The following is a 57,671-nucleotide window of genomic DNA, read 5'->3' on the forward strand; positions in this document are numbered from 1 at the left end:
CCTCACCAGGGCAGCGGCGACCCGAGTATGACGGAAGCCACTCCTCCGGCCACAGAGCCGTCACAGCCGCCTCAGCGTTAGCCCCCCGCCTCGCCGGGTTTGCTTGCGCGCCTCGAGCCACACCCAACGCCAGTTGAATGGGACGCGGACGTTGCGGCCCACCTCTTGGGGGCCCTGTCGGCCCAGCAGTTGAGGCATCGGAAGACGCCTGACCGTCACCAACCGCCGGGGGCATCCGAGAGGTGCGCCGACTTCCGCTCGGCAGGGAGTGATTCGAGCACCAAACCATGATGTGAAACGTCGTTCCCGCAGGGATGCGTGAGTGACGTCGGTGCCCGAGCGGGTGGGTGGTTGGATCGCCCGGCCTCTCCCCCACCAAGTGGTCCGGTCGGCATGCGGCGCCCATAGTCGGTGCGGGGCACCGTTACCGTTGTCTGTGGGAGGCTCAGGCGTAGGCCCGCGGATCCGTCCGGGGGTTCCGTCCCGGCCCGAACTCGCAGCAACTGGAGCCATCAGCATGAACAGCGATCACCGTCCCTTCCGTCTGCTCGTCACGGGTGGTGGGACCGGCGGTCACACGTATCCGGCCCTCACCGCGGTGCGGACGCTTCAGGCCCGTCTGGCGGCGCAGGGTGACCGGTTGGACGTCCTGTGGGTAGGAGAGGCGGACAGCCTGGAGTCGCGGGTTGCGGCGGCCGAGGGCATCGGCTTCGAGTCGGTGGCGGTCGGCAAGATCCGGCGGTCGAAGAACCCGATCAAGATGGTGTCCCCGGCGAACATCGCGGACATGAGCCGCGTTCCGCTCGGTGTACTGCAGGCCCGCAAAGCGATCAACCGTTTCGGTCCGGATGTGGTGCTGGCGACGGGCGGCTACGTGGCGGTCCCGGTCGGTGTGGCCGCGACCCGTTTGTGCCGCGTCCCGCTGGTCGTGCACGAGCAGACCGTGCGACTGGGGCTGGCCAACCGGACCCTGGCCGCAGCAGCGACGCGGGTCGCGGTGTCCTCACCGTCCACGCTGCCGCTCCTGCCCGAGAGCGTGCGCGCCGCAGCGGTGGTGACAGGCAACCCGGTGCGACCGGAGGTGTTCACCGGGCAGGCCCAGAAGGCGGTCGACGCCCTGGGTTTGCAGGGGTTCGACCCGCGGCTTCCCACCGTCTACGTGACCGGCGGCGCGCAGGGGTCCCAGCAGGTCAACACTCTGGTGCGTGACGTGCTGCCGTGGCTGGTGGAGCACGCCAACGTGATCCACCAGTGCGGGCGGGACAACGTCGAGGAGCTGCGCCGGCAGACCGGGCATCTGCCCGCGTGGGGTGCGGCGCGCTATCACCTGACCGGGTACGTGGGGGCTGAGCTGCCGGACGTCCTGGCGCTGGCGGACGTGGTGATCTCCCGCAGCGGCGCGGGGACGATCGCCGAGCTGACCGCACTGGGCAAACCGGCCGTGTTCGTCCCGCTCGCCACCTCGGCCGGCAACGAACAGGCCCACAACGCACGTCACTTGGCCGACAACGGAGCCGCCGTCGCACTGATCGACGACGTGTCCGCCCAGCGGCTACGGGACGCCGTGGCACCGCTGTTGACGGACCCGGCACAGCGCGCGGCCATGGCAGAACGCGCCCGTGCGCACGGTCGCCCCGATGCCGCCGAGCGCTTGGTCGATGTGCTGCTTGCAGCGGCCGGAAGGTAGGCGCCCCCGGCCGCAAGTGGTCACGGGACGTGCCGACGTGCGCCCTCCTCAATGAGGTCGGCGCACAAAGCGGTGAACTTGCAGCACCTGACCGTGACCACCGACCTGCTTACGTGCTCACCTCGACGAAGCCCCGCACCCACACGCCCGCCGGCACCGAAGCCGAGTCAATTGCGGCTCAGGGTCCGCGTCACGCCCGCCACGACCGTCGTTGTCAGGATCCAGCCGACCGCGATCAGCCCGTACGCGAGCCCTTGTACGGTCCCCTCGTCCCAGTGCCAGCCGTCGCGCTGGCCGAGCCCGCCGAACGGCACCATCAGATCGAGGGCGTACGCGATGGGGTTGAACGGTGCGCCCTCACCCTTCTTGTTCGGTACGGGCGTGTGCGCGGCGAAGACGACCGAGCCGAGCAGTGTGAGCGCCGCAAGCCAGATCCCGGCGATCCATGGCCGGTACCCGTACCCCACGGTTGCGTCGAGTAGCCAGCCCCAGGCCCGGCCGGCCGAACCGAGTGTCGCCCGGCGCTGTCGCTCCCGCACCAGGAGTACGCGGCGCGCCTCGTCCTCGTGCCCGGACCGCCGGTAGTACGAGGCGAGTTGCTCGTAGGGCTGCGGCGCGTAGACCGGCTGGTGGCACAGCCACGCGAGCCGGTTGCGCACGTCCTCGCGGCGTGTGCCCGCGGTCTCGCCGAGCCAGTCGTAGGTAAATCCGTCGAGGCCCAGCGTTTTGGGCCAGGTACGGGGGTCGTCCTGGAGTCGGCTCGCGTGTGCGTTGCGCAGGTTCACGCCGCCCGTGGGCGGTTGGGCGAACTGCAGGTCGAGCGCCTCGGTCCGCATCCCCACGCACATCAACGAGGAGCCGGATCCGGTGAGTTCGGCGTCCCGGAAGGAGACCAGGTCGTCAACCTGTGCGCCGCGCAGGCGTATCCGGCCGTCGGCCCGCAGTCCCTGGAGCCGTACGTTCGATGTCCTCACGGCGTCTCCGTGAAAGGCGAGCGTGTCCGCCGCCTCGACACTGATCCGCGCCCCGCGCATCCACAGGCCTCCGGGCAACTCAGCTCCGGGGAAGCCGACTTCGCCCTCCGCGTGGAAGCCGTCCTCACAGAAGACGCCGCCACGGGCGACGAGCCCGCCCCCTTCCAGGGCGGCCCGCCCCGGTGCGACCAGATGGGCCCCGTCGAGTCGTACCCCGCCCGCGATGTCGGCGTGCACCAGGTCCACGGCGCTCTCGGTCCCGTCGCGCTCGCCGATGACCGACCGGCGCAGGTCAAGCCGCCCACCGAGATGGGCGGTTGACGCCCTCAGCCCGGGCAGCGTGCAGCCGACGAGGGTCACGGCGAGCGTCATCGCACCCTCCAGGCTGACGGCCTCGTCGAACAGGCACGCCTCGAACCGCACGGCTCGCCGGATCTCGGCTCCGTCGAGCCGTAGCATCCCTCTGACGCGGGCGTCGCGCAGGACATAGGGCTCCGATCCCGAGCCCTCGTCGAGGATCTCTCGTCTGACGCTCTCGGCGTCGACGCTTCGCTCAGAGGTAAGCGACATGGGGCGCTGCGGAGCCGGTGCGGGCGGCGGGGGAAACGGTGAGGGTGAGGCTGGACCCGAGGCCGGACTTGGGGTCGCGGAGGCGCATGGCGGTGACGTGGCCGCGCAGTCGTGCTGCGGTGTTCATGAAGCTCCTTGCACTCCCTCCAGCAGGCGCGCCCCGATCGTGGACAACACCGGTGACCGCTGAGCATTCCACATACGGGTTGCGAGCCACTCGCGGGCCCGGTCCGCCCGGTCGGGACGGTTGGATGCGGCCGACCGTGCTGTTCGAGCCGGTCGTCAGGCTGCTGCGACGGCTGGCCCACGAGGACGCGAACCACCGTCGCCATCAGCGCCGGGCGTGCGGGCGGGGTGAGCAGCCGACGGCGTGAACCCTCGGCGGGGTGACCAGAAGGCGACTGGACACCGGCGGCACTCCCGCGCACGCCATGAAGACGCGACAGGGGCTGAAGTGCCTCGCACGGAAGGCACTTCAGCCCCTTGCCGGGGTCAGACCCCGACCGGATTTCGGACTCCGCCCGGGTTCAGACCCCGACGGGAACCGGCTTGTCGGCTTCTGCCGGCATGTCGCCCTCCTTGATGCCGAACCGGTCGTAGAAGCGGGCCAGCGGGCCCGGAGCCCACCAGGCCGCCCTGCCCAGCAGCCTCATGACGGCTGTTCCCAGCAGGACCCGCACCACCAGCACGTCCGCCAGGACCGCGAACACCATGCCGACACCGAAGAGCTTGATCGTCAGCACATCGCTCATCCCGATCGCCGCGAGCGGCACGCACATCAGCACCGCGGCGCTCACGACGAGGCGGCCGATGGACTGCAGCCCGGTCGCCACAGCCTCTGTACTGTCGCCCTGCTTGGCGTACTGCTCCCGCATCCGGGACACCAGGAACACCTCGTAGTCCATGGAGAGTCCGAAGATCAGCGCGAACAGCATGATCGGCATGTTGGGCTCGATGTTGCCCGTCGGGTCGAAGCCGAGCAGGTGGTGCAGGTGGCCGTCCTGGAAGATCCAGACCAGGACACCGAAGGTCGCGGTCAGCGACAGCATGTTCATCGCGATCGCCTTCAGCGGCAGGAGCACCGAGCCGAACGCGAGGAACAGCAGGATGTACGTCATCACCGCGATGTAGAGCAGCATCCACGGCAGGGTCTCGCCGAGCGCGTCCAGGGTGTCGTCGTACACCGCCGACTCACCGCCGAAGTACGCCCGGGCGCCCGGCGGTTCGGGGACGTCCTTGAGCCGGTTCACCAGGTCGCGCGCGTGGGTCGAGATGGGGTTGCCGTCGTAGGTGACCGACACCCGGGCCGTGGTTCCCTCCATGCCGCTGATCCGGGCTCCGGTGGCGCCCTCGGTGGCGCCGAGCCGCTCGGCGTACGCCTTCAGTGCCGCACCCTGCTCCTCCGAGGTCCCGTCGGACTTCAGGACGAGCAGCGAGTCGATGGACTTCACGGCGTCGGCGTCGAAGTCGTGCTCCATGGCGTTGAAGACCTGGCGGCCCTCGGAGGTGCTGGGCAGCTGTTGCGCGTTGATGGAACCGAACTCGATCCTGGAGAACGGCAGGGCGAGGGTCAGCAGCAGACCCACCGCGCCGGCCACCACGAACCACCGCCGCCGCATCAGTCCGTGCCCGAACCGGTACCAGGCACCCTCACCCGCCGCCATCGGACGCGCGGCCTTCTTGCGGCGCAGCGGGAAGGCGTTGACCTTCGGTCCCATGACCGCGAGCAGCGCGGGCAGCGCGACCAGTGAGAAGAGCACCGCCAGCAGGACCGCTGCCACACCGCCGTACGACATCGACTTCAGGAAGGTCGACGGGAAGAGGGTCAGGCCGGCCAGCGCCGCCGCGACCGTGGTGCCGGAGACCATCACGGTGCGGCCGGCCGTGGCGAGGGTGCGTCCGATCGCCTCTTCGCCGGTGTGGCCGGCCGCCAGTTCCTCGCGGTAGCGGCTCACGATCAGCAGGCCGTAGTCGATGGCGACCGCGAGACCCAGGATCGTGACCAGGCTCATGGAGAACACGGAGACGTCGGTGATGTTGGCGATGGTCCGCAGGACGGCCATCGAACCGAGGATGGAGAGCACGCCGACGATCAGTGGGAGGAAGGCCGCGGCCAGACCGCCGAACACGACGAGCAGGAGGAGGAAGAGCACGGGAGCCGAGATGATTTCCGCGGTTCTCAGGTCGTGTTCGATCTTCTCGCTGGCCTGATGGCCGGTGGGCACCGTTCCGCCTTGCAGGGTCTCCAGGCCGGGTGCCGGGATCTTGTCCTTGACCGCCTCGTACACGTCTTCCTTGGCCTTCTCGCTGCTGCCGTGGAAGTTCAGGGCGACGTAGGTGGCGTGCCGGTCGTGACTGACCTGCGCCGGCATCTTGGTGGTCCAGAAGTCCAGGTAGCCGGTCACCTCCGACGTCGGCAGCGACTCCAGCTGCCAGACGACCGCCTGCCGGAAGGACGGGTCGTCGACGGTGCGGTCCTTGTCGCGGTAGACGATCACCGCGTCGGGCGTCCGCTGCGGGAACGCCTTCTCGGCGATGTGCGCCGCCCGCACGCTGTCCGAGCCGGGGTCCTGGAAGCCGAGCGGTGTCAGGGAACCGAAGACTCCGGCGCCGTAGGCCCCGGACAGGACGGCGAACAGCACGGTCAGCATCAGCAGGGGCTTTCGCCTGCGGTGGAGCAGACGCCCGAATCTTTCAAACACGGAGACTCCTGGATAAGTGGGAAGTTGTTGTCAGCCGAGGCAGAGGACGGCCTCGGCCGGCAAGGTCGGGCTGCTGCTCCTGGAGGAAGTGACCGGCGTCGTAGGCGGCCTTCTCCTCATGGCTGAGGACATGTGCGGTCTGGTGGAGGGCACGGTCCGGGGCTACGGCCGTGGCGTCCGGTGCGGCCAGGCCGGTGTTGGCGGCGACCACGGCCTGGCCGCACCGGGCCGAGCCACTCCAGCCAGGCACCGGTCCAGGCCACGTGGGACCCGTACGCAGGCCCCCACCTCAGGCGCGCTCTCGATGCCCGCCCTGGAACCATAACAGTGTTTTGATTGCTCACCGCAACCCTGTTTGCCCACCACTACGCCTTGCATCCACCCCACCCAGACGCTCCAGCTGCCACGCCGGAGAGCATTCGTAACGGCGTTGCAATACGCTGGCGCCATGGCCAAGCCCAAGACACACGACGAAGCGCTCCGGCTCAAACTCCTGCACCGCGCGGCCGCCACGGTCTTCGAGCGGGGCACGGCCGCGCTGAGCCTGCGACAGCTCGCCGCCGACGCGAAGACCTCGACCACGGCGGTCTACTCGCTCTTCGGCAGCAAGGCCGGGCTGCTCACCAGCCTGTACCAGGAAGCCGTGCGCCTCTTCGTCGAGCGCCTCGCCACCGTCCGCCCGTCGGACAACCCGGCTGGCGACGTGATCCGGATCGGGCTGGCCTACCGCGAGTACGCCGTCGCCAACCCGCACCTCTACGCGATCCTCTTCTCCGACCGCAGCGTCCAGTGCCCGTCCGACACGGACCGGCCGCGCGAGGTCGTCGAGACGTACCGGCCCCTCGTCGACGCCGTGCGCCGCGGACAGCTCGCCGGGCAGTTCGGTCCCGCGTCCGACCCCGAGGCCGTCGCGCTGTCGGTCTGGGGAACGGCCCACGGCCTGGTGTCCCTGGTGCTGTCCGGGAACGAGCCGCCGGAGCTCGCGGTCGCCGACTGCTACGAGCGGGCACTGCGGGCGTTGGTGACGGGATGGCGGGACAGCGAGGAGTCGGTTGCCGGGTCCGCGGGTTCGGGCTCCCCCATCCCGGACGCCCGCGAGTGACACTCGCGGTGAGGCGCATAGAGCGAACACGCCGCGCGCGTCACTGACTCCCCAGAACGCATGCGATGCCACATCCCGGCACACAGGCCGCACCTCGCCGGGCGGCATACAGGGCGACGCCTGCCCTGGCCGCAGCGGCAGGGATCGCCCGCGCGAGCTCCGGGACGATCTCGGCTCCCGGGCCCCCAGACGCCCGCCACGTGCACTGCGAGACCCGCCGCGCCGAGCTCGCGGACCGGCCCCCCTCCGATCACCATCGCGCCGCCAACCCCCCTGCGCCGAGCCGACGTTGGCGCGCCTTGAGGTAAGAACGCCCACTCGACGCCGGTCGGCACGGCTCGCGGCTCGGGCTTGCGCGCGGAAACCGATCAGTTTACGGTGGTGAAACTGATCGGTTTCTCGCTGTGAGGGCGAGTCTCGACCCCCCAATCCCCAGGAGTACGGATGACTGGCGCGCGCGACGCCGAGGGGCAACCGACGGCCCCGGCTCCCCGGCTTCCGGCGAAGTTGGCCGCCCATCCGTCGGTACAGGCGGTACTGGCTCGGCGCAGGGCCGGTACCGCGGTGAGTCCGCCGGCGGTGATCGACGCGGAATGGCTGCGCGAGCTGTGCCTGGCGGCCGGTGCGGACGACGCGGCCGCGGTCAGCCTTGACCACCCCGACCTGGCCGGTGAGCGCGAGCACGTACAGTCCGCGCTGCCCGGCACCCGCACCCTGATCGCGATGGCGATCCGAATGAACCGCGACAACTGCCGCTCCCCCGCCCGAAGCGTGGCCAACCAGGAGTTCCACCAGAGCGACGAGAAGGCCAACCACGCCGCCCGCGGTGTCACCCAGGCGCTCCAGGACGCCGGCTACCGGGCCCTCAACCCGTCGGTCGGCTTCCCCCAGGAGATGGACCGCTTCCCCGGGCGCATCTGGGTGGTGGCGCACAAGACGGTCGCGGTGGCCGCCGGGCTCGGCGTGATGGGCCTGCACCGCAATGTCATCCACCCGAAGTTCGGCAGCTTCGTCCTGCTGGCCACCGTCCTGGTGGACGCCGAGGTGAGCGCCTACGGGCAGCAGCTGGACTACAACCCCTGCATCGACTGCAAGTTGTGCGTCGCCGCCTGCCCGGTCGGCGCCATCGCCAAGGACGGCGCCTTCGACGCGCTGGCCTGTACCACGCACAACTACCGGGAGTTCATGAGCGGGTTCACCGACTGGGCGCAGACGGTGGCCGACAGCGAGGACGCCGCCGACTACCGCTCCCGGGTCACCGATTCCGAGAACGCCTCCATGTGGCAGAGCCTGTCCTCACCCCCTGGCTACAAGTCCGGCTACTGCCTCGCCGTATGCCCAGCCGGCGAGGACGTGCTGGGCCCCTACCTGGACGACCGCAAGTCGTTCATGGACACCGTGCTGCGGCCGCTCCAGGACAAGAAGGAAACCCTGTACGTCCTGCCGGGGTCCCACGCGCAGGAGTACGCCCGGCGCCGCTTCCCGCACAAGCCCGTCAAGGAAGTGACCGGCGGCTGGCAGCCCCCGGCGAAACCTTCCGCGTCCACCGACCGAGAGACACGTACGTCATGAGTGGCATTCACCCCTTCCGCGTCCTGCGCGCCAAGCCCCTGTGGATCGCGAACGGTGTCATCACGGGCGTACTCGCCCTGCTGTTCGCCGTTTTCTACGTCGGCGCGAACATCGACCCGGTCGATCACATGGCCAAGTTGCCCGTCGGCCTGGTCAACACCGACAAGGGAGCCGTCGTCGGTGGCAAGCAGGTCAGCCTCGGGAACCGGATCACCGAGTCGATCAAGAAGTCGACCGCGAGCGGGGACAAGATCGACTGGAAGGTGATGGACGAGAAGGAGATGAAAGACGAACTCGGCGAGGGCAAGCTGTACGGCGCACTCGTCGTCCCGGCCGACTTCACCTCGTCCGCCACCGCGCTGACCGGCGCCGGGACCACCGGGACCCCCGCCCGCCCGACGCTGACAGTGCTGACCAACCAGTCCGCCGGCAGCGTGGGATCGAGCCTGGCTCGGGCGGCGACGACGCAGGCGGCCGAGAACGCCTCGCTCCAGGCGGGCAGGGAACTGACCGTCCAGAGCGGGACCGGGCAGGCGAAACTGCCCGCGGCGGCCCGCCTGCTCCTTGCCGACCCGGTCGCCGTCACCGTCAAGGACGGCCATCCTCTCGGCTCGCACAGCGGCCTGGGCCTGACGGCGTTCTATTACGCGCTCGTCCTCGTGGTCTGCGGCATGCTCTCCGCCAATGTCATCAGCGGCCAGGTCGACCACGCCCTCGGCTACACGCACAACGACATGGGCCCGCTGATCCGGGCCACCCGGGTGCAGACCCTCGCCATCAGCAGCACCCTCATGGCCGTTCTGTCCCTGGTGATGGGAACCCTGGTGATGGTGGGTGCGGTAGGCCTCATGGGCATGGACGCCGCCCATCTGCCGCTGCTGTGGCTGTACTCGGTGTGCGCCATCGCGGTCTCCGGGATCGGCGCGCTCACCCTCCTGGCCGTCTTCGGTACGCCGGGCATGCTGGTGGTCACTCTGGTCTTCATCGGGATGGCGGTACCGACAGCCGGCGCCACCACTCCGCTCCAGGCACTGCCCGGCTTCTACCGCTTCCTCGCGGAGTTCGAGCCACTGCGGCAGATCACCGGCGGCATCCGTTCGATCCTCTATTACGACGCCCAGGGCGACGCGGGTCTGACGCGGGGCTGGGTGATGATGGCCGCCGGTCTCGTGATGGCCGCACTGTTCGGCTTCGGCGTGCTGGGGTGGTACGACCGCAAGGGGCTGCACCGCATCCCGGCCGAGACGAAGCCCGAGACGGCCGCCGTCCCCGCGTAGCCAACGCGACGCACCGAGGAAGGCGACCACTGCTCGGAACGGGACCGATGCGCGTCGCCCCGTGGACACGGGACGCGCATCCTCGAGGCTCGGCGACGGCCCTTCCCCCCAGGGCCGTCGCCGAGCCGCCTCTCGTTGGCCTGGAGGCGTCCGCACGGCCTCGACGGCCAGCCCGACACCCTCGAGTAAACCGATCGGTCTCAATTCCCCTCGATTCGAGTTAACCTCGTGGCATGACCACCGAAGTGAAGCCAAGCCCCAGAGAACGGCTGCTGGAGGCAGCGGCCACGCTCACCTACCGAGACGGTGTCGGCATCGGCGTCGAGGCGCTGTGCAAGGCGGCGGGAGTGTCGAAGCGCTCCATGTACCAGCTGTTCGAGAGCAAGGACGAACTGCTGGCAGCGAGCCTGAAGGAGCGCGCGTCCGACTTCGTTGCCGAGTTGCTGCCGATGGCGGACGACGACCGCTCACCCCGCGAGCGGATTCTGCACGTCTTCGGCCGGATGGAGGCGCAGGCGGGCAGGCCCGACTTCCGGGGCTGCCGATACCTGGCCATTCAGGTCGAGCTCAAGAACCAGGCGCACCCCGCGAGCCAGGTGGCCCACCAGATCAAGGCGAACCTGACGGCCTTCTTCCGTTCCGAGGCCGAACAGGGGGGTGCGAGCGATCCCGAACTGCTGGCCCGCCAGCTCATCCTCGTCTTCGACGGCGCCAGCGCTCGCGCGGGAATCCAGGCCGACGACCTGACCGGGCTCATCGCCCCCACCGTGACCACCCTGCTCGATGCGGCGGACATGCGCTGAGGCCCCCCGCACCCCGTCCTCGAGCAGGCTCGGCGGCCGAAGCGCTCAGGAGCGGGCATCCCGCCCCGGCATCCGGCTCAGCACCCGGGGCTTCAGGCCCCCGCTTGCCGACCGTCGGCCGAAAGCCCGATGGCCGTGAGGGTGTTGCCGAGCATGCCACAGGCGAGGAAGCCGGTGGTCTCGTGCACATCGGCGCCCAGTGACAGGTGCACGGTTTCCCACAGTCTCATCCAGCCGGCGCGGACGAGCTCACCCAACTGATCATCGCCCCGCGCCTCGGCGCCCGCCACGACGGCGTATCCCTGCATCTGCATCAGGAGTACTTCGGGGCGCGCCGAGATCAGTCGCGCGTACTCCTCCCCCATGGCACGCAGGGTCTGCTCGCCGCCCTCCACCCCGCCGACCGCCCGCTCGAAAGCCAGCCGGGTCTCTTCCATGGCCCGCGCCAAAGCGGCGACGAAGATCGCCTTCTTGTCCGGGAACAGCCGGAACAGATATGGCTGCGTGACGCCGACGCGATGGGCGATCGCCTCGGTGGAGGTGCCGTAGTACCCCTTGAGCGCGAACTCGGCGATCGCCGCGCGGATGACGCTCTCGCGCCTCTCCTGTGCACCTGTCCTGGCCATGTCGTCAGTGTGGCAGACAGGCTTGCACATGGAAACCGACCGGTTTACGGTGAGAGAAAACCGATCAGTTTTGCACCAGTCAGGAAGTCATGATGACGACGAACCGGCCAGTGGCACTCGTGACCGGCGCTTCCTCCGGCATCGGCAAGGAAACCGCGCTCGCGCTGGTCGCAGCGGGTTTCAACGTGGTGGGCACAAGCCGTGACACCTCACGCGTCACCCCGCTCGACGGCGTGACGTTCGTCGGCCTCGACGTGGCCGAGGACGCCTCGGTCACCGCCGCGGTCCAGGAAGTGAGCGAGCGGTTCGGACGGATCGACGTCCTGGTCAACAACGCCGGCGTCGGCTCGATGGGCGCGGCCGAGGAGACTTCCCTCGAACAAGCCCAGGCCGTCTTCGACATCAACGTCTTCGGGGTCATGCGCATGGTGAACGAGGTCCTGCCGCACATGCGCGCCCGGCGACGCGGCCGCATCATCAACATCTCGTCCGTCCTCGGGTTCCTGCCCCAGCCCTACATGGCCGCCTACGCCGCCTCCAAGCACGCGATCGAGGGCTACACCGAGTCCCTGGACCACGAGGTCCGAGACCACGGCATCCGGGCGCTCATCGTCGAACCCGCCTACACCAGGACGGGATTCGAGGCCAACAGCGCGAAGCCCGACACCCCGCTGCACGCCTACGCGAAGCAGCGGCTCACCGTCGACCGCGTGATGGCGGACGCGGTCAGGGACGGCGACGCCCCCACTGTCGTCGCCAAGGCGATCGTCGCGGCAGCGACCGACGCCAAACCGAAACTGCGCTATGCCGCCGGCCCCCTCGCCGGACGCGCGCGCATACTGCGCCGCGTCGCTCCCGCTCAGGTCTTCGACAAGCAGATCCGCAAGATGAACCAGCTGGCCGGCTGACACCTGCCCGCACTCAAGCACCCCGCAGGACGAAGGACGCAAGGGAGCGGCGCATGACGGAGATACGCATCGAGTTCGACGTTCCGACGCAGATGCGTGACGGCACGGTGCTGCGCGCGGATGTCTACCGGCCCGGAGGCACGGGGCCGTGGCCGGTGCTGCTGGCCCGACTGCCGTACGGCAAGCAGACCCCGATGATGGGCGTCGTACTCGACCCTCTGGCCGCGGCCAGGCACGGTTTCATGGTCGTTCTGCAGGACACCCGTGGGCGGTTCGCCTCCGAGGGCGAGTGGGAGCCGTTCACCCATGAGGAGAGCGACGGCTACGACACCGTGCGGTGGGTCGCCGCACTGCCCGGCTCGAACGGCTCCGTCGGCATGATCGGCGGCAGTTACTTCGGCAACACCCAGTGGATGGCGGCGCTGTCGAAGCCGCCGGAGCTGAAGGCCATCGCGCCGATGATCACCTGGTCCGACCCGGATGACGGTCTGTGGACGCGCGGCGGCGCCATCGAGCTCGGCCTCACCGTGCCCTGGTCGCTTCTGCAGGGTGCCGACACGCTGATGCGCCGGCACGCCACCGATCTGGACGGGCTGGTGAGCGGCGTCACCGGGCTCGTGCGGGATTTCGACGGCCTGGCGAGCGGCGGTTACGGGGAGCTGCCCGCCGGGCGGTTTCCCGCGTTCGCCCGGCACGACCTGCCCGAGCTGGGCTACGAGCGTTCCCGGCGCGAGCCCGAGTGGGCGGCTTCCTGCCGGGTCGCGGGCCGGCACGGCGAGGTCGAGCTGCCCACCTTCCAGGTCGGCGGCTGGTTCGACATCTTCGGCCAGGGCACGCTCGACAACTTCACCGCCATGCGCCGGGCCGGCCGGTCCGCCACGCTGGTGATGGGCCCGTGGAGCCACACCAACTGGCGGCACGTCGTCGGTGACGTCAACTTCGGGTTCGGCGCGAACTCCGACTTCATGGGCATGCGGGGACGCGTGCACGACATGCAGTTCGACTGGTTCCGGCGGCTCCTCGGCGAAGGCGGCGGCGAGGCTCCGGAGCCGGACACGGGCAAGGTGCTGCTGTTCGTCATGGGCGTCAACCAGTGGCGCGAGGAGACGGAATGGCCCCTGTCGCGGGCCGTGGACACGGACTTCCACCTGTGCGCCGACGGACACCTGACCCCCGAGCCCCCACCCGCCGCCGAGCAGGCCGATCGGTTCATCTACGACCCGATGGACCCGGTGCCGACCACGGGCGGCGCGCTCCTGATGGGAGGCGGGCTCCTGAACACCGACGAGTTCCGTCCCGGCCCCCTCGACCAGGCGGCCGTGGAGGCGCGCGAGGACGTCCTGGTCTTCACCAGCGCACCACTCGCCGAGGACGTCGAGGTGACCGGCCGGGTCCGGGCGGTGCTGTTCGCCGCCACGGACGGCCCCTCGACCGACTGGGTGGCCCGCTTGTGCGACGTCGACGAGAACGGCGTCTCGCTCAATGTGACGGTCGGCATCGTGAGGGTGCGCGCGGCGACACCGGGCGAGGCGGCCGAGCACGTCGTGGACCTGTGGTCGACCAGCATCGTCTTCAGGGCGGGGCACCGGATCCGGGTCCAGGTCACCTCCAGCAACTTCCCCCGCTGGGACCGCAACCTCAACACGGGCGAGCCCGAGGAGAAGGCGACCACGGCCCGCACCGCCCGGCAACAGCTCTTCCACGACCCCGCCCGGCCGTCCCACATCGTCCTCCCGGTGGTTCCGGCCCCATAAGGAGAGCCGCACCCGCCCCCCTGTGTGGACCTCCGGCTCAGTGGACTTGCACACGAAAACCGATCGGTTTACGGTAATGGAAACCGATCGGTTTCTCTTCTTCATGGAGGCAGTCATGACAACGATCAAGGGCGCCAGCGTCTTCGTCACCGGGGGCAGTCGCGGCATCGGCAGGATGCTGGTCGAGGAGCTCTACGCACGCGGAGCCGGCAAGGTCTACGCCACGGCCCGTGACCCGCGCTCGGTGACCCACCCCGATGCCGTTCCGCTGGCGCTCGAGGCCACCGACCCGGCATCCGTGGCAGCCGCTGCCGAGCAGGCCCAGGACGTCACCATCCTGATCAACAACGCCGGTGCCTCCGTACGCGCCTCGTACCTCGACTCCCCGATGGAGGACGTGCGCCAGGACCTGGACACCAACTTCTACGGGCCGCTCCTGGTCACCCGGGCCTTCGTGCCGATCATCGAGCGCAACGGCGGCGGCCACATCCTCAACGCCCACTCCGTCCTGTCCTGGCTGGCCGACGGCACGCCCTACGGCGCCTCCAAGGCCGCCCTGTGGTCGCAGACCAACTCCCTGCGCCTGGAGTTGCAGCCGCGCGGCATCGCGGTGACCGGACTCCACATGGCCTACGTCGACACCGACATGACCTCAGGCGTCGACGCGCCCAAGGCCGACCCCCGCGACATCGCCGTGGCAGCACTCGACGGCATCGAGGCAGGGGCCCACGAGGTACTGGCCGACGACACCACCCGCTGGGTCAAGTCCCAGCTGTCCGCCGACCTCGAAGCGATGTACGCCCAGCTGACCCAGTAGCTCACACGCCGACGGGGTCCGAACGGCGTCGCCGCTGCCCCGGCTGACCCCTGTGCCCCCGGTCAGATCTTCCAGGAGCGCAGTTGGTCCGCGACCTCGGGAACGCGCAGGCGGGTGTCGCGGATCTTCCGCACGAGATCGGACAGGGCGCCGTACGGCGGGTCGATGCCCTCGCCGGACTGGCTCATGTACTGGGCGGTGACGAACGCGGCGTACAGGCCGTTGCGGTACGGGAGGGGCTCAAGACGGACGATGGTGTGCATGAGCGCCGCGGCGCGCCATGCGGCGTCCGGGTCGGCGGCCTGAAGGGTGGGCAGCTTGGTCTTGTGCCGGGCGACGGCGGCGACCAGGGCGGAGTAGTCCGCGACGGACATGTCCTCGTCATTGCCGAGGGCGGCCTCCTGGACGTCGAGGAGCCAGGAGACGTCGATGTGCAGGTGCATCAGGCGGCTGTGGCTCCGCCCGGGCGCTCGGCGGGCGGCACGTCGTCGGGGAAGGCGTCGTCGAACTCCCCGCGCAGCCGATCGGCCCAGTGGCTCGCGCCCGTGATGAACTGCCTGCGCTGCATCTCCCGGACACCGAGGTCATGCAGGTACTGCTTGAGGCTCTTGCCGTCGGCGGCCGCGGCCGCGCGGACTCCTTCGAGCTCCTCGTCGGTGAACGACACGTTCAGGGATGGCATACACCCGATGGTACCTAGTAGGTGCCTGCCGTGCGAGGGATTCGGCACCCAGGATGCCGCTGGGCCATGGGTGCCCGTATCCGGCGGTGAGTCCTGCCCGGATAGGCTGTCGCCTCGGTTTTGGGGAGCGGGGGGCAACCATGATCGGTAGGAGCGACGCCGTCAGTCAGATTCCGGTGCCACCGCGTTTGGGTGCTGTCATCGACCTGGCGCCCGTGCGTGGTCGCGATCGGCCCATCTGGCTGACGCTGAGCGAGGACGGCATGGTGGGCCGGTGGGACGTGGCCAGCGGTGATCACGAGACCCTCGCGGCCACCGAGGTTCCGGAGGAAGATCGCGAGACATGGGGTGACTTCGAGCTCCGCAGACACCTGCACGCCTCCCACGACGGCATGTTCGCCGCGGTGGTCAACGACTTCGGCCGCTTTGGCGAGGTGGTCGACCTCCAAACCGGCGATTGGACCCTGCAACTGGACAACCATGGCGACAACCAGGGCGACAACGAAGAGACAGTGCCGTTCTCACTGGAGTTCGCGCAGAGTCGCGGGCGTTGTGTGGTGATCCACCGCACGGGCTGGAACCGCCTGGATGTGTCGGACGCGCGAACGGGGGCCTTGCTGACCGACCGCTCGATCCCGGCGCCGGAACACGATCTCGACTACTTCCACGGCGCGCTGTACATGAGCCCTGATGGGAAGCGGGTCCTGGACGACGGCTGGGTGTGGCATCCGGTCGGGTTCCCTGTGGTGTGGGATTTCGACCCCTGGGTCGAAGGAAATGTCTGGGAGTCCGAGGACGGTCCGAGCCGACTCGATGTCTGCGACCGGGGCGACGCCTGGAACCATGGCATGACCTGGATCGATTCGGCCCGGGTCGCCGTCGTGGGTATCAGTGACGTCTACGATGGCGTGCCGTCCGGGGCACGGATCTTCGATACGAGTCGAGCCGTTCAGAGTGAACCGCGCAGCCCGCTGGCCGTGGAACTGCTTGCGTTCGAGGGCCCGACCGGCCGCTTGTTCAGCGACGGCACTCACCTGTTCAGTGGTGGCGACACCGATCTGTCGATATGGGATCCGGCTGAGGGGAAGCTCCTGGGCACCGTTGCCGGCTTCTCCCCCACGCATTACCACCCGGGTGCCCGGCAGTTCCTGCGGCTCGACGACGGCGTGGTCCGTCTCTGGACCGCCTGACCGACAGCGGGGCGCCGATGGTGGCGCCCCGCTGCGGTGTCGTCGCGTTGGATCAGTCGGCCGGTGTCAGGGCGACCTCGGCGCTGCCCGAGAGGGACGGCAGGCCGTCGGGGGGCGAGTCCGTGTAGGTGGCGTTGAAGACCGCCTTGAGGTTGTCCGAACCGGAGTGACCGCCGTCCACGAAGGTCACGAACGATCCGGAGCAGCCGTTGCTTGTGGAGAGCGGGTGGCCGTGCGAGTCGTGGCCGAGGATGAACGAGACGCTGACCCTGGAGCAGTCCACCGGCTGGTCGTCGGTGACGGTGACCTGCCAGGTGACCGTGTCGCCCCAGTGGAACGGCGTGCCGCCGTGCGGGGCCGGGTCGGTGGTGAGCGAGACGGTGGGCGCCTTGTTGCCGACCACGACGGAAACGGAGGCGGAGGCCGAACGCCCGGTGCTGTCGGTGACCTTCAGCGTGGCGTCGTAGACGGCGTTGTCGGTGAAGGTGTGCTTCGGGTTGGCCTCCCTGGAGTCCACGGTGCCGTCCGCGTCGAAGTCCCAGGCGTAGCGCAGGGCGTCACCGTCGGCGTCCTTCGTGCCGGCGCTGGAGAACTGGACCGTCAGCGGGCTGGTGCCGTTGACCACGTCCGCGGCGACCTTGGGCTCCGGGGTGCGGTTACCTCGCGTGAAGTCGATACGGGAGAGCTGGGCCTCGGGCAGTTCCGCGAAGTAGCCGGTGCCGTACTCCAGGACGTACAGCGCGCCGTCGGGGCCGAACTCGGCGTCGATCGGGCCGTCCGTCGTGATCGAAGGGATCGCGTCCTCGATCTTCAGAACCTCGTTCTTCTTGCCGAGGGTGATGGCCTTCATCTGGTCGCGAGTCCACTCGTAGAAGAGCGGCTTGCCGTCGAAGTACTGGGGCCAGCGGTTCTGGGCCTTGTTGTGCTTGTCGTAGCTGTACACCGGGCCGCCCATGGGGCCGATGCCGCCGGTGCCGAGTTCGGGGAACTCCGCGGAGGCTCCGTAGCCGTAGACGATCTCGGAGTCCTCGACCGGGGGCAGCTCGCTGCGGCCGGTGTTGTGGCGCGAGTCGTTGACCGGCTTGGCGCAGTTGAAGGCGCCGCTGGAGGTCTGGGTGGCGAAGTCGTAGTCCTGGTACGGCATGTCCGGGGTCACGCAGAACGGCCAGCCGTAGTTGGCGGGGCGGTCGATGACCATCCAGCGCCCCTGGCCGGCGGGGCCGCGGCCCGGGTTGGCGCTGTTGGCGTCGGGCGAGTAGTCGCCGACATAGACCTCGCCGGTCTTGTCGTCCACTGCGAAGCGGAACGGGTTGCGCAGGCCCATGGCGTAGATCTCGGGGCGGGTCTTCGCGGTGCCCGGGGCGAAGAGGTTGCCCTTGGGTATGGCGTAGCCGCCGTTGGGCTTGGTCTTGATGCGCAGGACCTTGCCGCGCAGGTCGTTGGTGTTGCCCGCGGTGCGCCGCGCGTCGTAGGCCGGGTTGCGGTCGGCACGGTCGTCGATCGGGGCGTAGCCGTCGGAGGAGAACGGGTTGGAGTCGTCGCCGGTGGACAGGAAGAGGTTGCCCTTGCTGTCGAAGTCGATCTTGCCGCCGACGTGGCAGCAGATGCCGCGGTCGGCGGGCACGTCGAGGATCTTCTGCTCGGTGGCGTAGGCGAGCTTGTTGCCCACGAGCTTGAACCGTGACAGCCGGGTCACGCCCTTGTACTTGGCGAACTCCTGGGCCGTGCCGAACTGCGGGGCGTCGCCTTCGTTGACGCCCGGGGTGGCCGGGTCGTCCATGGGGGTGTCAAGGCGGGGCGAGTAGTAGAGGTAGACCCAGCGGTTCTTGGCGAAGCCGGGGTCGACGGCGATGCCCTGCACGCCTTCCTCGTCGTGCTGGTAGAGCCCGGCGGGGCTCTTCTTCATGTCGGCGGCGAGGAAGTTCACGCCGCTCTTGGGGTCGTGGATGCGGACCTCTCCGGTGCGCGCGGTGTGCAGCACCCGCCGGTCGGGCAGGACGGCCAGGGCCATGGGCTCGCCCGGGCGGTCGTTGAGGGTGACCTTCTGGAAGTCCGACGAAGCCGGAGGTGCGGGGTCCGGTTTGGCGGCTTGTGCCGGGGTGAGCGGCAGGAGCCCGACGGCTCCGGCCAGCGCAGCCGCCCCCGCGAGGGTGACGATCCGTCTGTTGCGCACTCAGAACTCCTTTGGTCTGGCCGGCGGGTGAAAAGCCAGGCGAAATGCGTGAGTTGGACGCTAGGGCGCACACTTTCAACTCGTCAAGGACAAAGTTTCAACCTTTTCGAGGAAAGTTCGCCTTGGGTTTCGGGGCGTTTCGGGCAGGCCCGGGGGCCCGCCCGACGCCAAAGCGCCGGGCGGGCACTACGGGTGACGCTCCGTCAGTTGCAGGCGCGCAGGGCCGCGAGGTTGCCGTAGCCGATGCGGGCGAAGTCCAGGGACTGGCCGGGAACACTCGTGCTCGGTGCGTTGTCCTGCTCGACCATCGGGTTGTGGTAGTTCTTCGCACCGACCCGGGTGAAGAACTTCCGGTAGTCGATGTCGCCCGTGCCGAACGGCACCATGTCGTAGCCCAGGCCGCTCTGGAGGTTGACGACGCCGTCCTTGGCGTGGAAGAGCGGGAAGCGCTGGGTGTTGCGGACCACGAGTGCGGCCGGGTCGAAGACGTCCTTGCGCTGCGAACCGTCGTGGGCCGTGTACGTGTGGAACTTGTACTGGGCCACGTGTGCCCAGAAGACGTCGAGCTCCAGGTAGACGCTCTTGCGGTCCGTCGTCTTCAGGAAGTACTCCAGCTTGCGGATGCCGGAGCTGCGGGTCGGCCGGCCCTGGTCGTCGAGCGGGCCCCCGTCGAGCAGGAAGTCGTAGGCGCTGTCGTGGTTGTGGGTGTAGAGCTTGACGCCCTCGCGGCGGGCGATCGCGCCCAGGGTGTTCCACTTCTGCGCGGCGGCGTCCCAGTCGGCGCGATAGGGGGTGTTGACGGGGTCGGCGCCGGTGCCCATGTGCTCCATGCCGAGGATGTTGGATATCTCCAGCCAGCGCTTGAAGGTGTCCAGGTCGGCCGTCGTCAGGGGCCAGGACGGCGGAATGAAGCCGTGGCTGCCCTGCGCCCGCAGCCCGTACTCGTCGAGCCAGGAGCGCAGCAGCTTCGCGCCCTGGACGGTGCCCAGGTCGGCGCCGCCGGGCGCGTTGGCGTGCTGGCCGTATCCGGCGAACTCCACCTGGCGGTACCCGAAGCGCGACAGTTGCTTGAACACCTCGCGGAAGCCGGAGGGCAGGTCGGAGGCCAGCGGGTCGCGGCCGACCGCGTCACGGACGGTGTAGAGGATGATGCCGCGCTTGTGCGGCGGGACCAGGGCGGATCGGCCCCGGTCATCGCCGGCGGCCGCGGATCTGTCCTGCGCCAGGGCGGGTGCGGCGCCGAAGACCGGGGCGGCGATCGCCGCGCCGGTGACGGCCGTGCAGGTGGTGAGGAAACGGCGGCGGCTGACGCCGAGTGCGCGGCGCAGGTCGTCGCTGGTGACGGCTTCGTCGTTGAACGCGGTCACAGGGGTTCTCACTTTCGTTGTCGCGGTGCTGCGGATGCCTGACGTCGCCGTCCCAGGCGAGGCCGGCGAGCCGTAGGAGAAGGGACTTCACTGCGGTGGCCGCGACGCGGCCGGACACTGCGCGGGGGGTGGAGACAAGGAGGAGCGGACTTTCGTCGTCGCTCGCAGGGAGGCGGGCGTGGCTGCCGCTCGGGCGTGAAGGGTCATGGGGGACGACGGCGAGCCGGTGGCGCATGCGGGGCTTCTCGCGGGCCGGCGCCTTGGGACGGAAGGGAGCGGATCACTGGGCCTCCCGCAGGCGGTCCGCGAACGACAGCAGTGCGGTGAACTGCTCCGAGAGCCCTGCCGGGCCCGCGTCGGGGTCCTTGAAGTAGAAGCCCAGTTCCGGCAGCGGACCGGACAGGCCCGCCTCGTGGGCGCGGGCGACCAGGCGGGCCAGGTCCAGCACGAGCGGTGCGGCCAGGGCCGAGTCGCAGCCCTGCCAGATGGTCTGGAGGATCATGCGCGAGCCGAGGAAGCCCTCGAAGGCGATGTGGTCCCAGGCGGTCTTCCAGTCGCCGAGCACCGGCACGTCGTCGATGTGCACCTCACCCTGCGGTGTGTGCCCGAGCGTTTCGGCGAGGACGCGTTCCTTGCCGGCGTTCTTCGCCGCGGCCGCGCCCGGGTCGGCCAGCGCCGCGCCGTCGCCTCCGCCCAGCAGATTTGTGCCGGACCAGGCCCGTACGGGCAGGGCGCGCTGGACGAACATCGGGGCGAGCGCGGCCCGCAGCAGCGTCTGGCCTGTCTTGCCGTCACGGCCCGCGTGGGGAAGTCCGCCTGCCGCGGCGGCTTTTGTGAGGGCCGGGGTGCGCAGCCCGGTGGACGGTGTGAAGTTGACGTAGGGGCAGCCGGCTCGCACGGCGGCGGCCGCGTAGAGGGAGCTGGGCGGCAGTCGTACGGCGTCGGGCGCGGGCAGCGGCTCCGTGGAGGAGACGTTGACGACGACCACCCGTGCCAGTGCGTTGCGCTCGCGGAACGAGGTGAGGTCGGCGGCGAAGTCCGTGATGAGTTCCTCGTCGCTGCGCGGGTCGTTCGGGAGCGGACCGCCCGGCCGTATCTCCTCGTCCGCGGCCTGGAGTTCGGCCCGCACGGCGGGGGCGAGGCCGTGCGGGAGGACGCCCGCTTCGGTGAGGTGTTCGGCCCGCTTGGGCAGCGGGCAGTGGGTGGTGTCGTGGCCGCCGAAGACGAGTGAGGTCAGGGGCGGCAGGCCGGTGCCGTCGAACGGTGGCGTTTCGGTGACCATGCCGGTCGGCGGATGCAGGGTGGCGGCGACCGCCGCGCATCCGGCGACGGCGGTGGTGGCCACCGATCCGCGGGCTCCGACGAACCAGACACCGGTGCGTGCGGTCGGCCCGCCGGTCTGGGGCTCCGATGCTGTCCCGTCGTTGTTCACGGGCTGCCTCCCTGCCATGTCGAGGTACCGATGTGGTGTGGAGGACGGTGGATCGGGGGCCCGGGGGCCTGCTCGTCCACCGCCGGCATTGGGGCGGCTTCGGCCGCGGCCCTGGAGGACTCCTCCGTGTTCGGCGCGGTTACGGCGTGCGCGGGGGCGGCGAGTGGCCGCCGGTGAGAACTGCGGGATACCTGAGGGCTCGTCACCCTGCGCCGTGCAGGGACGTCCTCCGGGGCCGGTCGCACGAACCGTGCGCCGTGCGACCTGAATGCGGCGTCAGTTTCGAACCACTGTGTGGTGCTTGTGCACGAAGGGACCGTAGCCCCGTTCGTCCTCGACCGGAACCCTTTGCGCGCTGAAGCGACGAACTTTTTCCTTGATCAGGACAAAGTGGAGCCGGGGCAGCCCGGACCGGCCCGGTGGCTCACCCGCCACCGGGCACCGACCCGGCCGGCTCTCACCAGGTCACGGGAAGGCGGATACGGCCGCCGACGCCTCAACTACGCGTCGGCTGAACCGACATGCGCCAGGAGCGCTAGTTGTCGCCGCCCGCGAAGGCAGCGTCGAAGGACGCCGACGGCGGGTCGAAGTCGAACCGCTTCAGATGGGCGAGCGCACGCGGCGCGCCGACGAGACGGTCCATGCCGGCGTCCTCCCACTCCACGGAGACCGGCCCGCCGTAACCGATCGAACGCAGCATCCGGAACACGTCCTCCCACGGCACGTCACCGTGCCCGGCGGAGACGAAGTCCCAGCCCCGCCTCGGGTCGCCCCAGGGCAGATGGGAGCCGAGCCGGCCGTTGCGCCCGTCCAGACGCCTGCGGGCCTCCTTGCAGTCGACGTGATAGATCCGGTCCCGGAAGTCGTAGAGGAAGCCGACCGGGTCCAGGTCCTGCCAGACGAAGTGGCTGGGGTCGAAGTTGAGGCCGAAGGCCGGCCGGCGGTCCACCGCCTCCAACGCCCGTTGCGTGGTCCAGTAGTCGTAGGCGATCTCGCTCGGATGGACCTCGTGGGCGAAGCGGACACCCTCGCTGTCGCACACGTCCAGGATCGGATTCCAGCGCTCGGCGAAGTCCTCGTAACCGCGCTCGATCATCCGCTCCGGCACCGGCGGGAACATCGCCACCAGATGCCAGATCGACGATCCGGTGAACCCGACGACCGTGTCCACGCCGAAGGCGGCCGCGGCCCGCACTGTGTCCTTGATCTCGGCCGCGGCCCGTCGGCGTACCCCCTCCGGCTCCCCGTCGCCCCAGATCCGGGCGGGCAGGATGCCCTGGTGCCGTTCGTCGATGGGGTGGTCACACACGGCCTGGCCGACGAGATGGTTGGAGATCGCCCAGCACTTGAGGCCGTACTTCTCCAACAGGGCATGCCGCCCGGCCAAGTAAGACGGATCGGCAAGCGCCTTGTCGACCTCGAAGTGGTCTCCCCAGCAGGCGAGTTCGAGGCCGTCGTAGCCGAATTCGGCGGCCAGTCGGCACACTTCCTCCAGCGGCAGATCGGCCCACTGACCGGTGAACAGGGTGAACGGGCGTGGCATGGTGCCTCCGAGCGGGGATCCTGACGGCTCTCTAGCGGACTTCGGCCTCGACGGCCTGGACAGGGGTGTAGACGGAGTTCTTCTGCGCGCTCTCCTCCACCGCGGCGAGCACCCGCTGCACTTGCAGCCCGTCGGCGAACGACGGCACCGGGTCCGTGCCCGACGCGATGGCCTCGACCAGGTCACGGGCCTGGTGGACGAAGGTGTGCTCGTAGCCGAGCGCATGGCCCGGCGGCCACCAAGCCTCCAGGTAGGGGTGCTCGGCCTCGGTGACGACGATCCTGCGGAACCCCGCCGTGGCGGCGGGCTCCCGGTGGTCATGGAAGGACAGTTCGTTGAGCCGCTCGAGGTCGAAGGCGAGCGAACCGGACTCGCCGTTGATCTCCAGCCGCAGGGCGTTCTTGCGCCCCGAGGCCATCCGGGACGCCTCGAACGTGGCGAGCGCCCCCGAGGCGAGCCGGCCGGTGAAGACGGCCGCGTCGTCGACCGTCACCGGAGCGCACCGGGCGCCGCCGGAAGCGGACAGGCCCGAGGAGGCGCCGTCGAGGCGGGGGCGCTCCTTGACGAACGTTGCCATCTGGGCGGAGACGCCGACCAGCGGCTCACCCACCAGGTACTGCGCGAGGTCGACGATGTGCGCGCCGAGGTCACCGAGCGCCCCCGACCCCGCGTGCTCCCGCTGCAGCCGCCAGGTCAGCGGGAAGTCGGGGTCGACCAGCCAGTCCTGGAGGTAGCTGACCCGCACGTGGCGCAGCGTGCCGAGCCTGCCCTCGGCGATGAGCCGGCGGGCGAAGGTGAGGGCGGGCACCCGCCGGTAGTTGAAGCCCACCATCGCCAACTGCCCGCGCGCACGGGCCGCTTCGGCGGCCGCGGCCATGGCCTCCGCCTCGGCGACCGAATTGGCCAGCGGCTTCTCGCACAGCACGTGCTTGCCCGCCTCCAGCGCCGCGATCGCGATCTCCGCATGGCTGTCGCCCGGTGTGCAGATGTCGACGAGCTGTACGTCATCGCGGGCGATGAGGGCGCGCCAGTCGGTCTCCGTCGCGGCCCAGCCGTGTTTGTCGGCCGCCATCCGCACCGCGTGCGCGTCGCGGCCGGCGATCGCGGCCATGACCGGCCGCAGCGGCAGGTCGAACACGCGCCCCACGGTGCGCCACCCTTGTGAGTGCGCGGCGCCCATGAACGCGTAGCCGACCATGCCCACGCCGAGTCCCGGCGGTGCCGTCCGACTGTCCCTCTGTTCCATACGGATTCCTCCTCGTCGGAGTGTCACTGACTCATCACTGTGTTCGCGGGGCGCACGGCCCGGACCGGTCAGATGAAGCCGGTCGGCAGGTACTGGTCGACGTTGTCCTTGGTGACGACGGCCGAGTAGAGGGTCAGTGAGGACGGGATCTCGAACTCGGCGAGGCCACCGACGCCCTTGCCCTGGCCGAGCGCCCGGGCGAGATCGATGGCGGAGGCGGCCATCGTCGGCGGGTACAGGACGGTCGCCTTGAGCACGCTGTCGCCTGCCTTGATGGCGTCCATCGCGGACTTGGCACCCGCGCCGCCGACCATCAGGAAGTCGTCGCGGCCGGCCTGCTCGATGGCCCGCAGCGCGCCGACCCCCTGGTCGTCGTCGTGGTTCCACAGCGCGTCGAACTTCGACTGGGCCTGGAGCAGTTGCGCCATCTTCGCCTGCCCGGACTCCACCGTGAAGTCGGCCGCCTGGCGGGCCACCTTCTTGATGTTCGGGTAGTTCTTCAGGGCGTCGTCGAAGCCCTTGGTGCGCTGCTGGGTCAGCTCCAGGTTGTCGAGGCCGGCGAGTTCGACGACCTTGGCGTTCTTCGTGTCCTTGAGCTGTTCGCCGATGTAGTGGCCGGCGTTGAGGCCCATGCCGTAGTTGTCGCCGCCGATCCAGCACCGGTAGGCCTGCGGTGAGGCGAAGACGCGGTCCAGGTTGATGACGGGTATGCCCGCCCTCATGGCCTGCAGGCCGACCTGGGTGAGGGCCTTGCCGTCGGCCGGCAGGATCACCAGGACGTCGACCTTCTTGTTGATCAGGGTCTGGATCTGGCCGATCTGCTGGGCGGTGTCGTTGGACCCCTCGGTGATCTCCAGCGTGACGTCGGAGTACTTCTTCGCACGCGACTTGGCGTTGTCGTTGATGGCGTTCAGCCAGCCGTGGTCGGCCTGCGGGCCGGCGAAGCCGATGGTGACGGCCTTGCCCGGCTTGTCGTCGGCGACCGGGGCGGCGTTGTCCGCGGCCGGTTCCTGGTCCTTGGGCTCATTGCTGGTGCAGGCCGTCAGCAACGCGCCGGCGGAAACGGCTGCGGTGCCGAACAGCAGCGCTCTGCGGCTGGTGGCGGGGGTTCTTGCCATGGCGGATCGACCCTTCGACTGGGCGGTGTACGTCGGTTGGGGAAGGCAGGGGTGCCGGACGGCGGGGTCAGGGGCCGCCGTCCGGCGGTGTGCGGTACGGCGTCAGGTGTCGCCGTGCAACGAGCGGCGCTGGACCAGGACGGCGGCGACGATGATGGCGCCCTTCGCGATCTGCTGGACGGCGGTCTCGAGGTTGTTCAGGGCGAAGATGTTGGTGATCGTGGTGAAGATCAGGACACCGAGGACCGAGCCGATGATGGTGCCGCGGCCGCCGCTGAGCAGGGTGCCGCCGATGATCGCCGCGGCGATGGCGTCCAGCTCGTAGAGGTTGCCGTTGGTGTTCTGGCCCGAGCCGGCGAGCACGATCAGCATGAAGGCGGCGATGCCGCAGCACAGTCCGGACAGCAGGTAGAGGTAGAGGCGTTGGCGGCGGACGTCGATGCCGGCGAGGCGGGCGGCCTCCGCGTTGCCGCCGACCGCGATCGTGCGGCGGCCGAAGGTGGTGCGGTTGAGCAGCAGCCAGCCGATGACGGTGACCGCGCCGAAGATCAGGACAAGGGGCGGGATGCCGAGGACGTAGGCGTCCCTGCCGCCGAGATCGAGGACCGAGTCCACGCTCACGACCTGGGTACTGCCGTCCGTGATCTGCAACGCCAGGCCACGGGCCGAGGCGAGCATGGCCAGCGTCGCGATGAACGGCACCATCCTGCCGTAGGCGATCAGCAGGCCGTTCACGAGGCCGCAGCCCACACCGACGATCACCGCGGTGAAGAGGATGCCGGCGAACCCGAACCCCTGGGTCGCCACGGTCGTCGCCCACACCGAGGCGAGGGCCACCATCGCGCCGACCGACAGGTCGATCCCGCCGCTGGTGATGACGAAGGTCATGCCGACGGTGACGACGCCGATCACGGACGCCTGGGTCAGGACGAGTTGCAGATTGCTCGTCGCCAGGAACTCGTCCGGCGCGGTGATCCCGCCGACCGCGACGAGGGCGGCGAGGACTCCGAGCAGGGACAGCGTGCGCACGTCCCACCGCAGCCCGGGTCGATGTGAACTGCCCTGGTCCCCGGCGGATTTGGCGTCGGACGTCGGCGCTTGCTTCTGCGCCGCGGTGGCCGGTTGCGTCATGGCGTCGGGCTCCCTTCCATCACAAGATCGAGTACACGGTGCTCGTCGAGCTCCCGGGCGTCCGCGGTGTGCACGACGCTGCCTTCACGCAGCACCAGCACCCGGTCGGCCAGACCCAGGACCTCGGGCACCTCACTGGACACGAGCAGTACGGCCAGGCCCTCGTCGGCCAGCCGGCGGATCACGGCGTAGAGCTCCGCCCGGGCGCCGATGTCGACACCCCTGGTCGGCTCGTCCAGCAGCAGCACCTTGCAGCCCCGCAACAGCCAGCGCGCGAGGACCGCCTTCTGCTGGTTGCCGCCGGACAGGGTCCTGATCGCGGCATCGGGATTGTCCGGGCGCAGGGACAGTTCCCGAACCGCCTGGTGGGTCGCGGCCCGCTCGGTACGCCGGTCGATCCAGCCCGCGCGGGCGAACCTGGACAGGGTGGAGACCGAGACGTTGCTGCTGACGGACTCCAGCATCAGCAGGCCCTGCGCCTTGCGTTCCTCGGGCGCCAGGCCGATGCCGGCGCGGACGGCCGCGCGGACGCTTCCCGGGCGCAGCGGTGTGCCCTCGACGAGGACCCGGCCGCCGTCGGGCCTGCGAGCCCCGTAGATCGTCTCCAGGATCTCGCTGCGGCCGGATCCGACGAGCCCGGCCAGACCGACGATCTCACCGGGCCGCAGCTCCAGATCGACGGGCGCGAACTCCCCTCGCCGGGTGAGCCCCTCGACCGTCAGCACCGGGTCCTTCCCCGTGGCGAACCCCGTCTCGGGGCGCTCGGGGAAGACGTACTCCACATTCCTGCCGGTCATCAGGGACACGACCTCCTGGGTCGGCGTCGACTCGGCGGGCAGACCGCCCGCGACCGACCGGCCCTCCTTCAGGACCGTGACCCGGTCGCCGATGCGCCGGATCTCCTCGAGGCGGTGGGAGATATAGATGACGGCGACCCCCTCGGCCGTCAGATCACCCACGATCCGAAAGAGGTTGTCCACCTCCTCGGGGTCGAGCGCCGCGGACGGCTCGTCCATCACGATCAACCGGACCTCGTGGGACAGCGCGCGGGCCATGGAGACGATCTGCTGCTGCGCCGCGGACAGGTCACCGACGAGTCGCGAGGGGGCGATCTCCGAGTGCCCCAGACGTTCCAGCAACTCCGCGGTCGCCGTGCGGGCGGCTGAGCCGCGCACGACGAACCCGGCGGAGGTCGGCTCGTGCCCGAGGAAGACGTTCTCCGCGACGGACAGCCCCTCGATCAGATCGAGTTCCTGGTAGATGGTGGCGATACCCAGGCGCATGGCGGCGATCGGCGACCCCAGGGTCACGGCCTCGCCCCGCCAGGTGATCTCACCGCTGTCGGGCTGGTGCGCTCCGGCGAGCACTTTGATCAAAGTGGACTTGCCGGCTCCGTTCTGGCCGAGCAGGCAGTGGACTTCGCCGGCCTGAACCTCGAGATCCACACCGTCCAGGGCGCGAACACCCGGGAACGACTTGGTGATACCGGACATGGTGAGCAGGGGTGATGGTGGTGCCATGAGGAATCCCCTCGGCGGGTACGGGCCGTGAACGAGCGGAGCCGGACAGGGTGGTTCGGGTACGTGGACAGCTCTGGGAAGCCCGGGGCGGCGTGCCGCCGGGGCGTAGGGGCCGAGCAGGGCAGAGCAGGCCCAATGGCCTGGGAACTGTCGGGTGTTGGGAGCCGGCCGCCGGCACTTCAAGCGATGAATACGGCACGGCTGTGGTGGTGCGGTGGTGTTGCCGTTGTTCTACGGGTGTCGTGATGGCGCCTTGGAGTCACCGAGGCGTGATGGTTGTGGGGCGACGCCAGTGGGGTTGCATTGACGTAGTGGCGACGCCACGGGAGTGCAGTGGCGTGAGTGGTGGTCCGTTGCCGACGGGGTCGGGCAGCGGTCAGGCGGGCGAGAAGACGTGGTCGCTGATGAGCCGGGCCGCGCCGATCGCTCCGGCCGCCGGTCCCAACTCCCCCAGCACGATCGGCAGATTGCGCGTGGCGAGCGGCAACGACTGCCGGTACACCTGGGTCCGAACGCTGGCCAGCAACGTGTGCCCGAGCCCGGTCACACCGCCACCGATCACCACCAGCCCCGGATTGAAGAAACTGACAAGCCCGGCGATGACCTGGCCCAGACGCTTCCCGCCCTCCCGAATCAGCTCCAAGGCCACAGCGTCCCCTGCTGCCGCAGCAGCCGACACGTCCTCGGCCGTCAGACTCCCGGACGCCTCCAGCCGGGCGGCGAGCTGCGCCGACCGGCCCTCACGTGCGGCCTGCTCGGCGTCACCGGCCAACGCGGCCCCACTGAAGTGGGCTTCCAGGCAGCCCTGGTTGCCGCAGGCGCAGGGCCGGCCGTCGGGCACCGCCTGGATGTGCCCGATGTCGCCCGCGCTGCCCGTCGCACCACGGTAGACCTCACCGCCGACGACAATGCCGCAGCCGATACCGGTGCCGATCTTGACGCAGAGGAAGTCGCCCACGGAACGCGCGACGCCCGCGTGCTGCTCCCCCATCGCCATCAGGTTCACATCGTTGTCGACCATGACCGGACAGCCCAGCTCCTGGCTCAGCGCCTCCCGGACCGGGAACCCGTCCCAGCCCGGCATGATCGGCGGAGCCACCGGAACACCCTCGGGAAAACGGACCGGCCCCGGCACACCGATGCCGGCACCGTCGAAACCCTCCGCGAGCCCCGTCGCCCTCAACTTCGCCGCCATGGACAGAACTTGCTCGAAGACCGCGACCGGGCCCTCCCGGACGTCCATCGGTTGATTCAGATGCCCCAGGACCTCCAACTCCGCATTCGTCACGGCGACATCGATCGAGGTGGCACCGATATCGACACCGAGGAAACGCAGCGTCGGCGCGAGCCGGATGTTGTGCGACCGCCGCCCGCCCCGCGATGGGGCCAGCCCGTCCGCGACAACCAGCCCCGTCTCCAGCAGCCGGTCCACTTCGACGGCCAGCTTCGAGCGGGACAGGTCCACCAGATCACCGAGCTGGGCACGAGAGTTGGAGCCGCTGTCACGCAATAGACGAAGCAGCCGCGCCTGATGCGCGTTCTCAGGTCGAGCAGTCATCCGTCGCACGATCCCTCCCCTCCCCTCACCCATGGCCGAGGATCCAGGCGCCTGTCCGCACCGACTGCGCCGTCAGGCTGTTGAAGAGGAACGTAACAACGATTTTCCAGACTGGGAAGTACTTACGTTGGAGTTGGACGCTTCTTTTTCCACACTCAGGACAAAGTCTGGATGGGTGAGGTCCGGGGGCGTATGACGGGGACGGCAGCCGGGGTGCCCGGGTGACAGGTTGCCGCAGTCTTAGGCGGGCCCGCCTGGCGTTCCGGGCCCGCGGGGGACGATGGCCTGGTTACCGGGACAGCTTCAGGTCGGCCCACTGCAGGTTCATGGCCCGGCGCGGGCAGCCGAGCTGGACGGTGATGCAGTCGCCCCGGCCGGAGGTTCGTGGCGCCGTGACCGAAAGAGACCCGTGCTCATACGGCACAGGTGCCCGCGGCCGGGAACGTCACGGTCCAGGTGGCCGTGGCGCTCGCGCTGGTCCAGTAACCGATGTCGGGCGGGTCGTTCTCCAGCCGGATCGCGCTGCCGGAGAGCGTGGCGGTGGCCGCCATCAGGGAGAGCGCGCCGTCGGCACCCGGGGTGAGAGTGAGGCCGTGGACGTTGACCGACTGCCAGGTGATGGACTTGTCCAGGCGCAGGCTGACGGTGCGGTAGCCGGATTCGGGGACGGTGATCGTGGTGGTGACCGTGGTGCAGGTAGACGAGGAACCGGTGCTGGGCACCACGACCGCGGCTGAGGCGACGCCCGCGTCCAGAACGAGCCGGGAGGCGACGGTCGTAGCCACGGTGGCGGCCACCTTGTAGGTACCGGGGCATCGAAGCGGACCCACCAGGTGGCGTTGTCGCTCGAGCCGGCCCAGTAGCCGATGCTCGCCGGGCTGTTCTCCAGCTTCATTCCGCCGTGGTGAGGGAGGAGGTCTGGGACGTAGCGGCGACTTGGTCAAGAGGCGACGGCCAGGAGCAGCACGGCACAAGTCACCCGTAGCGCGAACAGGCCCGGGCTGGAGGTCGGGGAGTCCCCTTGGTGGCCGGGGCGCATGCTTCGGTGGTCGCGGTCCAGCAGCTGGACGGGAGTTGTACGACACAACCTTGACAGTTGCTCCGCGCAACTCAAGGATGGCGCCATGCCGACACGGGACGACCCCCTCGACGTGATCCACGAGGCGATCATCCTGTTCTCCCGCAACGCCAAGGTGCGCGAGAACAGGATGTACGACGAACTGTCCTTCGTCGCCTACACGATGCTCTCGTACGTGGGGGCCTTCCCCCAGCCGACCGCCTCCGATCTGGCGGAGCGATACGGTCTGGAGAAGTCCACCGTCAGCCGTCAGTTGTCCGCGCTCGAAGACGACGGCCTGCTGCGACGGGTGGCCCACCCGTCGCGGCCCAGGACCAAGTTGCTGGAACTCACCGACACCGGTCTCGCCTGCCTGGCCCGCGTCAGGCAGAACCAGCGCCAGGGCCTCGAGGAGCGGCTCGGCCGATGGCCGGACGAGGACGTCGAGACCTTCGGCCGTCTGCTCTGGCGGTTCGTCACGGAGCTCGACTGACACCGCTTGGGCCGGCCCGCCCGACGGACGAGGACCGGGCCGTCATCAGCCACCGCGACAAGTACACGAACGGAGACCGCATGCGAAACGGCATGCACATCAACCGGTCCATCCGACACCAGGACCCTGAAGGGCCCGGCCCCGTGCCGGACACCACGCGTCACCGCCACGACGACGCACGGCTCGCATCGACGCCGGAACGGCGGTGAGTGCCGTGCTCTACGCCGAGGACCTTCACCCCGGGACCGTGTTCGAGCTGGGCAGCACCAAGGTGTCCAGGGAGGAGATCCTCGACTTCGGCCGCCGCTTCGACCCTCTTCCCCTGCACACGGACGAGGACGCCGCAGTCGCGAGCCGCTTCGGGGGCCTCATCGCCAGCGGTTTCCACACCGCCGCACTTCTCCAACGCCTTGTGGTGAACGCGGTGTTGTCGCGTGCCGCCCTCATCGCCGGCCGAGAGCTCGGACCCGTGCGCATGCGAGCGCCGGTCAGACCCGGGGACGTACTGCACGGCTCCATGGAAATCATGGAGGTCCGCCCCCGCGACGACGGCACAGCCGTGGTCCGCAGCCGGGGCACCCTCACCAACGACTCCGGCACCGTCGTCATGGAGGTCCAAGGCGAGACGCTCTGGGAACAGCGGCCTGCGGGCGAGAGCGCAGGCGGCGCGGTCTGACACATCGTGGGAGAGGGCTACTTGCCGCCGGTCGACGAGCCGGCGCAGGATCGGTACCCAGCCGAAGGCCGGCTCCTCCGTAACCGACGGTCACATCGAGCAGATGCCCCCAGACACGCGCGGACAGGGACAGGGATCGGCGCCGGTGGCGCTGTTTGGCCAGGAGAACCCGGCGGGCGTCGTCGTGGCCGATCGTTCGGTACCAGTTCGCCAACTGCTCATACGGCTGCGGACCGTATCCTGGGCTCCGCCGTCCATGCCACGCGGGAGGCTGCGGACTCCAGCCGTCCCCTCGCCTCGCGCCGCTCGCCGGACTCCACCTTCTTGATGGAGCCGTAAACGAAGCCTTCCAGCTCCACTACGTCCGGCCTGCATGAGCCTGCAGGTCAGAGCCGGGCCGTCCCCACCGGGTGGCCCGTTCAGGATGACTCCTTCGAAGCTCAGGCTGTCCGAGATCTGGGTACGCCGCAGTTGCACGGTTTCGTTCGCGGTGAGTCCGTCACTGTGGCCCGCCGCCCGGCGGCCGGCGTTTGTGTGGGCCCCGCACGGCTCCACGCCGTTGTCTTCGCCGATACGACCGGAGGCACGGCCGTGTCCGTCCCGCGTCCGCGGAATGGGCCGGAATTGGCTCGGCTCTGCGGCCGAACGTAGGTTGGGCGCCGGTCATTGGTGTGTTTGCAGGGCGAAAGGTACGGCCCGGTGGGACGACGAGAAAAGCCGGTGGACCCCGATGCCGGACCCGTACAGCGGTTCGCGCACGAACTGCGCCTGCTGCGCGAGAAGGCGGGAAAGCCGCCGTACCGGGAGATGGCCGAGCAGGCGGGCTACTCGACGACCGCGCTGTCCCAGGCCGCAGCAGGCGACCAGTTGCCCTCGCTCGCCTTGCTGCGGGCATACGTGCAGGTGCTGGACGGCGATCCCGACGAATGGGAACGGCGCTGGCGGGAGGCGGATGCGGAGGTCCGGACGGCCTCGACCGAGGAGCGGGCACCGTACCGGGGTCTGGCCCGCTTCGAACCGAGTGACAGTGATCTTTTCTTCGGCCGGGACAAGCAGGTCGGCGAGTTGCTGGGCCTGGTGCGCGCGCACCGGTTCGCGGTCGTGTCGGGTCCCTCGGGCAGCGGCAAGTCGTCCCTGCTGCGGGCCGGGCTGATCCCCGCTCTGCGGCAGGCGCAGGGCACCGACCGCCCGGCGATGATCCGGGTGCTCACCCCCGGTGAACAGCCAGCGCGCACGCACGAGCGAGCACTCGTCCCGAAGGACGACGGGGACGGCGAGGACGGCGGCCTGGACACCTGGGTGATCGTCGACCAGTTCGAGGAGCTGTTCACCCTCTGCCATGACCGTGCGGAACGCGACCGCTTCCTGGATCTGCTGCTGTCCGCCCGCGAGCCCGCGAGCCGGCTGCGCGTTGCCATCGCCGTGCGCGGTGACTTCTACGGCCACTGCGGCATCCATCCTCAGCTCGCGGAGGCGGTCGGTCGGGCGACCCTGCTGATCGGCCCGATGGGCCGCGAGGAACTGCGGGACGTGATCACGCAGCCCGCGATCGCCAAGGGCCTGAACGTGGAGCGCGCGCTGACCGCCCGCGTCATCGACGAGGTCACCGACCAGCCCGGTGCTCTGCCGATGCTCTCGCATGCCCTGCTGGAGACCTGGCGCCGGCGCCGCGGCCGTACTCTCACCCTGGCCGCGTACGAGGAGGCCGGCGGTGTGCGCGGGGCGATCGCCGCGACCGCCGAGCAGGTCTACGGCGGCCTCGCGCCGGAGCAGGCCCGTACCGCCCGCCGCATCCTGCTGCGGCTCATCACCCCCGGCGACGGCGCCCCCGACACGCGCCGCCCGGCGTCCCGGGCCGAGCTGGGGTCCGACACGCGGGACGTGCTGGAACGCCTCGCCGCCGCCCGGCTGGTCACCCTGGACGGGGACACGGTCGAGCTGGCCCACGAGGTACTGATCACCGGCTGGCCCCGACTGGCCGGCTGGATCGAGGAGAGCCGGGGACGGCTGCGGGCGCAGCGGCTGCTCGAGGAGTCGGCCCGTGCCTGGCAGCAGCTGGATCGGGATCCGGGAGCGCTGTACCGGGGCACGCGGCTGACCCAGGCCGAGGAGTTCTTCGCCGAGCGATCCCAGGACGACCTCGCCGCACTGGAGCGGGACTTCCTCGACGTCTCCCGCTCCGCGCGTGATGCCGAGCGGGAGGCCGGGGCACGGGCTGCCCGCCGTACCCGCCTGCTCACCGTGGGACTCTCCGCGTTCCTCGTCCTGGCCCTGGCCGCGGGCCTGCTGGCCTGGCAACGCGACCGGGCGAGTGACGAAGAGGCGGCCAAGGCGGCGGCCCGCCGCCTGGCCACCGTCGCCGACAGTCTGCGCTCCGCCGACCCCCGCACCGCCGCCCTGCTCTCCGTCGCGGCCTGGCGGCTCGCCCCGCTGACCGAGTCCCACTCGGCCCTGCTCGACGCCCAGGCCCGACCGGAGCGAGACGCGTTCACCGACCCGCAGACGGGTGAGAACTCCCGGCGCTTCCTCACCGACGAAGGCCGCGCCCTCATCACCGTCACCGGCTCCGACGTGACCGTCCGGGACGTGGCCGACCACCGGGTCATCGCCACCTACCGCCTGCCCGCGGGCGCGGAGGTCTCCGACGCCGGCCTCGGCGCTCGCTCTGTCGTCCTGACCGGCCAGGACGGCGGCGAACTGTGGGACCTCGTCGCTGACAGACCCGTCGCCGACCTGGGTGACGCGGCCTACTGGGCGGCGTCCGACGGCAGCGCCTTCGGCACCGGGCCGGTGGACAGTCCTGGTCCGGTCACGGTGCGCCGGGGCGGGGACGACAAGGTTCTGTTCAGCACGCGGACACCGCGGGCCCTCACCGCCTTCGCGGTCGGCCCGGGCGGCCGCCTCCTCGCCCTGTGTCCCGCCGACGGCGCGCCCCAGGTGTGGGACACCGTCCATGGCAAGAGGCTGTCGGGTTCCTGGACGAAGGCGGACGGCACCGTCTGCGGCACCGGTTCGGGGGCGGACCACGGCTCCCGTCAACTGCGGTTCAGCGGGGACGGCCGACGCCTGGCCGTGCTCTCCGGCAACTCGGCCACGGTCTGGGACGTCTCCGGCGGACAGCAGGTCGCCGACTTCCAGAGCGGCGGCACCAGCGGTTTCACGCAGGCCGTCCTGTCCCCGGACGGGCGGTTCCTGGCCACGGCCGACGACCAGGAGATCGCCGCGTGGTCGCTGGACCTCGGCGGCGGGCAGGTCTTCCACACTCCGTTGGCCGGTGCCGAGGTGAGCGGCCTGACCTGGGCCCCGGGCAAGGGTCGGACGCTGCGCTATCTCGACGGCGCCACGGTGCGCACGTACGACCTGAGCGAGCGCCTGGACGCTCACTGGCAGAGCACCCCGGCCGACGCGACCGCGCTCAGCCCGGACGGCACCGTCCTGGCCACGGCCACCCGTTCAGGCTCCGGCTACCGCTTCGAACTGCGCGCCACACGTACGGGTGCCGTCCTCGCCCGCACCACGCTCGGTGCCCTGCCGGACGACGGTACCGACGGTGCCCCACCGCTGGCCTTCAGTCCGGACGGTCGGGCCCTGGCCGTCGCCGACACCGTGTCCTCGCACGGCTCCCTCCGGCAGCGCTTCACCATCTGGGACGTCCCCGCTCACCGGGTCCGTACGTCGTTCCAGACCTCCGGTGCGGCGGATCGCATCGCCTCCGCTCTCGCCCTTGGCACCGGCGGCCGGACGCTGCTGGCCGCGCGCTCACCCGGTGGCGACGGCACGACCGAGGTCTGGGACACCGCCGCCCACCGCCGCACGGCCACCCTGAGCGCCCTCAACGCGGACAGGCTCGCCCTGCGGCCCGACGGCCGGCTGCTCGCCGGTTCCGCCGACCGGTACGCCGAGCTGCCGTCCCGTCACGTGCGCGGACGCGCCCTGGCCGACGGCCGACAGGTCACCGCGCTGGCTTTCAGCCCTGACGGCACCCGGCTCGCCGTCGGCGACTCCACCGGCCACGTCACCCTGTGGGACGGCGACCTGCGCACCCGTACGGGCATCCTGACCGGCACCTCCGACACCGTCTCCGTGGGCGAGCCCGAGGCCGTGGGCGCGCTCGCCTTCTCCTCCGACGGCGGGACCCTCGCCGTGGGCGGCCGCAACGGCACCCTGCGCCTGTGGGACACCGCCGGGCAACGGCTCCTCGGCAGCGACCTGCCCACATCCGGCGACGAGATCGACACCCTCGCCTTCACCCGCGACGGCGCCACCCTCTACGCCGGTGGTCCGGATGTGCTGCTCCAGCGGCACCGGATCGGCGCGGACGACGTCGCCCGCATCCTGTGCGACCGGGTCGGCGGCGGACTCACCGAGGCCCAGTGGCGGACGTATGTGCCCGACGTGGCGTACCGGCAGGTGTGCGCCACGGCACGCTGAGCCGGATTCTTTTGTTCACAGTGACGGTGACGGTCGCTGAAAAACGCCTCTGACCTGGACGATCGGACTCCGACAAACCCCCTAGTCCAGGTTCTGGTCTCATGCGTACACATCTCCTGTTCCCCTCCCTCCTGCTGCTCGGCTCGCTCTCCCTGACGGCTGCCTGTTCGTCCGCGTCCTCCGGGACGCCGGACCCGACGCCCGCCGGAGCACGGCCCGGATCGACCTCCGGCACTGCGCCGGTGCGGACGGTGGACCCCTCGAAGATCAAGGGTCTGCGGATCGTCAACGACAGCAGTGAGGACACTTCCTGCCCCTTCGCGGCCGGCTACCCGGACGTGCCGGGCGCCGAGGCGATGACCGCCGCGATGAAGAAGGACGTGGACGGGCGCCTGGCCACCTTCCGCTCGGCGTGCGACGACGGCGGCAGGGCCGGCGCTGTCGGAGAGCTCAACATCAGCCACCAGTTCCTGGTCGCCTCCAGGGACGTCCTCGGCGTCCGGCTCACCACCCTGGACCACTCCGCGGCAGGCAGTGGGCTGAGTGTGAGCACCTACTGGTACGACGGACGGGCGGGCGCGTACCGCACCGCGCTCGGGCTCGTCGAGGACGGGTCCCGGGACGCCTTCGTCTCCGCCCTGAAGAAGCAGCTCGAGGGACGCGAGGGCACCGACGCGGACACGCTGGACGAGGCGTTCGCCGACCCGTCGAACCAGACCACCATCCTGGACGACATGGCCTACACCGCCGACGGCGGACTGCGGGTGACCTTCGACCGGGGCGAGGTCGGCACCCCCGCCGCCGGCACCTATGTCGTGACCTTCCCCAGGACGACGGTCACCCCTTGGCTGTCCGCCTTCGGCAAGCGCGCGCAGCAGCAGACCATGCGGCCGTCCGGCCCGCTCGACCTCGGGGCGGCCGCTACCCCCACCCCCGCCGTACCCACGCACACGGCCTCCGGCGACGACGACACCGACTGCGAGAAGGTGAAGTGCGTCGCCCTGACCTTCGACGACGGGCCCGCGGTCCCGGAGACGGCGACCCTGCTGACCTACCTGGCGCAGTACGACGCCCGGGCCACCTTCTTCACGGTCGGCCAGAATGTCGTCGCCCACCCCGACCTGGTCCGCGCCGAGGCACATGCCGGCAACGAGGTGGGCAACCACTCCTGGAGCCATCCCGACCTCACCAAGCTCACCTCCGAGCAGGTCGCCTACCAGCTGAACCGCACCAGCGCGGCCATCAAGGCCGCGACCGGCAAGGCCCCCACCCTCTTCCGGCCGCCTTACGGCGCGGTCAACAGCACCGTCCGCGGCGCCACCAAGCTCTCGCCCGTGCTGTGGACCCTGGACACCGAGGACTGGAAGTACCCCGACGCAGCGAAGGTGGCGCAGAGCGTCATCGGCAAGGTGCAGCGCAACGACGTCGTCCTCATGCACGACATCCACGCCACGTCGGTGGCCGCGGTCCCCGAGATCCTGCGCACCCTCGGCGCCCGCGGCTACCACTTCGTCACCGTCAGCCACCTGCGCGCCACGATGTGACCTGACAGGTCTGCACAGGTCTGCGCAGTCCCTCGCGCCATCGACAACCGGGCCTAAATCGATTCAACCCACGGCGAACTCATTCTCGGCGCAGGCATTGACCACCACGCCTCGGAACCCTAACCTCCGGGCAATCGCATTGAAACCTTTCACGAGCCGAGGGTGCACCATGTCCTGGGACCTGTCGCGTCGAAGACTTCTCCAACTCGGTGGTGCCACGGCCGCCTCGGTCGTACTGAGCGGGCCCCGGGCACTCGCGGCGGACGGCCCGGCCGGCATCACAGCCCACGGCAAACCGCCCGCGCCGACCGGGACGCTGGCCGACCTGCTGCCGCAGGCACTGGCCACGAGCGCCGGGCAGCGCCCCCGGTTCAGCTGGCAGGTGCCCGACTTCGGCCCCGGCACCCTCCAGCACGCCTATCAGCTGCAACTGGCCGCCACTCCGGGCGGTTTCGAGGACGAGCGGCTCGTCTGGGACTCGGGCAAGCGCAGGTCCGCCGACTCCACCGCCGTGCCGTACGCGGGGGCGGCCCTCCAGCCTCGTACCGCCTACTGGTGGCGGGTTGCCAGCTGGGGCGAGAAGCGGTCGGCCTGGTCGGAGCCCGCCCTGCTCGCCACCGCGGTCGAGGACGAGTGGGAGGCCGAGCCGATCTGGGTGCCGTCCGGACCGGTCATGACGGACGGCACCCTCGCCGTCCGGCTGAAGATCACCACCGTGGCCGCCGGGGTGTGGTTCCGCGCCGCGAACACCGCCAACAACTACATGTGGCAGCTGCGCGTCGGCAGTCCCGGCATCCTGCGCAAGCACGTCTGTGTGAACGGCACCTACAGCGTCCTCGGCGAGGTCCGCCTGCCGTCCGCCCTCGTCACCGGGGAGTGGCTCGACCTCGCCGTCACCATGACCGGCTCCACCTTCACCACCAGCGTCAACGGCACCGTGGTCGACACCACCACCGACAGCCGTTACGCCTCCGGCAACATCGGCCTGCGCAACGGCCTGACCGAGTCCCAGGTCTACGACCGCGTCACCTTCACCGCCGCCGACGGGACCGTCCTCCTCGACGACGACTTCGCCACCGACAAGGGCACCTTCTCGACCGGCACGATCTCCGGCGGCACGCTCACGTTCCCGACCGGCGCCTCCTCACTCTCCTCCTACGGGGCCGACGACACCTGGGCGCTGCTGCGCCACGAGTACGACACGGCCGCGGGCAAGGAGGTGGCCGCCGCCGTCCTCTACGTAGCCGCCACCTCCCCCGACCCGGCCCGGCAGTACGTGGCCAAGGTGTGGAGCAACGGCACGGTGGTCGGGCACGCCTCCGTGCGCTCCGGCACCGGGACCGCGTACCAGGCGTTCGACGTCACCTCGACCCTGCGGACCGACGACGGACCGAACGCGCTCGCCGCGTTGTGCTGGACCACCTCACAGCAGAAGTTCCTGGCCCAGCTGGAGATCACATACACCGACGGCGGCCGGACCACCGTCGCCTCGGGAGACCACTGGAAGGCGCGCCGCCAGGCCGGACTGCTGCCTTCGAAGGGCAGCGCGGGCAGCAGCTACTTCACCGTCCCGCAGGAGTACTGGGATCTGCGGCAGGAGCCCGTCGGCTGGACCCGGCCCGGCTTCGACGACAGCGACTGGCACACTCCCGTCGTCCGCACCGCGATCAGCGGACTCGTCCCGGCCCCGATCGAGTCGCCGCGGCTGCACGACGTCGCCCCCGCCTCCGTCACGAAGGTCGCCGACGGCCGCTGGCTGGTGGACCTCGGCCGGGAGATCGTCGGCGGGCTGTCCCTGGAGGTCACCGGGAGCGCGGGCGACACCGTCGAGGTGCGCCTGGGCGAGGAGCTGAACTCCGACGGCACCGTCAAGTACCAACTGCGCGCCACCAACACGTACCGCGAGGTCTGGACCCTGCGCGACGGCAAGCAGGCCTTCGAGCACTGGGGTTACCGCGGCTTCCGCTGGGCCGAACTGCGCACGACGCTCGACCTGTCCGGGGCCGTCGTCACCGGACGCACCTGGAGGCTCGACTGGGACGACACCGACGCGTCCTTCCACAGCTCCGACCCCGATCTCGACCGGGTCTGGGAGCTGTGCCGGTACTCCATCGAGGCCACCCGCGGCGACCTCTACACCGACACCCCGACCCGGGAACGCGGCCCCTACGAGGGTGACGCACTGATCAACCAGCTCTCCGAGTACGGTGTCCAGCGCTCCTACGCCCTGGCCCGCTGGTCCAACGACTACCTGGCCCGCAAGGGCACTTGGCCCACCGAGTACCGGCTGATGTGCGCGCTGTCCGCCTGGGAGGACTACCTCGCCACCGGTGACGACCGGCAGCTCGCCAAGGACTACGACCTGCTCGCCGCGAAGAACCTCACCGCCTACCTCGACTCCCAGGGCCTGGTCCGCAAGGCGCCCGGCAGCAGCAGCCAGGACCTGGGCGACCTCGTCGACTGGCCGACCGCCAGCCGCGACGGCTACGTCTTCACCAACGTCAACACCGTCGTCAACGCCTTCCAGTACGCGGCCTTCGACGCCCTGGCCAAGTGCGCGGCAGCACTCGGCAAGGACGACGACGCGAAGGCCCTGAGCTCCCGCGCCGACACTCTCGCCGCCGCCATGCGCGCCACCCTGCTCGACAGCTCCGGCGGCCGGTTCCTCGACGGCGAGGGCACCACGCACAGCGCCCAGCACGCCAGCGCCTTCCCCGTCGCGCTCGGCGTCGCGGACACCCTCGACGACGAGGTACGCGCCCGGCTCGCGGACACCCTCGCCGCGGGCGGCATGCGGGTGAGCGTGTACGGGGCGCAGTTCCTCCTGGACGCCCTCTTCCGGCTCGGCCGCGCCGATGCCGCGCTCGAGCTGCTCACCTCCACGGCCACCAACTCCTGGCTGCACATGCTCGACACGCTCAAGGCCACCATCGTCACCGAGGCCTGGGACCCCGCGCTGAAGTCCAACATGACGCTCTCCCACGCCTGGGCGTCCGCTCCGGCCAACGCGATCCCCCGGCACGTGCTCGGTGTCCGCGTCACCGCCCCGGGAGCTGCCGAGTTCCTCATCCGCCCCAGGACCGGCGCGCTGACCGAGGTCGCCGGGACGGTCCCGTCCGTGCGCGGCCCGGTCAAGGTCGCCGTACACCGCTCGACCGATGCCCATACGACTCGGGTGACCGTGCCGCCCAACTCCCGCGCGGTACTGGAGGTGGAGATCGGCGACGCCGATCCGGCGGAGTACCGGGTGACCGCGAAGGCACCCGGCGGGCAGGGACGCGTGGAGGTCACGCCGCTCACCGACCTCACCGGCACCGTGCTGCGGATCGGGCCCGTCGGCTCCGGCACGACGAAGGTCGAACGCACCCGTTCCTGACCGCGAGAACCCCGGGTCCCGGCCCGGGGAAACCCCTTCCACCCGCGCCCGTTCGCATGTCGCGTCATGGGGACGTCACGTCGTGTTCGCGCCGCGCCCTACAGCTGCGGAAGCACCTCACCGGCGATGAGTTCCAGGTGGTCGAGGTCATCGAAGTCGATGAGCCGCAGATGGATACGGGTCGCGCCGATCGCGGCGAACTCACCGAGTCTTTGCACAAGTTGGGCTGGGGACCCGACCACCGCATCCTCCGGTGGCAGCGCGCTCTTGGTGTGGAGCGGGGCGGCCCGCCGTCGCACGTCCTCGTCCGTACGGCCGATGGCCGCCACGACACCGGCCGAGAGCACCAGTGGTGGCCGGCCCGCGCCGGCCCGCCCGGTCCGGTCGCACGCCTCGGCAACCCGCCGGTACGCGCGGGCAGTCTCGGCCACCGACTTGAAGGGCATGTTGAACTCGTCGGCGTACCGGGCCGCCAGCTCGGGGGTGCGCTTGAGGCCGCGGCCCCCCACGATGATCGGCGGCCCAGGCACCTGCACAGGCTTCGGCAGGGCGGGCGCGTCGACGAGCTGGTAGTGGTCGCCGTGGTAGCTGAAGCTCTCACCGACCGGTGTCCGCCACAGGCCGGTGATCACCGCCAGTTGCTCCTCCAGCCGATCGAAGCGCTCCGGGGCGGGCGGGAACGGGATGCCGTACGAGGTGTGTTCCCGCTCGTACCAACCCGCGCCGAGGCCCAGTTCGACCCGCCCCCCGCTCATCCGGTCCACCTGCGCCACCATCACGGCGAGCGGCCCCGGCAGCCGGAAGGTGGCCGAGGTGACCAGGGTGCCCAGCCGGATCCTGGAGGTCTCCCGGGCGAGCGCGCCGAGCGTGATCCAGGCGTCGGTGGGGCCGGGCAGGCCGGGATCGGCACCCATCGTCTGATAGTGATCGGCCCTGAAGAAGCCCTCGAATCCGCCGGCCTCGACGAGTTGTGCGAAGCGCCGCTGATCCTCGTAGTCGGCGCCGCGGTGCGGCTCGGTGAAGACGCAGATCCGCAGGCTCATCGCCCCTCCGTTTCGGCCGTCCTGGACATGTCCCGTTCCATCAGCAGTTCGTGCAGATCGGCGCTGCACCGGGCCACTTCGCCCAGGTGCGCGGTCCGGCCCAGCGTCCTCGGCCGGGGAATGGCGATGTCGACGATCTTGCGGATCCGGCCCGGGCGCGGGGTGAGCACCACCACTCGGTCGGCGAGCAGCACGGCCTCGTCTATCGAGTGCGTGACGAAGACGACGGTGGACGAGTTCTCGAGGTGGATGCGCTGTAGTTCCACCGCGAGATCCGCGCGGGTCAGCGCGTCGAGTGCGGAGAACGGCTCGTCCATGAGCAGCACCCGCGGCTCGCCCATCAGCGATCGGCACAGCGCGACACGCTGCTGCATACCGCCGGACAGTTCGTGCGGCCGGTGCTTCTCGAAGCCGTTCAGTCCGGCCGTCTCCAGCAGCCGGTACGCCCGCTCGCGGTGCTTCGCCTTGTTCCAGCCGAAGATCTCCACGGGCAGCAGGACGTTGTCGAGGACAGACCGCCAGGGCAGCAGTGCCGGCCGCTGGAACAGCATGGCGACGTCCCGCCGGGCTCCGCTGACTCGTTCGCCGCCGATGGTGATCTCGCCCTCGGTGACCGGCAGGAGACCGGCGATCAGCCGGAGCAGCGTGGACTTGCCGCACCCGGACCGGCCCACCACCGCCACGAACTCGCTCTCGGCGATGTGAAGGCCGATGTCCTGGAGCGCCACCGTCGAACCGGACCGGCTGGTGAAGTTCCGGGACACACCGGTGAGTCTGATCATCCGGCGGTCTCCCCATCCCCTGGCAATCGTCATGCCGGCCGGGTCCTATCGCCCGATCAGGCTACTCGCAGCAGGCCGATCGGCGGTACCCGTCGTCCTGTCGATGCATGCCCCAATGACATACATCTGGCCCACAACTACCCATCCCTCGTACGCTGTTGTCCGCACCACGTGTCATGCCCTCGGCAGCCGTGACGCCGTTCCGTCTCGTCTGTCCCGACGCCCCGCCGCCGGCGCGTTCGGCGGTCGGAAAGGACAACACTGTGCGCATGATCAGGTTCGCCCGTACGGTCGCCGCGGCAGCCCTGACCACAGCGCTGGCGCTGGTGGCGGGGTGCGGCGGCTCGGATTCCGACGCCGACGCCGGTGACGACGGCAAGGCGCTGAAGAAGGTGACCTACCTGACCTCCTTCGGCAGCTTCGGCCGGGACGCGTACGCCTGGGTCGCGAAGGACAAGGGGTTCTTCGAAGAGGCCGGCTTCGACGTGCGGATCAGGCCTGGGCAGGGCACCGGCGGTGTGATCCCGGCCGTCGTGAGCGGCCAGGCGCAGTTCGGCCCGATCGACCTGACGGGAGGTCTGCTGCACATGGGCAACGGTCAGGCGAAGGACTTCGTCGCCGTGGCCGCCATCCAGCAGCGCACCATGGCCGCGATCGCCACGACCGAGGGCAACGGCATCGCCACACCGAAGGACCTCGAAGGCAAACGGCTCGCCGACACGCCCGGCTCTGTCGTACGCAACCTCTTCCCGACTTACGCCCGGCTGGCCGGTGTGGACGCCGACAAGGTGACCTGGGTCAACGGCGAGGCGCAGACCCTGATGGGCACGCTCGCCGGCGGCTCGGTGGACGGTATCGGCCAGTTCGTGGTGGGCAAGCCGACCATCGAGGCGGTGACGAAGAAGAAGGCCGTGCTGCTGCCGTACAGCGACGTGATCCCCGACCTGTACGGAAACGTGCTGATCACCTCCAAGAAGATCGCCGAGCAGGATCCGGAGATGGTGCGGCGGTTCACCGCCGCGCTGCTCAAGGGCCTGGAGTACAGCCTGGCCCACTCGAAGGAAGCCTCCGAGATCCTGAAGCGGAACGTGGACACCACGAATCCGACGGCTGCGGCAGCCGAGTTGGAGTTGATGGCCGCGTACGTCACCCCGAAGGACGGTTCCGGCACGGCGCTCGGAACGCTGGACTCCGGGCGGGTGGCGAGGAGCATCAAGATCCTGGAGGACGCGGGCGCGCTGCCGAAAGGGATGACCCCTGAGCAGATCATCGACTTCGGCCTGGTACCGAAGGCCTGACCGCGCCGCGCTGGTGAGGAGCCGCCCTGGAGAAGGATGGGATGACCGAACTCTCGAGGCCGCAGCAGTCCCCCACGGCGGGCCCGGAGCCGGTGCCACGAGTCGGTCCGCGCCGCGGGACGGGCGTCGGCGTCGTGCTGCTGCCCATGGCCGGGCTGTCGGTCGCGCTCGGCGTGTGGTGGCTTCTCACGTCGGTGCTGGAGGTGATCCACCCGGCAGTACTGCCTCCGCCAGGTGCTGTGCTCTCGGCGTTCACCGCGACCCCGGCCCGGTTCCTCGAACACACCGGTGACACCACGGTGGAGACGGTGGTCGGGTTCGCTCTGTCCAGCGCCTGCGGAGTCCTGATCGGACTGTCGCTGGCCGCCTCGCGGGTACTGGAGCGCATGTTCACGCCGCTGCTGGTGGCCGTCAACGCGGTTCCGAAGATCGCGCTCGGGCCGCTGTTGGTGGGGGCGCTCGGATGGGGGCAGAAGCCGGTCCTGACCATGGTCTTCCTGCTCTGCTTCTTCCCGATCGTGCTGTCCACCGCGACCGGCCTCACCTCCACCCCGGCGGACCTGGCCGAGTTGGCGCGCTCGCTGGATGCCTCTCGCTGGCAGGCATTCCGCAAGGTCCGGTTTCCCGCCGCGCTGCCGCAGATCTTCGTCGGATTGAAGGTGGCCATGCCCCTCGCCGCGATCGGTGCGGTCATCGGCGAGTTCCAGGCCGGTGAGGCCGGGCTGGGCTATCTGATCGTGCAAGCCGGCGGGGTGGGTGACACCGCCACCGCCTGGGCCGCGATCATCCTGATCGGGTTGATGAGCATCCTCCTCTACTTCGCCTTGGTGTTACTGGAACGGTTCACACTGCCCTGGGTCAGGGACACGACCTGAAACGGATGACGTACGGGACTCCGTCGTTTTGCCGGAGAAATGCCGCGAGACTCACCAGAGCGTCCGATAGTTTCACATCACAGCCTTCGAATGCAGGTGCTACTACCGCCGGTAACATTCTATCGCCCGCACGGTTTTGAAAATCGGTCAGAGATAGCGCTTGTCTCGCCCGACTCGCGTATGCGAAGGTGAGCCTCGCTTGAGAGAGTCCCGGCCCTGACCAGGCAAAAGGCATCCTCAAGGTATGAACCAATCACCCAGCGCTTTCCGACGGAACGTCATTTCGCATGCCGTCCTGCCACGAAAAGGAAAGGGTTCCGTGCAGGTTTCCCACCCCCCACGCCCGCCGTACCCGCCCCGTCCCGGACTACCCCTCGGGGAGCCGGATCCGGACCTCGTCGCCCAACTGGACGGCGACGTCGACGAACGACACCACGCGACAGCCGTGTTGCTGGCCCGCCACTGGCTCGCCGCGCGCGACTACGCACTCCTGTGCCTGGCCTCCGCCACTCCCACCGCCCAGTTCGTGGCCGCCAGCGCGTTCCAGCGGCTGCTGGACCGACTCACGGACGGCGCTCCCGCGGCGGCGCTGCGTCCACAACTGCTGGTGACGGTCCGCGAGACCGTCCGCGCCTGGGCCGCGAACGACAAGACGTGCGCGGCCCTGCCGGAACTGCGCAAACCGACCGGCGGTCGAGGTCTGCACACGGCCAGGCCGGAAGCCCCCGCCAATCGGAAACTCGCCGAACGCGCCTTCGTGGCGTTGTCGGATTTCTCCCAATGCCTTCTGTGGCACACGGAGGTCGAGGCGGAACCCATCGAGATACCCGCCGGCTTGCTGGGTATGGAAACCGTTGCCGCGAAAACTGCCTTGAGTAAGGCCCGTGAACAATTCCGGACCGGTCTGGTGCGTGCTCACACGCAATTCGCCCCGTCCGAGGAGTGCCGGTTCTACAGCAGCCTTATCGACGTCCCCATTCGACGGGGCGCCACACTGCTCCCGGATGTCCAACAGCATCTGACGCAGTGTCCGCATTGCCAATCCACCGCCGAGCAACTCGAATACTGCGAAGGCCGGTTGGGGCTTCTGCTGGCCGATTCCGTGCTCGGCTGGGGAGGGCGGCGTTACCTCGCCACGCGTCCCGGCCGCAGCACCCCCGGAGCGTGGCGGTCCGCACCGCAGCACGAGCAGGCACCTCCGGTCACCGTCGGACGCCATCGCACCACGGCCGAGAGAAGGTATCGCGCGTTCGCCGCCGCAGCCGTGGCCTCTCTCGCTCTCCTGGCGGCCGTACTGGCAGCCCGGAACTGGTCCGACGACAACGACACGCCCGCGTCGGACACACCGGCCTGGGGGGCTCCCGCCAACGGCATCCCGAGCCCCGGTTCCACCGGACGGACCGGTGCCGCATCCTCCACTTCACCGGGCTCCGGCACGTCCGTCGAGGGCAGGCTGCACAACCTGGCCACCGGAGAGTGCCTGGCCGTCGACAGCCGGGCCTCGGTCGGCGCGGCCATCGGGCTGGCGGCGTGTTCGTCGGCCGGGTCCGAGCGGTGGTCCTACGAGTTCGACGGTCTGCTGCGCAGCGGCGCCGACCCCTCCCTCTGCCTGGCCGCCGACCCTCAGACGCGGAACGTCCGGCTCTCGCTGTGCATCGCGCCCACCGGCGAGGTGACATACGTCCTCACGGGCCGCGGTGAGCTCCTTCTGCGCCGACGTCAGGACCTGGCCCTGGCACCGGACCGGGACGGCAAGCTCTCCCAGGTGGTCGTGGCCGACCGCGACGCATCCGGCGGCCAACGCTGGGCGATCGAGCCCGCGGATGCCGACGCCGTCCCCAAGTCGCATACGTAGGAGCACGGTTGGAGGATGCGGCGAGACAGGGGCGACGGCATCGCGTGAATCCGTGCGGTGAATGGCCCCCGGCGAGGATCCGAACCGTCCATGTACGGCCGGCGACTCCTGTGAAAGTACGCCCGAAGTCTCGACAGACCCCGGGTAACCGGGGGTAACTTCAGCCCCGTCCTCACTGCAACCGCTTTCTCTCCCCCAGGAGCCACCCCCTCATGCGCAGACTCCTCGCCTGTCTGACGACGGCGGCCGCCGTTCTCGGCGGGCTCACCGCGGCCGCCCCCTCCGCGGCGGCCGCCGACTCCGGCACCTTCAGCGTCCTCAGCTACAACGTGGCCGGCCTGCCCGAGGCCATCTCCAGCGCCCCGACGCCCCGCGAGTCGGCCACCACGGCGATCGGCGGGCGGATAGCGCCGTACGACATCGTCCACGCCCAGGAGGACTTCAACTACCACGCCTACCTCTACGCGGCCGACACCGCCCACGCCCACCGCACCGCCACCAGCGGCGGCGCCGCCATCGGCAGCGGCCTCAACACCCTCTCGAAGATCCCCTACGACGAGGACGACTTCGAGCGGGTGCGCTGGAACACCTGCACCTACGGCTCGGGCGACTGCCTGACGCCCAAGGGCTTCACCTTCATGCGCGAGCGGCTCGCCGAGGGGGTGTACGTCGACTTCTACAACCTGCACACAAACGCGGGCACCAACGCCGACGATCTCGCCGCCCGCGCCGACAACCTCAGCCAGCTCACCGCCTTCATCGCCACCCACTCCGCCGGCAACGCGGTCGTGGTCATGGGCGACACCAACACCCGCTACACCCGCTCCGGTGACACCATCGCCGAGTTCGCCGCCGCCAACGGCCTCACCGACACCTGGGTCCAGCTGATCCGCGGCGGCAGCGCGCCCGCCAAGGGCAGCGACGCCCTGGTCTGCGACCAGACCGGGACCACCGTGCCCAACACCTGCGAGGTCGTCGACAAGATCCTCTACCGGGGCAGCAAGCTGGTCTCGCTCAACGCCACGTCCTACAACAACGAGCACTCCAAGTTCCTCACCGGCGACGGCCTGATGCTCTCCGACCACGATCCGATCGCCGCAGGCTTCAGCTGGTCGCGCAACACCGCGTTCCAGCTCAGCGACCAGTTCGGCGGCCCGCACGGCGACTACTACAACGACATCGGCAGCGTGCCCGCCGGCGCCCGCGCCACCACCGTCGCCCTGCGCGCCGGGTCCCGGGTCGACCAGGTGAGCCTCACCCTGGCGAACGGCACCACTCTCACCCACGGTGGCACCGGCGGCACCGCGTCCTCCCTGACGCTCGGCAGCGGGGAGTACGTGACGACGGCGTATCTGTGCCAGGGCCAGAAGGACGACCACACGCGGATCTTCTACGCCAAGTTCACGACCAACCTCGGCCGCACCCTGGCCGGTGGCACCACCACCTCCGACTGCGTGACCCGCACCGCGCCGTCCGGTTGGCAGATCGCCGGCTTCCACGGGCGTACCGGTGACGAGGTCGACAAGGTCGGTTTCGTCTACACCCAGCGCTGATCCTCTTCCCGCCCCGGGGCGCGCCACTCCCGCCCCGGGGCGCACAGGAAACACAAAGGCATGTCAGGACGATTGACGGGCGCATGTCCAACCCCTACGGTCTGATCGATTTTCCGAACCACGTTCGAAATCCCGGCCATTTCAGGTGCCCCCGCACGCCCCCTGGAGCCCACGTGAGCAAGAACCCCCACCTGTCCCGTCGCGCCCTGCTCGGCATGACCGCCGCCGTCCCCGTCGCCCTGACCCTCGGCTCGGGCACCGCCCACGCCGCCGACTCGGCCTACGCGATGGTCTACTTCACCGAGTCGACGAACCTCGGCGACGGCACCGACTACGGCCTGCACCTGGCCGTCAGCCCCGACGGGCTCAACTGGACGCCGCTCAACCAGAACAACCCCCTGGCCACCCCCACCGCCGGCGCGCTGGGTCTGCGCGACCCGTTCCTGATGCGCAAGCAGGACGGCACGTTCGTGGTGCTCGCCACCGACCTCAAGGGCACCGACTGGAGCTACAACAGCCAGTACATCCACGTCTGGGACTCCGCCGACCTGCGCACCCTCACCGGCTACCGGCGCCTGAAGCTGCACGACATGACCACCCACAGCTGGGCGCCCGAGGCGTTCTGGGACGCCGGCCGCGGTCAGTACGCGGTCATCTACTCCTCCGTGAACAGCAGCGGCCACAACGTCATCATGGTCAACTACACCAGCGACTTCGTCACCGCCTCGGCCCCGCAGGTGTTCTTCGACCCCGGCTACGACGTCATCGACGGCGACATGGCGGTCGGCGTGGACGGCTACAACTACCTCTACTTCAAGAAGAACCAGACCCTGGTGAGCGCCCGGTCCACCTCCCTGAACCCGGGCAGCTTCACCGAGTACAGCGCCGGTGTGGCCCACGGCGGCACCGAGGCCCCCACGGTGGTCAAGTCCCTCTCCTCCAGCAACTGGTGGCTGTGGGGCGACACCTACACACCCAACGGTGTCTTCTACGCCTGGCAGTCGAGCAGCCTCGCCTCCGGCACCTGGACCGCCCTGGACCAGAAGACCTACACCCAGCCGGTCAACTCCAAGCACTGCGGCATCACCACGATCACCACGGCCGAGTACAACAACCTGCTCGCCAAGTGGGGCGCCCCGGCCTGGAACCGGCTCAAGTCCTACAACTACCCGGGCCGTTACGTCCGCCACTCCAACTACACGGCCCGTATCGACGAGTACCCGATCGAGCCGTACAAGGACTCCCTGTGGACCCTGGTCCCCGGGCTCGCCGACAGCTCCGGGGTCTCCTTCCGGTCGGTCAACTACCCCACCCGCTACCTGCGGCACTACAACTACGCGCTCCAGCTGGACGCGAACGACGGCACCTCGACGTTCGCCGCCGACGCGACCTTCTACCGCACGGCAGGCCTCGCGGACGCGAGTTGGGCCTCCTTCCGGTCGTACAACAACCCGACGCGCTACATCCGCCACGCGAACTACGTCCTGCGCATCGACCCCATCTCCACGACCACGGAGCGGCAGGACGCGACCTTCCGCGTCGGGTACTGACGTGGCGGACACCCGCGAGCCGGACGCCTGCGCACCCGGCTGAGCCAGACGCGGCACCGTGCGCGTCCTCGCCCTCGCTCTCGTCGTGTCCGGCCTGACGGCCCTGGCCGGACACGATCCATCGGCACCTCTGGCCGCCGTCACCCCGCCGTCGATGGGCTGGGCGTTCGACGCGATCCGTGTCCAGGGCATTCCCGGCACCAACGGCGTCGCCCTCCTCGGCGCCGCCTCCGACCGCTGCGCCGGACTGGAGAAGAACACCATCACCGACGGTTCCCAGGCCATCCTGTGGGACTGCTTCGGCGGCCGGAACGAGACCTTCACGCACACCTCGCGCGGCGAGCTCGTCGTCTACGGCAACAAGTGCCTGGACGCCGACGACAACGGCACCGTCAACGGCACCAAGGTCATCATCTGGGACTGCACCGGCGGCACCAACCAGAAGTGGCCCTCGACTGACCTGACCCGCACCGCCCGCATCGCCCGTCGCCGGGCCGGCCGTCGAACCGGTCCCGGCGGCGGGCGGTGTCGTCCGCCGGGGCGGTACCGCGGGCCGTCAGCGCGTCGGCGGGCCGGGCCAGATGGCCGAGGCGTCGTCGCGGTCCGCGTCGGGCAGGCGGATCGGGCGGACGGGGACGGTGCGGGTGCGGCCCTCCGAGACGACCGTCCAGGGGGCGGGACGGCCCGAGTAGCACAGGGTGGTGAGCACGAAGACACCGTCGGCGTAGACCTCGACGTATTCGCCGATCGTGAGGATGCGCAGGGTGGTGGCGGGTTCGGCCAGTGTCGTCTCGTCGATCCTGTCCCCGTGAGGGCCGGCGACCCAGAGGTTCTTGCCGTCGCAGCCGACGAGCAGGGCCGGGCTCTCGCCGCCGGCGATGTCGGTGCGCAGGGCGATCTCCACGCGGCCGGTGAGGGTGACGTCGCCGACCGCGTGCAGGGCGGGCTGTTCGGTCTCCTCGCCGAGCCAGGCGTTCAGGCCGGGCCACCATTCCAGGCGCGGTGACTGGTCCGGGGCGGTCACCAGGAGTTTGGGCTGGGCGAGCATGCCGCGGCAGCGTTCGCCGGAGTCGGTGAGGTTCACACGCCGGGGCGTGGTGTGCAGCACGACGCGGGAGCCGTCGGGAGCGGCGATGACGCGCGGGGCGTAGGAGCCGGTCGGGCCGAGCGGGTCGCGGCGGGTCCATGGCCCCCTCAACCGTGGCGCGGTCCACGCCTCGAAGCCGCGCGTGGCGCCGACGGAACCGAGCAGCAGCCAGCTGCCGTCGTCGAGGCGCTCCAGGACCGGGCACTCCAGCTCGTCGACGTCGCCCGGTGAGACGAGTGGCGGGTGGACGGTCCAGTGCTCCAGGTCGTCGGAGGTGGCCCAGGCGACGCAGCCGCCGGACTCGACGGGCAGGGAGGCGTCGGCGGCGCAGACCACCATGACCCAGCCGTCGGACTCGTCGTCACGGACGACGAACGGGTCGCGCCAGCCCATGTGTTCGCCGGTGCGGTACCAGCGCGCGTCCGCCTCGACGACGGGCCCGGTGCCGTGCCGACGCCAGCCGGTGCCGTCGGTGCGGTCGGAGTAGGCGAGACCGACCGACTGCAGCGGCCGGCCGCCCGGGGTGAGGCCGGAGACGCCCGTGTAGAACATGGCCATTCCGTCGCCGTGCCGGACGGGGTGCATGGTCCATACGGCCTGCTGGTCGAAGCGGCCGGGCAGGCCGTTGCCGAACGCGGTGCCCTCCGGCTGCCAGCGGACCAGGTCGGTGGAGGTGGCCCGGCCGTAGGACGTCTCCATTCGCAGGTGGTCGAACTCGGCCGTCCACGGCCCCTGCAGATGCAGCACGGCGTAGGTGCCGTCGTCGTCCCGCAGCAGGGCGAAGTCGTTCACACAGAGGCCGGGCGGGGCGTATCGCATGCGCAGTTCCTGTCGGCTCGCAGCGCTCAAACGCATGCGCTGACCATTGACCTCGGAGGTATCGCTTAAGAATCGGCCCAAGTAAAACCCAACGCAAACGCTTGCGCAACAACGATGCCGGGTCTACGGTCACGTCACCCACAGATCACACCGATGTGAAACCAACGGGAGAAAAGCGCCGTGACCGTCAGCATCACCGATGTCGCCCGCGCCGCCGGCGTCTCTGCGTCCACCGTGTCCCGCGCACTGCGCGGTCAGCCGGGCGTCTCCCACGAGGTCCGCGCCCAGATCACAGCCGTCGCCGCACAACTCGGCTACACCGCATCCCGTTCGGCCTCCAGCCTGGCCAGCGGACGCACCTACACCATCGGGGTCGTCGTCCCCTACATCGGCCGCTGGTTCTTCGGCACCGTGCTCGACGCCGCCGAGAAGGTGTTCAGCGCCGCCGGCTACGACGTGCTGCTCTACAACCTGAACTCACCGGAGGCACGCAAACGCTTCTTCACCAAGCTGCCGGTGCGCAAACGCGTGGACGCCGTCCTCTCGCTGCTCATCCCCGACCTGGACGAGGAATCGGCACTGCGCTCCCTCGGCGTACCGCTGGCCACCACCGTCGGCGGCCCCCGGGACGGCTTCACGGTGGTCGGCATCGACGACCACAGCGGCGCCGCCAGCGCCGTACGGCATCTGGTCAACCTCGGTCACCGGCGCATCGGCATGATCTCCGGAGCGAGTGAGCCGCTGCACTGGACCACTCCGATCGACCGCCGTCAGGCCTACCTGGATGTGCTGGCCGAGTCCGCTATCGCCCACGATCCGGCGCTGGAGGCGGACGGCGGCTACACCGTCGAGGGCGGCGAGCGGGCCATGACCGAACTCCTCGCCGTCTCCCGCCCCCCGACGGCGGTGTTCGCGCAGTCCGACGAGATGGCGATGGGTGCGCTGCGCGCCCTGCGCCGGCACCGCCTGAAGGTGCCGGACGACGTGTCCGTGGTCGGCTTCGACGATCACGAACTCGCCGAGGTCATCGGGCTGACCACCGTCGCCCAGCCGGTCCCTGAGCAGGGCGCGGAGGCCGCCCGGCTGCTGCTGCGCCGGCTGGAGGAACCCGATGCCGAGCCGGTCGACCAGGTGCGGATGCCCATCCGACTGATGCTGCGGGAGACCACGGCTCCGCCGAGCCCGCACAGACCCTCGTGACTCCCCCGCTCCCCGTCGAGCCACCGCCCTTCGAACCCACCTCCCCACCCCCCGAATCGTCGAGCACCGCAACACTCACCAGCACGGAGGCACCGTCCATGAACGCCGGAAGCAGAAGGTTCCGCCGCACGCTCTGTTCGAGTCTGACCCTCGCCCTGCCCCTGGCGGCGCTGGCCGCCTGCGGCGGGGGCGGCGGCAGCGACGCCTCCGCCGAGGCGGGCAGCGGCAAGGGCACGATCAGCGTCTGGGCCCACCAGGGGCAGGCGGGCGAGACCGCCGCACTGCAGAACACGGTGAAGTCCTTCAACTCCTCACAGAGCGACATCAAGGTCGAGCTGAAGCTCATCCCCGAGAACGACTACACCAAGACCATCACCGCCACCGGCGCCTCCGAGCTGCCGGACGTGATGGAGTTCGACGGTCCGACGATGGCGAACTTCGTCTACAACAAGAAGCTCGCGCAGATCGACTCGTACGTGTCCGCGAAGACGATGGCCAACGCCACCGACGCGATCAAGGCGCAGGGCGAGATCGACGGCAAGCACTACGGCCTGGGCATGTTCGACTCCGGCCTCGGCGTGTGGGGCAACAAGAAGCTGCTGGACGCGGCCGGCGTGAAGTACCCGACGGGCGTGGACGACGCCTGGACGGCCGCGGAGTTCGACGCGGCGCTCAAGGCGCTCAAGGCCAAGGACGCCGACGGCAAGGTCCTCGACGTCTCCGAGCAGTACGGCCTGGCCACCGAGTGGGGCACCTACGGCTTCTCCCCCATCGTCTGGTCGGCCGGCGGTGCCCTGCTCAAGGACGGCAAGGCCGAGGGCGCCCTCGACAGCCCGAAAGTCGTCTCGGCGATGAAGACCTTCCAGTCCTGGAAGACGTACGTCGACCCCAACACCGACGGCAACGCCTTCGCCAAGGGCAAGGTGGCGCTCAGCTGGGTCGGCAACTGGACCTACCCCGGCTACGACAAGGCCCTCGGCGACGACCTCGTCGTCCTGCCGCTGCCCGACTTCGGCAACGGCTCCAAGACCGGCCAGGGATCATGGGCCTGGGGCATCGGCGCGGACACCAAGAACGCCAAGGCCGCGGGCGCCTTCCTGGACCACCTCCTGGGCGACGACAGCGTCGGCGCGATGACGAAGGCCAACGGCTCGGTCCCGGGCACCGAATCCGCGCTCGCCAAGAGCGAGCTGTACAAGCAGGGCGGCCCGCTCCAGCTCTTCGCCGACCAGCTCGCCAAGCCGTGCGGCGACAGCGACATCGACAAGTCCTGCGTCGCCGTCACCCGTCCCGTGACGGCCGGGTACCCCACGGTCACCGCCAAGTTCTCCCAGGCCCTCAACGCGATCTACGGGGGTGCGGACCCGAAGGAGACCCTGGAGAAGGCGGCCCGCTCCATCGACCAGGACTTCTCCGACAACGCCGGCTACGAGATCCCGTAGGCCCCGCCGGGAAAAAGGACCCACACCCGTGAAAACCGTGGAACCCGCGCACTCCGCGGCACCCGGCCGCTCCGAGCAGGCCTCCCCCGCCCCGTCCGTCAAACCCTCGAAGGCCGGGCGCAAGAACCAGGACCGGGTGCACGCCCTGCTCATGGTCGCCCCGGCCGTCGGCGGACTGATCGCGTTCGTCGGCATCCCCTTCGGCTACGCCGTCGTGCTCTCCTTCTACAACGTGCGGCTCGGCTCCCCGCTGGAACCGTCGTTCTTCGGCCTGGAGCACTACCGGCGCCTGTTCACCGACCCCGACCAGTCCGGCCCGTTCCTGCGGGCGCTGCTGAACAACTTCACCTTCGCCGCGGTCGTCGTACCGCTCCAGACAGGTCTCGCCCTCGGCCTGGCGATCCTCCTCAACCGCAAGCTCAAGGCCATCGGCCTGTTCCGGTCCCTGTTCTTCATGCCGGTGGTCTTCCCGATGGCCCTGGTCGCCGTGATCTGGCGGCTCATCCTGGCCCGCAGCGAGCAGGGGATGCTCAACTCCCTGCTGGACGCGGCGAGTCTCGGCAACTGGGGCGCCTTCGACTGGCTCGGCGACACGGCCACCGCGATGGGTTCGATCGTCGTGCTGTCGGTGTGGCAGGGCGTCGGCTTCCAGATGGTCATCCTGCTGGCCGGCCTGCAGCAGATTCCCGGTGAGCTGTACGAGGCCTCCGAGTTGGACCGCGCGAGCCGCTGGCAGCAGTTCCGCCATGTCACGCTGCCCGGCATCCGCGGCACTCTGGTCTTCGTCGCGCTGCTGACCTCGGTGATGTCCTTCCGGATCTTCGACCAGGTGTACATCCTCATCCGCGGCGGAGGTCTGGACGAGGACGCCACCCGAACGGTCATGTACCAGGCCGTCACCACCGCCTTCGACCAGAACAACATCGGTCAGGCGTCCGCGATCACCGTCGTCTTCTTCCTGATCGTCCTCGTCCTGACGATCGTCCAGCGCCGCGTCGTCCGGCCCGACAACGAGGACTGACCTCCATGGCCATGACCCGCACCCCCGTCCGCCGCGTCCTCGACTACAGCGTCCTGAGCGTCCTGGCGTTCGTCTTCGTCCTGCCCGTCCTCTACCTCTTCCTGGGCAGCCTCAAGCCGTCCGACGAGGTCCTGAACGGACTGTCCGGCTTCCTGCCCACCCATCTGACCTTCGCCAACTACTCCGCCGTCCTCGACAGCCTCAGTTCCGACAGCACCGGCTACTTCTGGCAGTTCATGGGCGTGTCGGTACTGGTGGCGTTCGTGGTGGTGACGGGCGGGCTGTTCGTCAACTCGATGGCGGCGTACGGCCTGTCCCGCCTGAAGTGGCGCGGCCGGGAAGCTGTCTTCACCCTTGTCCTGCTGCTGATGCTCATCCCGTTCGAGTCGGTGGCCGTCCCGCTCTTCTACATGTTCAACGGGCAGCGCAACACGCTTTACATCCAGGCGGTGCCCTTCATCGCCAACGCCTTCGCCATCTACCAGTTCCACACGTTCTTCCGGAAGATCCCCACGAGCATCGAGGAAGCCGCCCGGCTGGACGGCGCGGGCCCCTGGCGCACCTTCTTCGCGATCATCGTGCCGATGTCCAAGCCCGTGTTCGCCTCGGTCGCGATCCTGACCTTCCTCATCCAGTGGGGCTCCTTCCTGTGGCCGGTCCTGATGGTCTCCGACCCCTCGGTGCGCCCCCTCCCCCTGGAGATCAGCGTCTTCCAGGGCCAACAGCCCCCGGACTGGGGCCAGATCCTCGCCTTCGGCGTCCTGCTGGTCCTGCCCGTACTGGTGGTCTTCGCCTTCTTCCAGCGCTGGTTCGTCCAGGGCGTGGCCAGCTCCGCCGTCAAGGGCTGAGAGCTGGGGCGCCGGCCGGCGTTCCCCCTGGCGGCCTCGGCGATCGAAGAAGGGCGTGCACTGCGAGCGCACGCCCCCTGAATGTCCCGAGCGCCCGGAGGCGAGTCGGCAACTCCGGTGTTGTCGCTGTGCCGGGTCCCTACTGTTGGGGCAGCCGCGAGAGGGAAGGACGGCTCTCCTTCCCGACGACCTGACGCGGCATCACTCATCAGTCATCTCATCGCTCGAGTGCCGGAACGGTCTCCGGGCCGGACGACGGCGGTCGACGGCCCAAGACCGGTTCCCGACCCGGAGCACGGACGTTCGGGGGGACAGACGACCGTGGCGGCCGGCTTCTTCGGCGGCAGGGTCACGGTGGTCCAGGCCGACGCCCCACATCGCGGGCGGTCTCAAGGACGTGAAGCGGTGCGACGTCGTCGCCGCCCGCCACATCTACGACTACGAGCGAGGCAAGGACGAGGAGGAGGGCTTCCAGGCCCGTATCACCACCCATCTGTCGTCCTTCGCCCTCGTCCAGCGCGCCCAGTCGGTCGCCCGCTCGGAAACCTGGCGGAACCGCATCAGGTCTCCGCTGCCCGATCGCACCCCGAAGGCCTACGTCAAACCACTCGCCGCCGGCTCGAAGGTGGTGGCCAGTGAGCGCTCCGCCACGGCTCGGCTGCTGGCCCGGCACTGCGGTGACGCGCTCGCGGTGGAGATGGAGGGATACGGCTTCCTGCAGGCCGCGTACGTCAACGCGGGCGTCGGCGCACTCGTCGTCCGGGGGATCTCCGACCTGCTGTCCGACAAGGGCGAGGACAACGACGACGTCTGGCAGCCGGCTGCCTCCAGGTGCGCCGCGGCCTTCGCCTTCGAGGTGCTGTCCAAGCTCTCCGCTCCCCCGGTCGGGCGACGGGGACTGGGGAACTTCGTCGGCGAGTTACGTCGGACGCGGCAGCCCGGCGGGCAGGCGACGATCGGGTTCGGGCC

Annotated in this window: 44 protein-coding genes and 2 pseudogenes (1 of these 46 only partly in view); 26 read left to right on the plus strand and 20 right to left on the minus strand. The window is 69.8% G+C overall.

The annotated features are described in order from the left end of the window. Positions 1 to 517: 517 nt before the first annotated feature. Entirely contained in the window at positions 518 to 1,687 is a 1,170-nt protein-coding gene (locus ACIOHP_RS30685) for a UDP-N-acetylglucosamine--N-acetylmuramyl-(pentapeptide) pyrophosphoryl-undecaprenol N-acetylglucosamine transferase (RefSeq protein WP_401892521.1), read from the plus strand. Between the two features lie 167 nt (positions 1,688 to 1,854). Here ACIOHP_RS30685 and ACIOHP_RS30690 read toward each other — a convergent pair whose 3' ends face one another. Beyond that, complete coding sequence (locus ACIOHP_RS30690) at positions 1,855 to 3,231, minus strand: oxidoreductase (RefSeq protein ID WP_401892524.1); 1,377 nt, start codon at positions 3,229 to 3,231, stop codon at positions 1,855 to 1,857. Continuing rightward, the gene (locus tag ACIOHP_RS30695) at positions 3,215 to 3,358 is read right to left on the minus strand and encodes a hypothetical protein (RefSeq protein WP_401892525.1); all 144 of its coding nucleotides are present in this window, start codon (positions 3,356 to 3,358) and stop codon (positions 3,215 to 3,217) included. The genes ACIOHP_RS30690 and ACIOHP_RS30695 overlap by 17 nt, the downstream gene beginning before the upstream one ends. 124 nt (positions 3,359 to 3,482) lie before the next feature. Between ACIOHP_RS30695 and ACIOHP_RS30700 the strand changes: the two genes are divergently transcribed. After that, on the plus strand, positions 3,483 to 3,605 hold the full coding sequence (locus ACIOHP_RS30700; protein ID WP_401892528.1) for a hypothetical protein: 123 nt from the start codon (positions 3,483 to 3,485) through the stop codon (positions 3,603 to 3,605). 153 nt (positions 3,606 to 3,758) lie between these two features. On the opposite strand, the gene ACIOHP_RS30705 is transcribed toward ACIOHP_RS30700, so the two are convergent. Continuing rightward, positions 3,759 to 5,933: an MMPL family transporter gene (locus ACIOHP_RS30705; protein WP_401892530.1), complete on the minus strand. Its 2,175-nt coding sequence runs from the start codon at positions 5,931 to 5,933 to the stop codon at positions 3,759 to 3,761. Between the two features lie 448 nt (positions 5,934 to 6,381). On the opposite strand from ACIOHP_RS30705, the gene ACIOHP_RS30710 reads away from it, so the two are divergent. From ACIOHP_RS30710 to ACIOHP_RS30725, 4 genes are all read left to right on the plus strand, one after another. Next, a complete protein-coding gene (locus ACIOHP_RS30710) occupies positions 6,382 to 7,035 on the plus strand; it encodes a TetR/AcrR family transcriptional regulator (RefSeq protein WP_401892532.1) in 654 nt (217 codons plus the stop codon). A gap of 444 nt (positions 7,036 to 7,479) precedes the next feature. Beyond that, positions 7,480 to 8,607, plus strand: coding sequence for a 4Fe-4S binding protein (locus tag ACIOHP_RS30715; protein WP_361556433.1), 1,128 nt, complete (start codon positions 7,480 to 7,482; stop codon positions 8,605 to 8,607). Beyond that, positions 8,604 to 9,884, plus strand: coding sequence for an SNG1 family protein (locus ACIOHP_RS30720; protein ID WP_401892535.1), 1,281 nt, complete (start codon positions 8,604 to 8,606; stop codon positions 9,882 to 9,884). The genes ACIOHP_RS30715 and ACIOHP_RS30720 overlap by 4 nt, the downstream gene beginning before the upstream one ends. A gap of 233 nt (positions 9,885 to 10,117) precedes the next feature. Further along, entirely contained in the window at positions 10,118 to 10,687 is a 570-nt protein-coding gene (locus ACIOHP_RS30725) for a TetR/AcrR family transcriptional regulator (RefSeq protein ID WP_401892538.1), read from the plus strand. Positions 10,688 to 10,779: 92 nt separating this feature from the next. Here ACIOHP_RS30725 and ACIOHP_RS30730 read toward each other — a convergent pair whose 3' ends face one another. Continuing rightward, positions 10,780 to 11,313: a TetR/AcrR family transcriptional regulator gene (locus ACIOHP_RS30730; protein ID WP_401892540.1), complete on the minus strand. Its 534-nt coding sequence runs from the start codon at positions 11,311 to 11,313 to the stop codon at positions 10,780 to 10,782. A 92-nt stretch (positions 11,314 to 11,405) separates the two neighbouring features. Between ACIOHP_RS30730 and ACIOHP_RS30735 the strand changes: the two genes are divergently transcribed. From ACIOHP_RS30735 to ACIOHP_RS30745, 3 genes are all read left to right on the plus strand, one after another. Beyond that, on the plus strand, positions 11,406 to 12,221 hold the full coding sequence (locus ACIOHP_RS30735; protein WP_401892926.1) for an oxidoreductase: 816 nt from the start codon (positions 11,406 to 11,408) through the stop codon (positions 12,219 to 12,221). Positions 12,222 to 12,274: 53 nt separating this feature from the next. Further along, the gene (locus ACIOHP_RS30740) at positions 12,275 to 13,975 is read left to right on the plus strand and encodes a CocE/NonD family hydrolase (protein ID WP_401892542.1); all 1,701 of its coding nucleotides are present in this window, start codon (positions 12,275 to 12,277) and stop codon (positions 13,973 to 13,975) included. A 115-nt stretch (positions 13,976 to 14,090) separates the two neighbouring features. Further along, a complete protein-coding gene (locus tag ACIOHP_RS30745) occupies positions 14,091 to 14,792 on the plus strand; it encodes an SDR family oxidoreductase (RefSeq protein ID WP_361556418.1) in 702 nt (233 codons plus the stop codon). Positions 14,793 to 14,854: 62 nt separating this feature from the next. On the opposite strand, the gene ACIOHP_RS30750 is transcribed toward ACIOHP_RS30745, so the two are convergent. Beyond that, positions 14,855 to 15,235: a toxin Doc gene (locus ACIOHP_RS30750; protein WP_361556415.1), complete on the minus strand. Its 381-nt coding sequence runs from the start codon at positions 15,233 to 15,235 to the stop codon at positions 14,855 to 14,857. Continuing rightward, positions 15,235 to 15,474 (minus strand): hypothetical protein, encoded by a 240-nt coding sequence (locus ACIOHP_RS30755; RefSeq protein ID WP_307021980.1) that lies wholly within the window; start codon positions 15,472 to 15,474, stop codon positions 15,235 to 15,237. The genes ACIOHP_RS30750 and ACIOHP_RS30755 overlap by 1 nt, the downstream gene beginning before the upstream one ends. 140 nt (positions 15,475 to 15,614) lie before the next feature. Here ACIOHP_RS30755 and ACIOHP_RS30760 point away from each other — a divergent pair, with 140 nt between their 5' ends. After that, positions 15,615 to 16,664, plus strand: a complete 1,050-nt coding sequence (locus ACIOHP_RS30760; protein ID WP_401892546.1) for a hypothetical protein — start codon at positions 15,615 to 15,617, stop codon at positions 16,662 to 16,664. Positions 16,665 to 16,716: 52 nt separating this feature from the next. Here ACIOHP_RS30760 and ACIOHP_RS30765 read toward each other — a convergent pair whose 3' ends face one another. The 11 genes and pseudogenes from ACIOHP_RS30765 to ACIOHP_RS30815 all read right to left on the minus strand — a co-directional run bounded on the left by ACIOHP_RS30765 (position 16,717) and on the right by ACIOHP_RS30815 (position 30,537). Then, a complete protein-coding gene (locus ACIOHP_RS30765; protein ID WP_401892548.1) occupies positions 16,717 to 18,837 on the minus strand; it encodes a PQQ-dependent sugar dehydrogenase in 2,121 nt (706 codons plus the stop codon). Positions 18,838 to 19,040: 203 nt separating this feature from the next. After that, positions 19,041 to 20,204, minus strand: coding sequence for a sugar phosphate isomerase/epimerase family protein (locus ACIOHP_RS30770; RefSeq protein WP_401892550.1), 1,164 nt, complete (start codon positions 20,202 to 20,204; stop codon positions 19,041 to 19,043). Between the two features lie 58 nt (positions 20,205 to 20,262). Then, positions 20,263 to 20,463 (minus strand): annotated as a pseudogene (locus tag ACIOHP_RS30775) (alkaline phosphatase family protein); the annotation flags it as partial. A 21-nt stretch (positions 20,464 to 20,484) separates the two neighbouring features. Next, the gene (locus tag ACIOHP_RS30780) at positions 20,485 to 21,636 is read right to left on the minus strand and encodes an inositol-3-phosphate synthase (protein WP_401892551.1); all 1,152 of its coding nucleotides are present in this window, start codon (positions 21,634 to 21,636) and stop codon (positions 20,485 to 20,487) included. 535 nt (positions 21,637 to 22,171) lie between these two features. Further along, complete coding sequence (locus tag ACIOHP_RS30785) at positions 22,172 to 23,179, minus strand: sugar phosphate isomerase/epimerase family protein (protein ID WP_361556400.1); 1,008 nt, start codon at positions 23,177 to 23,179, stop codon at positions 22,172 to 22,174. Between the two features lie 31 nt (positions 23,180 to 23,210). Then, positions 23,211 to 24,425, minus strand: a complete 1,215-nt coding sequence (locus tag ACIOHP_RS30790) for a Gfo/Idh/MocA family protein (RefSeq protein WP_401892552.1) — start codon at positions 24,423 to 24,425, stop codon at positions 23,211 to 23,213. A gap of 68 nt (positions 24,426 to 24,493) precedes the next feature. Beyond that, positions 24,494 to 25,543, minus strand: a complete 1,050-nt coding sequence (locus ACIOHP_RS30795) for a substrate-binding domain-containing protein (protein ID WP_266883459.1) — start codon at positions 25,541 to 25,543, stop codon at positions 24,494 to 24,496. Positions 25,544 to 25,645: 102 nt separating this feature from the next. Then, positions 25,646 to 26,674: an ABC transporter permease gene (locus ACIOHP_RS30800; protein ID WP_401892554.1), complete on the minus strand. Its 1,029-nt coding sequence runs from the start codon at positions 26,672 to 26,674 to the stop codon at positions 25,646 to 25,648. After that, on the minus strand, positions 26,671 to 28,194 hold the full coding sequence (locus tag ACIOHP_RS30805) for a sugar ABC transporter ATP-binding protein (protein ID WP_401892557.1): 1,524 nt from the start codon (positions 28,192 to 28,194) through the stop codon (positions 26,671 to 26,673). The genes ACIOHP_RS30800 and ACIOHP_RS30805 overlap by 4 nt, the downstream gene beginning before the upstream one ends. A gap of 376 nt (positions 28,195 to 28,570) precedes the next feature. Beyond that, on the minus strand, positions 28,571 to 29,752 hold the full coding sequence (locus tag ACIOHP_RS30810) for an ROK family protein (protein WP_401892929.1): 1,182 nt from the start codon (positions 29,750 to 29,752) through the stop codon (positions 28,571 to 28,573). 413 nt (positions 29,753 to 30,165) lie between these two features. Beyond that, positions 30,166 to 30,537, minus strand: a complete 372-nt coding sequence (locus tag ACIOHP_RS30815) for a hypothetical protein (protein ID WP_401892559.1) — start codon at positions 30,535 to 30,537, stop codon at positions 30,166 to 30,168. Between the two features lie 339 nt (positions 30,538 to 30,876). On the opposite strand from ACIOHP_RS30815, the gene ACIOHP_RS30820 reads away from it, so the two are divergent. The 5 genes from ACIOHP_RS30820 (at position 30,877) to ACIOHP_RS30840 (ending at position 41,329) form a co-directional block, all read left to right on the plus strand. Further along, positions 30,877 to 31,302 carry a MarR family winged helix-turn-helix transcriptional regulator gene (locus tag ACIOHP_RS30820; protein ID WP_401892560.1) on the plus strand — a complete coding sequence of 142 codons (426 nt, stop codon included), beginning with the start codon at positions 30,877 to 30,879 and terminating at the stop codon, positions 31,300 to 31,302. A gap of 205 nt (positions 31,303 to 31,507) precedes the next feature. Next, a complete protein-coding gene (locus tag ACIOHP_RS30825) occupies positions 31,508 to 31,978 on the plus strand; it encodes a MaoC/PaaZ C-terminal domain-containing protein (RefSeq protein WP_401892563.1) in 471 nt (156 codons plus the stop codon). Positions 31,979 to 32,677: 699 nt separating this feature from the next. Next, positions 32,678 to 36,409, plus strand: coding sequence for a hypothetical protein (locus ACIOHP_RS30830; RefSeq protein ID WP_401892566.1), 3,732 nt, complete (start codon positions 32,678 to 32,680; stop codon positions 36,407 to 36,409). Positions 36,410 to 36,510: 101 nt separating this feature from the next. Beyond that, entirely contained in the window at positions 36,511 to 37,953 is a 1,443-nt protein-coding gene (locus tag ACIOHP_RS30835) for a polysaccharide deacetylase family protein (RefSeq protein WP_401892569.1), read from the plus strand. 169 nt (positions 37,954 to 38,122) lie between these two features. Continuing rightward, positions 38,123 to 41,329, plus strand: a complete 3,207-nt coding sequence (locus ACIOHP_RS30840; RefSeq protein ID WP_401892572.1) for a family 78 glycoside hydrolase catalytic domain — start codon at positions 38,123 to 38,125, stop codon at positions 41,327 to 41,329. A 98-nt stretch (positions 41,330 to 41,427) separates the two neighbouring features. On the opposite strand, the gene ACIOHP_RS30845 is transcribed toward ACIOHP_RS30840, so the two are convergent. Together ACIOHP_RS30845 and ACIOHP_RS30850 are read right to left on the minus strand one after the other, a co-directional pair. After that, on the minus strand, positions 41,428 to 42,372 hold the full coding sequence (locus ACIOHP_RS30845) for an LLM class F420-dependent oxidoreductase (protein ID WP_401892574.1): 945 nt from the start codon (positions 42,370 to 42,372) through the stop codon (positions 41,428 to 41,430). Beyond that, on the minus strand, positions 42,369 to 43,154 hold the full coding sequence (locus ACIOHP_RS30850) for an ABC transporter ATP-binding protein (protein ID WP_401892577.1): 786 nt from the start codon (positions 43,152 to 43,154) through the stop codon (positions 42,369 to 42,371). Before ACIOHP_RS30850 ends, ACIOHP_RS30845 begins: the two co-directional genes overlap by 4 nt. Positions 43,155 to 43,423: 269 nt before the next feature. Between ACIOHP_RS30850 and ACIOHP_RS30855 the strand changes: the two genes are divergently transcribed. From ACIOHP_RS30855 to ACIOHP_RS30880, 6 genes and pseudogenes are all read left to right on the plus strand, one after another. Beyond that, on the plus strand, positions 43,424 to 44,452 hold the full coding sequence (locus ACIOHP_RS30855; protein ID WP_401892578.1) for an ABC transporter substrate-binding protein: 1,029 nt from the start codon (positions 43,424 to 43,426) through the stop codon (positions 44,450 to 44,452). 41 nt (positions 44,453 to 44,493) lie between these two features. Next, positions 44,494 to 45,327, plus strand: coding sequence for an ABC transporter permease (locus tag ACIOHP_RS30860; RefSeq protein ID WP_401892580.1), 834 nt, complete (start codon positions 44,494 to 44,496; stop codon positions 45,325 to 45,327). Positions 45,328 to 45,646: 319 nt separating this feature from the next. After that, on the plus strand, positions 45,647 to 47,182 hold the full coding sequence (locus ACIOHP_RS30865; RefSeq protein WP_401892581.1) for an RICIN domain-containing protein: 1,536 nt from the start codon (positions 45,647 to 45,649) through the stop codon (positions 47,180 to 47,182). Between the two features lie 212 nt (positions 47,183 to 47,394). Continuing rightward, positions 47,395 to 48,735 carry a jacalin-like lectin gene (locus ACIOHP_RS30870; protein WP_401892583.1) on the plus strand — a complete coding sequence of 447 codons (1,341 nt, stop codon included), beginning with the start codon at positions 47,395 to 47,397 and terminating at the stop codon, positions 48,733 to 48,735. A gap of 215 nt (positions 48,736 to 48,950) precedes the next feature. Further along, positions 48,951 to 50,285, plus strand: coding sequence for a glycoside hydrolase family 43 protein (locus ACIOHP_RS30875; RefSeq protein WP_401892930.1), 1,335 nt, complete (start codon positions 48,951 to 48,953; stop codon positions 50,283 to 50,285). A gap of 154 nt (positions 50,286 to 50,439) precedes the next feature. After that, positions 50,440 to 50,766: pseudogene (locus tag ACIOHP_RS30880) on the plus strand (ricin-type beta-trefoil lectin domain protein); the annotation flags it as partial. Positions 50,767 to 50,841: 75 nt separating this feature from the next. Here ACIOHP_RS30880 and ACIOHP_RS30885 read toward each other — a convergent pair. Further along, positions 50,842 to 52,191: a mucin-1 gene (locus ACIOHP_RS30885; protein ID WP_401892585.1), complete on the minus strand. Its 1,350-nt coding sequence runs from the start codon at positions 52,189 to 52,191 to the stop codon at positions 50,842 to 50,844. A 180-nt stretch (positions 52,192 to 52,371) separates the two neighbouring features. Here ACIOHP_RS30885 and ACIOHP_RS30890 point away from each other — a divergent pair, with 180 nt between their 5' ends. The 5 genes from ACIOHP_RS30890 to ACIOHP_RS30910 all read left to right on the plus strand — a co-directional run. Further along, entirely contained in the window at positions 52,372 to 53,391 is a 1,020-nt protein-coding gene (locus tag ACIOHP_RS30890; RefSeq protein ID WP_401892587.1) for a LacI family DNA-binding transcriptional regulator, read from the plus strand. Between the two features lie 98 nt (positions 53,392 to 53,489). Beyond that, positions 53,490 to 54,833 (plus strand): ABC transporter substrate-binding protein, encoded by a 1,344-nt coding sequence (locus ACIOHP_RS30895; RefSeq protein ID WP_401892588.1) that lies wholly within the window; start codon positions 53,490 to 53,492, stop codon positions 54,831 to 54,833. A gap of 28 nt (positions 54,834 to 54,861) precedes the next feature. Continuing rightward, positions 54,862 to 55,854, plus strand: a complete 993-nt coding sequence (locus ACIOHP_RS30900; RefSeq protein WP_401892589.1) for a carbohydrate ABC transporter permease — start codon at positions 54,862 to 54,864, stop codon at positions 55,852 to 55,854. Positions 55,855 to 55,859: 5 nt separating this feature from the next. Continuing rightward, positions 55,860 to 56,702, plus strand: coding sequence for a carbohydrate ABC transporter permease (locus ACIOHP_RS30905; protein WP_401892591.1), 843 nt, complete (start codon positions 55,860 to 55,862; stop codon positions 56,700 to 56,702). A 55-nt stretch (positions 56,703 to 56,757) separates the two neighbouring features. Then, positions 56,758 to 57,671: the 5' portion of a hypothetical protein gene (locus ACIOHP_RS30910; protein ID WP_401892594.1), read on the plus strand. It continues 697 nt past the right edge of the window; only the first 914 of its 1,611 coding nucleotides appear in the window; its start codon is at positions 56,758 to 56,760; its stop codon lies off the right edge, out of view.

It is taken from the genome of Streptomyces sp. NPDC087859, from assembly GCF_044742595.1.
GTDB classification, from domain to species: Bacteria; Actinomycetota; Actinomycetes; order Streptomycetales; family Streptomycetaceae; genus Streptomyces; species Streptomyces canus_F.

Excerpts from the sequence above, each read along its gene's own strand:
- ACIOHP_RS30870 (WP_401892583.1), top strand. The coding sequence starts at position 47,395 with ATGCGCAGACTCCTCGCCTGTCTGACGACGGCGGCCGCCGTTCTCGGC.
- ACIOHP_RS30750 (WP_361556415.1), bottom strand. The coding sequence starts at position 15,235 with ATGCACCTGCACATCGACGTCTCCTGGCTCCTCGACGTCCAGGAGGCC.
- ACIOHP_RS30795 (WP_266883459.1), bottom strand. The coding sequence starts at position 25,543 with ATGGCAAGAACCCCCGCCACCAGCCGCAGAGCGCTGCTGTTCGGCACC.
- ACIOHP_RS30730 (WP_401892540.1), bottom strand. The coding sequence starts at position 11,313 with ATGGCCAGGACAGGTGCACAGGAGAGGCGCGAGAGCGTCATCCGCGCG.
- ACIOHP_RS30850 (WP_401892577.1), bottom strand. The coding sequence starts at position 43,154 with ATGATCAGACTCACCGGTGTGTCCCGGAACTTCACCAGCCGGTCCGGT.
- ACIOHP_RS30695 (WP_401892525.1), bottom strand. The coding sequence starts at position 3,358 with ATGAACACCGCAGCACGACTGCGCGGCCACGTCACCGCCATGCGCCTC.
- ACIOHP_RS30785 (WP_361556400.1), bottom strand. The coding sequence starts at position 23,179 with ATGCCACGCCCGTTCACCCTGTTCACCGGTCAGTGGGCCGATCTGCCG.
- ACIOHP_RS30860 (WP_401892580.1), top strand. The coding sequence starts at position 44,494 with ATGACCGAACTCTCGAGGCCGCAGCAGTCCCCCACGGCGGGCCCGGAG.
- ACIOHP_RS30685 (WP_401892521.1), top strand. The coding sequence starts at position 518 with ATGAACAGCGATCACCGTCCCTTCCGTCTGCTCGTCACGGGTGGTGGG.
- ACIOHP_RS30805 (WP_401892557.1), bottom strand. The coding sequence starts at position 28,194 with ATGGCACCACCATCACCCCTGCTCACCATGTCCGGTATCACCAAGTCG.
- ACIOHP_RS30840 (WP_401892572.1), top strand. The coding sequence starts at position 38,123 with ATGTCCTGGGACCTGTCGCGTCGAAGACTTCTCCAACTCGGTGGTGCC.
- ACIOHP_RS30895 (WP_401892588.1), top strand. The coding sequence starts at position 53,490 with ATGAACGCCGGAAGCAGAAGGTTCCGCCGCACGCTCTGTTCGAGTCTG.
- ACIOHP_RS30790 (WP_401892552.1), bottom strand. The coding sequence starts at position 24,425 with ATGGAACAGAGGGACAGTCGGACGGCACCGCCGGGACTCGGCGTGGGC.
- ACIOHP_RS30760 (WP_401892546.1), top strand. The coding sequence starts at position 15,615 with ATGATCGGTAGGAGCGACGCCGTCAGTCAGATTCCGGTGCCACCGCGT.
- ACIOHP_RS30810 (WP_401892929.1), bottom strand. The coding sequence starts at position 29,752 with ATGACTGCTCGACCTGAGAACGCGCATCAGGCGCGGCTGCTTCGTCTA.
- ACIOHP_RS30800 (WP_401892554.1), bottom strand. The coding sequence starts at position 26,674 with ATGACGCAACCGGCCACCGCGGCGCAGAAGCAAGCGCCGACGTCCGAC.
- ACIOHP_RS30755 (WP_307021980.1), bottom strand. The coding sequence starts at position 15,474 with ATGCCATCCCTGAACGTGTCGTTCACCGACGAGGAGCTCGAAGGAGTC.
- ACIOHP_RS30835 (WP_401892569.1), top strand. The coding sequence starts at position 36,511 with ATGCGTACACATCTCCTGTTCCCCTCCCTCCTGCTGCTCGGCTCGCTC.
- ACIOHP_RS30845 (WP_401892574.1), bottom strand. The coding sequence starts at position 42,372 with ATGAGCCTGCGGATCTGCGTCTTCACCGAGCCGCACCGCGGCGCCGAC.
- ACIOHP_RS30700 (WP_401892528.1), top strand. The coding sequence starts at position 3,483 with ATGCGGCCGACCGTGCTGTTCGAGCCGGTCGTCAGGCTGCTGCGACGG.
- ACIOHP_RS30905 (WP_401892591.1), top strand. The coding sequence starts at position 55,860 with ATGGCCATGACCCGCACCCCCGTCCGCCGCGTCCTCGACTACAGCGTC.
- ACIOHP_RS30725 (WP_401892538.1), top strand. The coding sequence starts at position 10,118 with ATGACCACCGAAGTGAAGCCAAGCCCCAGAGAACGGCTGCTGGAGGCA.
- ACIOHP_RS30875 (WP_401892930.1), top strand. The coding sequence starts at position 48,951 with ATGACCGCCGCCGTCCCCGTCGCCCTGACCCTCGGCTCGGGCACCGCC.
- ACIOHP_RS30740 (WP_401892542.1), top strand. The coding sequence starts at position 12,275 with ATGACGGAGATACGCATCGAGTTCGACGTTCCGACGCAGATGCGTGAC.
- ACIOHP_RS30735 (WP_401892926.1), top strand. The coding sequence starts at position 11,406 with ATGACGACGAACCGGCCAGTGGCACTCGTGACCGGCGCTTCCTCCGGC.
- ACIOHP_RS30710 (WP_401892532.1), top strand. The coding sequence starts at position 6,382 with ATGGCCAAGCCCAAGACACACGACGAAGCGCTCCGGCTCAAACTCCTG.
- ACIOHP_RS30855 (WP_401892578.1), top strand. The coding sequence starts at position 43,424 with ATGATCAGGTTCGCCCGTACGGTCGCCGCGGCAGCCCTGACCACAGCG.
- ACIOHP_RS30720 (WP_401892535.1), top strand. The coding sequence starts at position 8,604 with ATGAGTGGCATTCACCCCTTCCGCGTCCTGCGCGCCAAGCCCCTGTGG.
- ACIOHP_RS30715 (WP_361556433.1), top strand. The coding sequence starts at position 7,480 with ATGACTGGCGCGCGCGACGCCGAGGGGCAACCGACGGCCCCGGCTCCC.
- ACIOHP_RS30820 (WP_401892560.1), top strand. The coding sequence starts at position 30,877 with ATGCCGACACGGGACGACCCCCTCGACGTGATCCACGAGGCGATCATC.
- ACIOHP_RS30745 (WP_361556418.1), top strand. The coding sequence starts at position 14,091 with ATGACAACGATCAAGGGCGCCAGCGTCTTCGTCACCGGGGGCAGTCGC.
- ACIOHP_RS30885 (WP_401892585.1), bottom strand. The coding sequence starts at position 52,191 with ATGCGATACGCCCCGCCCGGCCTCTGTGTGAACGACTTCGCCCTGCTG.
- ACIOHP_RS30690 (WP_401892524.1), bottom strand. The coding sequence starts at position 3,231 with ATGTCGCTTACCTCTGAGCGAAGCGTCGACGCCGAGAGCGTCAGACGA.